Consider the following 56,856-nt stretch of genomic DNA (forward strand, 5'->3'; position numbering starts at 1 on the left):
CGAGGCCCCCGCGACCGAGGACCAGGGGGACGACCTGGTGCTGTGCGTGCACAACTTCTCCCGCTTCGCCCAGCCGACCGAGCTGGACCTGCGGGAATTCAACGGGAGGCACCCGGTCGAACTCTTCGGCGGGGTGCGCTTCCCGGCCATCGGCGAACTGCCCTACCTGCTCACGCTCACAGGGCACGGCTTCTACTGGTTCCGACTCACCCGAGTCGCACCCCACACCGGCCGACGACTGTGAGCCTGCGCCGAGGAAAGGACGCGTCACCATGCCGAAGACCGCATATCTCCACCCGATCAGTGCCGGCGGCACCCAGCCGATGGCATCGCTCGGCGGACTGCTGCGGGAGTGGCTGCCGCGGCAGCGCTGGTTCGCCGGCAAGGACCGGCCCCTGACGGACCTCCGCCTGCTGTCGATGACCGAGCTGTTCCCCGGCTGTCTGCATCTGCTCGTGCACACCGGGCAGAGCGGTGTCCCCTCTCCCGGCGGCACCGCCCCGGCCGGCGACTGCTACCAGTTGATGCTGGGCCTGCAGGAACATCTCTCGCCCCGCCTCGGCCGGGCGCTGATCGGGCGGGCGGACTTCGGTCCGCTGGCCGGTCTGACGGTCTACGACGCCCTCCAGGACCCCCGGTCGACGCACCTGCTGCTGGAGCGGCTGCGGCACCCCGGCACCCTGGGCCCGCTGCGGTTCGAGTCCGACGCGTCCGTGCCGGTGCCCGCCGGCCTGTCGCCGCGGCTGCTGGGCACCGAGCAGTCCAACTCGTCGATCGTGTACGGCGACGCGTTCATCCTGAAGCTGTTCCGGCGCATCCAGCCCGGGATCAATCCCGATCTGGAGGTGCCGGTCGCGCTGGCCGGGCAGGGCTGCGGCCGGGTGCCCGCGCCCGTCGCCTGGTTCACCACGACGGACCCGCAGGAGGCCACGCTCGGCGTGTTGCAGCCGTTCCTGCCCGGAGCGTCGGACGGCTGGGCCCTCGCCCTGCGCGCGCTCGCCGCCGGCGAGGACTTCACGGCGGAGTCGCGCGAGCTGGGGCGGGCCATGGCGGAGGTGCATCTGGCGCTGGCCTCGGCCCTGCCGGTCGACGGGTATGCCGAGAACGGAAGGACGGCGGCCGCGATGACCGAGCGGCTGGAGTCCGCCGCGCATCATGTCCCGTCGCTGCGGCCGTTCGTCACCGGGCTGCGGACCGCGTTCGAGGCGCTCGACACCTGCGATCCCGGCCCGGCCGCCCAACGCATCCACGGGGACCTGCACCTGGGGCAGGTACTGCGCGCCGGGCGCGAGTGGTTCGTCATCGACTTCGAGGGCGAGCCCTCTCGTCCGCTGGCCGAACGCCGCAGCGCGCACTCCCCGGTGCGGGACATCGCGGGCATGCTGCGCTCCTTCGACTACGCCGCCCGGCAGCGCCATCCGTGGCGCCCGGAGTGGGCCCTGCGCTGCCGGGAGGCGTTCTGCGCGGGCTACGCCGACCGGGCGGGCTGGGACCCGCGCAAGAAGCACGCCCTGCTGCGCGCCTACGAGACGGACAGGGCCGTCTACGAAGTCCTGTACGAGGCCCGGCACCGCCCGGACTGGATGCCCGTACCAATGGCGGCGATCGAGCGTCTCGCCGTGAGAGGAGCCTGACACCGTGGCACTGCGAGAGAGCTCACCCCTGGAGTCGGCCGGACCCGTCCCGCCGACGATCGTCGCCCTGGATCCGGACGCGCGCGGGCGCCTGCTGTCGGGCGCCCATCACGACCCGCACGCGCTGCTCGGCGCCCACCCGGTCACGGGCGGTGTCGTCTTTCGGGCGCTGCGTCCGTTCGCCCGCTCGGTCAGCGTCGTGGTCGACGGCACGCCCAGCGCGCTGGCCTCGGACGGCGACGGCCTCTTCTGTGCCGTCCTGCCGTTCGACACGGTCCCGGAGTACACACTGCTGGTGGCGTACGAGGACGCGGAGTACGAGGTCCACGACCCGTACCGTTTCCTGCCGTCCCTGGGCGAGTTCGATCTGCACCTCGTCCGTGAGGGCCGGCACGAGCAGCTGTGGACGGCGCTCGGCGCCGAGCCCATGACCCATCAGGGCGTGACCGGCACCCGCTTCACCGTGTGGGCGCCGAACGCCCAGGGGGTGCGGGTGGCCGGGGACTTCACCTTCTGGGACGGCACCCAGTTCCCGATGCGTTCCCTCGGCGCGTCCGGGGTGTGGGAGCTGTTCCTGCCCGGCATCGGCGAGGGCGCACGGTACAAGTTCGAGATCACGTCCCGGCACGGTGACCGGTTCCTGAAGGCCGACCCGATGGCTCGCCGCACGGAGGTGCCGCCGGACACGGCGTCGATCGTGACGGCCTCGCACCACGAGTGGGACGACGCGCAGTGGCTGGCGCACCGCGCGGACACGCCGGTGCACGAGGCGCCGTTCTCCGTATACGAGGTCCATCTCGCCTCCTGGCGACCCGGGCTGACGTATCGTCAGCTGGCCGACGAGCTGCCCGCGTACGTCAAGGACCTCGGCTTCACCCATGTCGAGCTGATGCCCGTCGCCGAGCACCCCTTCGGCGGCTCCTGGGGCTACCAGGTCACCGGCTTCTACGCGCCCACGGCGCGGCTCGGTTCCCCGGACGACTTCAAGTACCTGATCGACGCCCTGCACCGGGCGGGGATCGGCGTCCTGATGGACTGGGTCCCGGCCCACTTCCCGAAGGACGACTGGGCGCTGGCCCGGTTCGACGGGGAGCCGCTGTACGAACCGGGTGACTGGCGGCGCGCGGAGCATCCGGACTGGGGCACCTACGAGTTCGACTACGCGCGCGTCGAGGTGCGCAACTTCCTGGTCGCCAACGCCGTGTACTGGTGCGAGGAGTTCCACATCGACGGGCTGCGCGTGGACGCCGTCGCCTCGATGCTCTACCTCGACTACTCCCGGGACTCGGGCCAGTGGGAGCCCAACGTCTTCGGCGGCCGAGAGGACCTGGCCGCGAAGGCGTTCCTCCAGGAGATGAACGCCACGGTGTACCGGCGGGTGCCCGGGGTCATCACCATCGCGGAGGAGTCCACCGCCTGGGACGGGGTGACCCGGCCCACCGACGGCGGCGGTCTCGGCTTCGGGCTCAAGTGGAACATGGGCTGGATGCACGACTCGCTGGAGTACGTCAGTCATGAGCCGGTGCACCGCAAGTACCACCACAACGAGATGACCTTCTCGATGATGTACGCCTACAGTGAGAACTACATCCTGCCCATCTCCCACGACGAGGTCGTGCACGGCAAGCAGGCGCTGGTGTCCAAGATGCCGGGCGACTGGTGGCAGCAGCGCGCGAACCACCGCGCCTACCTCGGCTTCATGTGGGCCCATCCCGGCAAGCAACTCCTCTTCATGGGCCAGGAGTTCGCCCAGGGCGGGGAATGGTCGGAGGCACACGGCCCGGACTGGTGGCTGCTCGACCCGGTCTACGCGGCGCAGGCCGACCACCGCGGTGTGCGCGACCTGGTCCGCGACCTCAACACCGTCTACCGCCGCACCCCGGCGCTCTGGCAGCGCGACACCGAACCAGCCGGCTTCCGGTGGGTCGTCGGGGACGCCGCCGACGACAACGTCTTCGCGTTCCTTCGGTTCGCCGCGGACGGCAGCCCGTTGCTGTCGGTGTCCAACTTCTCCCCCGTGGTCCGGCACGACTACGAGCTGTGGGTGCCGGACTCCGTCGACGCCTGGCAGGAGAGTCTCAACACCGACGCGGCACGCTACGGCGGCGGCGACGTCGTCCGGTCCGAACCGGTCAAGCAGTTGGACGGCCGCATCACGCTCACGCTGCCGCCGCTCGCGACGGTCTGGCTGACGCCTCTGGGGTGACAGGCGTCGGGCGATCGGGGCGCGGTGAAGTGCGGGCGGCTCGGGCGGAAATGAGCCGGTTCGGTCACGGCCGGACCGGCGCAGACGATCACGGCTCGATTACTTCTCCGTTCCCGGCACTATTCGGTCTCTCCTGGGCTAGATTCGACCAGCGTCGATAACAGTTCTCTTAGGCGGAGTCACTCCCCGTACACCCCAGGAGCAGCGCATGCGCGACTTCGCCCTCGCTCCCCCGGCCACCCCGCCGCTGACCGGGGGGCTCGCCGACAGCGTCTTCGACGCGGCGGCGCGCAACCCGGCCCTGCCGTTGCTCGCCCGTCGCCGGGACGCCTCGGCGAGCACCGTCTGGGACGAGGTGACCGCGGTCGAGGTGCGGGACGCGGTGGTCGATCTGGCCAAGGGCCTGATCGCGTCCGGGATCTCGCCGGGCGCCCGGGTGGCGATCATGGCGCGGACCCGTTACGAGTGGACGGTCCTCAGCCATGCGCTGTGGACGGTGGGCGCCGAGGTGGTGCCGATCCATCCCACCTCGTCGCGCGACCAGGTCGAGTGGATGCTGCGCGACGCGGGCTGCGTGGGCATCGTCGTGGAGGACGAGCAGAGCGTCATGACGGTGGGCTCGGTGTGCGCGGGACTGCCCAGGCTGCGGCACGTCTGGCAGTTGGACGCCGGAGCGCTGGAACAGCTGGTGGAGCGCGGCGAGTTCATCCCGCTCACCACCGTGGACTCGCTGCGCCGCATCGTCATGCCGGACTCCACGGCGGTCGTCGCCTACACCTCCGGCACGTCGGGGCGCCCGATGGGCTGCGCGCTGAGCCACCGCAGCCTGGCGAGCCCCTGCGACACGCTGCTGGAGGGCTGGGGTCACACGGCGGCACCGCCCGGGGAGCAGCCGGCGATCCTCGCCCTGCTGCCGTTCTCCCACGTGTACGGGCTGATGATCCAGGGCCTGTGCATGCGCGGTGGCCTGCTGATGGGCCATGTACCGGAGCTCAGCGAGGCCGCCCTGTCCTCGGCGCTGCTCTCGTTCCGGCCCACGTACTTCTACGCCGTCCCGTCGGTCTTCGAGAAGCTGTACAAGAATTTCCTGCGCACGGCCCAACAGACGGGCCGTGGGCCGCTGTTCGAGCGGGCCGCCGAGACGGCCCGGGACTTCGCGGCGGCCACCGAGCGGCAGCGGCTGGGCCGGGGATCGGGTCCCGGGCTCGATCTGCGGCTGCAGCACGCCCTGTACGAGCGGACGGTGTACCGCAGGCTGCGCGCCACGCTGGGTGGCCGGGTGACCCGCGCGACCTCGGGCGGGTCCCCGCTCAACCGCGACCTGTCCCTCTTCTACGAGGGCATCGGCATCCTCGTGCACGACGGTTACGGGCTCACCGAGACCGGCGGCGGGGTCACCGTGCAGCCGCTCGGCCGCGAGAAGTCGGGGACCGTCGGGCAGGCGCTGCCCGGCGTCGACATCCGGGTGGCCGAGGACGGGGAGATCCTGGTGCACGGGCCGTCGGTCTTCCAGGGGTACGTGAACGACGAGGGGGCCACACGGCGCGCGCTGCGGGGCGGCTGGCTGGCCACCGGTGACCTCGGGCGGCTGGACTCCGAGGGTTACCTGACGATCACCGGCCGCAAGAAGGACATGATCGTCACCAGCGGCGGCAACAGCGTGGCCCCGGCCCCGCTGGAACAGCGGCTGCGGATGCATCCGCTCATCCATCAGGCCGTGATCGTGGGCGAGAACCGCCCCTGCATGGGCGCGCTGATCACCCTGGATCCGGAGTTCGTGACCCACTGGCGGGCGGCGCTGACGTGGCAGAGCGACGCGCCGAACCGGGAGGCGCGCGAGGAGAACGCGTTGCGGGAGGAGATCGGCCGCGCCGTGGCCGCGGCCAACAGCGCGGTGTCCCGGGCCGAGTCCATTCGGGTGTTCCGGGTGCTCCCGGAGCCGTTCGACCAGTCCAACGGCCTGATGACTCCGTCGATGAAGCTGCGCCGGGACGCGATCGTGCAGCACTACGCCGCCGAGATCAACGCCATGTACCAGGCTCGCTCGCGTCTGCCGCGGCAGAGCGCGCCGGAAGAGGTGCTCGGCTGGGACGACTCGGACAACGTGTTCCGGTAGGGGCCGCGCCCGGGCGGCTCGGACGGCGTGTCCCGGTAGGGGCCCGCGCGGGCCGCGCCCGGTCAGCGCCGGCGGCCGCGGGCCGCCCAGCCTGTGCCCACGCCCGCCAGGTGCAGGGCCAGCACGGTCAGCCCCAGGAGCATGACGTTGGTCGACGTGAACGCGTCGTTGGTGGAGATGTCCGCGGCATTGATCAAAAACGCGATGAACAGCAGGACCGCAGCAACGATGGCCAGCACGGCTTCTCCTCTAGTCGGTGTCTTTACCTGACATCCGGGTGCCCCCGAACCGGCGGGACAGCCCTGCCGATCGCGCTTCCGTGCGAATATCTGGTGTCCCGGTCATGTCACACCAGCCCGGCCGCCCCGACCGCATCCGGCGGATCGGCAAAGCCGCGTACGCTCCGTGACCGGTGGACCGCTCGCCGTGATCCACCGAGGGCTCCGGGAAGGATCACCCGTTCGGCCGCCGCCTCGGACGCGTACGCGGCGCACCCCCGGGAACTCGCAGGGGTGACATAGCGAGAGACGTATGAGAAGGGACGAGAGCCCTGCTGACACCAGGGCTGAGAGAGGCGACATGGCAACCGAGCCGCGCGGGGACGGAACACTGGCTTCCCAGGACATCGCGAGCCGCATCGTCGGCTTCACCGGCATGCCGGCGGACGTGACGAGTGCGCGTCTGGCGGCTGAGGAATTCCTCCGTGAGCTGTCCGGCGTCGCACCACCCGCGGCGGCGGAGTGCTGGCACGACATCGTGCTGATCGTCACGGAACTGGCCGCCAACGCGGTCCAGTACGCACCCGGCCCCTTCGAACTGCGCCTGCGCCGGACGTTCGACGGCGTGCACGTCACGATGCACGACAGCAGCACCACACCGCCCGCACCGCGCCCCTTCCATCCGAGCAGCGGTGGCGGCGGGATCGGCTGGCACCTGGTGCACGCCCTGTGCACCCAGGTCAGCGTGGTGACCACCGACCGGGGCAAGGACGTCCACGTCTTCCTCCCCTGGTGACCGCTGGTGCCCCCTGGTGGCTCGGGCGCCGGTCCCCTCGGACCGGTCAGTCCGTGGGGGTCCTGGGCGCGGCGAGCCGTTCGTAGTGCTCGCCGACGGTCGCCAGGTACCGCGGATCGCGCGTCTCGCTGTCGATCCGGAACCGGGGGGCCGCCTTGACCGCGCCTCCGGTGCAGGCCAGCGAGACCTTGCGGGCCTGCGCGTCGACGGCGGCGATCAGTCCCGCCGGCACGACGGCGCTCCTGCCGAACAGCCACACGCCGGTGTCGACGACCAGGTGCCGCATCCCGTGCGGGTCGGCCTGCCGCTCCACGTGTCCGATCGTGCCGTCGCTCGCGACGACGGCGTACCCCGTCAGGTCCTGCCCCTCGACGTGACCGCTGTCCGCCGCGTACGTCCAGATTCTGCCGGTGACCACACTGCCCCTTCCTCTTCCTCCCGGGCGTCCGGTGCCCGTGCGGGCGGACGGTTCGGTGCCCGCCCCTCCCACAGCACCAAATACCCTTTCCCCGCACGCGCATTCGGGCCCGGGCCATCGCGCGCGGAAACTCGTGGGGTCAGTGCAGGCCGAGGCGGGCGCGTGTGGTGGTGCCGTGCTCGCCGGCGTACGTGCGGACCAGGTCGGACAGCCGGTGCACGAGGAGCAGTCCGCGACCGCCGATCTGCCCGGGGCGGGCCGGACGGCGGCCCGCCAGCGGATCGGTCAGCCGGCCGGAGTCCCGTACCTGGCAGACGAGTTGCCCGTCGTCGACCCAGAGCCCGAGTGTGCCCCCACCGCCGCCGTGCACCACGCTGTTGGTGGTCAACTCCGCCACCACGAGAGCCAGATCCTGCAGCCGGGCGGGGCTCATGCCCCGGCTGCGTGCCTCGTGGAGCGCCGTGTCCCGGGTTCCCGGCAGGGCCGTGGCGTCGAATCGGACCGTGAGCGTGCCCGACGGCGACGGCAGCGGCTCGTTGCAGCGGTCCAGCACCCGCAGGGGGTCGTAGCCGCGACTGACCGTGGTCCGGCCGCCGGCGACGAGGACGGGGTGCGTGGCGCGGGCGTCGGCGAGCGCCACGGCGGGCAGGGCGTGGGCGTCGTAGGGGCACAGGATCGTCGCGGCGCGCCCCTGGAAGGCCTCGTTGATGAGCGCTTCGTGCTGGACGCAGGCCGGATACTCCTCGGCCGTGCGGCCCGGCCAGACCGGCTCCCCCACGATCCGCACCCTGCCGCCCCCGGCGGTGTCGGCGAACTCCCGCAGCACCGCCGGGATGATGCGGCCGGGGTTGCGGCCGGCGTCGGTCATGTCGACGAAGCGCACCTGGACCGCGCGGGTGCCGAGTCCGGCCCTGATCAGTCGGAGCCGTCGTGGGGGTGCGGCCACGGCCACCGACTCCCCCGCCGACAGCCCCTCGCACACGAAGGGCACGATCCCGGCCAGGTACTCCTCGTCGCCACGGTAGAAGAAGGCCGGATGGACGAACGGTTCCTGGTGTCTATGCGCGCGCCCCCTGTTCACCATCCAAGCACCCCCGCCTTCCGCATCCCCTCCCCAGCCTACGTCGTCGCTCTGACGTACTGTCGGGAACCATGTGTCCCGTGAGGCGGTCGGCCGCCCGTGGACGATCCGCCGCCAACAGTGCTTTTCGGTCACATCTTTGAGACGCAGGTCTCTCTTTTCCTCGCGGCGGACATGAGATGCGCAACTCGGGGCAGTCGCATGCCGACAGCAATACGACGACGAACGGAGTGGGCGGCATGGATGCCGTGACGACGGTGGAGCAGACGGTCACGGACGGCCTCCGGGAAGAGCTTCCGCTCATCGAGGCTCCCTCAAAGGTCAGCCCGAAGGACGCCCGCGAGCTCTCGCGGCGGTTCTTCGACCGCCTCGCGGTACTGGAGGAGGGCACGCCCGAGCACCAGTACGTGCGCAACACGCTGATCGAGATGAATCTGTCCCTGGTGCGTTACGCGGCCTCGCGCTTCCGCAGCCGCGGGGACTCGATGGAGGACATCGTCCAGGTCGGCACGATCGGCCTGATCAAGGCCATCGACCGGTTCGAGCTCACCCGCGAGGTCGAGTTCACCTCGTTCGCCGTTCCCTACATCGTCGGCGAGATCAAGCGCTTCTTCCGTGACACGAGCTGGGCCGTGCACGTCCCCCGGCGGTTGCAGGAGGCCCGGGTCGAACTGGCCAAGGCCACCGAGGAGCTCCAGACCCGGCTGGGCCGGATGCCGACCACGCGGGAGCTGTCGCAGCTCATGTCGCTGACCGAGGAGGAGGTCATCGAGGCGCGCAAGGCGTCCAACTGCTACACCTCTTCCTCCCTGGACGCGGCCCTCACCTCCGACGGCGGCGCGGAGGGCGAGTCCGTGCTGGCCGACTTCATCGGCGAGGAGGAGCCGGCGCTCGCCCTGGTGGAGGACTTCCACTCACTGGCGCCGCTCATCGCCGAACTCGACGACCGGGAGCGGCTGATCATCCACATGCGCTTCGTGGAGGAGCGCACGCAGGCCGACATCGGCAAGGAACTCGGCATCTCCCAGATGCACGTGTCCCGTCTGATCACCCGCATGGTCCAGCGGCTGCGCACGGGCCTGCTGGGTCCCGAGATCGCCTGACGCCCCCGTGCCCGGCGTCGCCGCCCGAGGGCGGGGACGCCGGGCACAGTCGTGCGCCGGGTCGTGGAGCCCCGCACGACGGACCGTGCGCAACGGAGAACACCTGTGGAGGAAGCCGTGCCCCTTGCCAAGAACCCGCTGTCCGTCGAGGTCACCGTACTCACGGAGGACGTCGCCCTGGTCGCGGTCGAAGGCCATCTGGACCTCGACACCGCCACCGAGTTCCAGCACCACCTGGCCAACCAGCTCCATCACGGCCGCCGGCACTTCCTGCTCGACCTCGCGGCAGTGCCGTTCATGGACTCGTCCGGCATGAACATCGTCCTGCGGGTGTACCAGGAGGCCCGCGAGGTGTCGGGGAGCGTGCACGTCATCTCGCCCACCCCGGCCGTACGGCGGATTTTGGATCTCACCGGCGTCAGCATCACCGTGCCCGTCTCGGAGAGCGTCGACGACGCCCTCGCCCTCGTCGGCGTACCGCCGGAGGTCATACCGGACCAGGGGGCCTGAGGGGACCGGCGCGTTCGGGCGCGGGGGCCCACGCATGCCCGACAGTTGCCGTTCGACAAGTGTCGTACACGGCGCGCGCACCGGGCGTGTCCCGGGGGCCACCGGGCGGTCGCACCCACCGGTCACCGCGCGAGAGACGAAGAGACCCAGAGCCAAGGAGTGAAACAGGTGCCGGAGCACGAAGCGGTAGGCCAGTACGGGTCGCCGACGCGGGAGGTCGGGGATTTCCTGCGCCGCCGCCGCGAGCAGATCGCGCAACGGTGGGCCGACGAGCCCCTGTTCCGCGCGGTCTTCACCATCTCGCGGGACGAGGCGGTGGAGGCGGGCAGAGTCGTGGTCGACGCGCTCGCCGAAGTGGCGGGAACGGAGCGGGTGGCGGATCCGGACGCCGCCGGATTCACCATGGTGCGGGACCAGTTGGCGCGGATGGGGGCCGCGCGCGCCCGCGCGGGACTGTCCAACGCGCAGGTGTCGAGAGAGGTCGACGGCCTGCGTCAGCCCGCCGTGAACCTCCTGCTCTCCGACCTTCCCGACGCGCCGGCCGAGCATCTGCTCGAGTGCGCGTCCGTCCTGACCGTCCTGCTCGGGACGCTGCGGCTGGTAGTGCTGGAGACGGCGCTCAGCGAGGGCCAGGCGCTCATCGACCGGCAGCGGCTGCAACTGCTGGAGGTGGCCACGCCCGTCATCAAGCTGTGGGACGGCATCGTGGCCGTGCCGCTCATCGGGACGCTCGACAGCGCCCGCAGCCAGGTCGTCATGGAGACGCTCCTGGAGGCTGTCGTCGACCAGCAGGCGCGGTACGCGATCCTGGACATCACCGGCGTGCCCACGGTCGACTCCCTGGTGGCCCAGCACCTGATGAAGACGGTCGCCGCGGCCCGGCTGATGGGCGCGGAGTGCGTCGTCTCCGGCATCCGCCCCGCGATCGCGCAGACCATCGTCCACCTCGGGCTGGACCTGGGCACGGTGGTCACCCGGGCGAGCCTCGCCGACGCCCTGGCGCACGCGCTGCATCAGTTGGGCGCCGACATCGTCAACACGGCGCCGGGCGGTGCGGGGTCGCGGTGATCGACGAGTTCTCCCGCCCGCCGACGGGGCACGTACCGGTGCTCCGGCTCGGCGACGTGCTCCTGGTCACCCTCCAGGGTGACCTGCACGACAGCACGGCGGAACAGCTCCAGCAGGACATCACGGAGAAGATCGGGAGCAGCGGGGTGACCGGTGTCGTCATCGACATCTCCGGTGTCGAGATCGTCGACTCGTTCCTGGGACGGGTGCTGGCCGAGATCGCGGCCAAGGCCCGGCTGCTGGCCGCCCGGACCGTCGTCGCGGGCATGCGGCCCGCGGTCGCGATCACCCTGGTCGAGCTGGGGCTGACGCTGCCGGGGCTGCGCACCGCGCTGAACACCGAGGCGGCCCTGGACCTTCTCGCCGCCCCGGCGCCGGGCACCGCCGGCCCGCGTCCGGGGAGATGGTGATGGACACGGCCGCGGGCGTCGACGCCCGCCTGCCGATCCGCTCGGACCTGGACCTGGTCTGGGTACGCCAGCATGTGCGCCAGTCCGCCGCCACGCTCGGCTTCGGTCTGGTCGAACAGACCAAGCTGGTCACCGCGGCGAGCGAACTGGCCCGCAACACCCTCGTGTACGGCGGGGGCGGGCAGCTGACGGTGCACCGGGTGACCCGCGGGCGGGTGCCGGGACTGCGGCTGTCCTTCGGTGACGAGGGCCCGGGGATCGTGGACGTGGAGCAGGCCCTGCGGGACGGCTACACGTCCGGCGACGGACTGGGGATGGGGCTGGGCGGTGCGCGCCGGCTGGTGCACGAGTTCGCCATCGACAGCACTCCTGGGGCCGGCACCACCGTCACGGTGACGTCCTGGGCGACCCGGCCGCCTTATCCGGCCTACCCGCCTCCTCCGCCCGTGCCACCCGTTCCGCCCGCTGCGCGCGAGGAGTCCTGATGGCCCGACTGTGGGACGTACCGGTGCACGACTCGACGCGGGTGCGTGACGCCAGGGTCGCCGCCGAGGAGGCGGCGGCGCTCGCCGGCCTGGACGAGACGCGTACCGCCGCGGCGGCTCTGGTGGCCACCGAGTTGGCCACCAACCTGCTCAAGCACGCCGGCGGCGGACAGCTCCTGATCGACCTGGTCGCCCCGGCGGCGGCCGGCGAGGGCCGGGACGGTGACGACGTCGTGCAGGTCGCCGCGGTCGACCACGGACCGGGCATGGTTGATGTCCGGGCCGCCCTGCGCGACGGCTATTCGACGGCCGACTCGCTCGGGGCGGGCCTGGGCACGTGCCGGCGCCTCGCCGACGACTTCGACCTGCACAGCACCCCGGGCCGGGGCACGGTCGCGCTGGCCCGGATCGGCGCCACGCCGAGGAAGGCCAGGGGCGCCGCGGCCACCCCGGCCGCACCGCACGCCGGGGTGCGGGCCGGCGGGGTGAACATCCCGTTCGCCGGCGCCGCGTACTCGGGTGACGCGTGGGCGTGGGTCCGGGCCGGCGACCGCCTGACCCTGATGCTGGCCGACGGGCTGGGCCACGGGCCGGAGGCGGCCCGCGCGTCGACGGCGGCGGCACGGGCGCTGAGCCACGCGGCTCACCTGTCCCCCGCCGAACTGCTGGGCCAGCTCGACACCGCGCTGCGCGGCACCCGCGGCGCGGCCGTCGCCCTGGCCCAGCTGGACGCGAAAGCCGGACGGCTGACGTTCGCCGGCATCGGGAACATAGGAGCCCGGCTGCGGGAGGGCGACACCTGGCGTCACCTGCTGTCCCGGCCGGGCATCGTCGGCGTGCACCGTCCCACCACGCTGCCCGAGACCCGGCTGCCGTGGGGCCCGGACCGGCTGCTGGTGCTGCACAGCGACGGGCTGCCCAGCCGGTGGACCCCGCCGTCCGATCCCGGCCTCGTGCTGGCCGACCCGGCCGTCATGGCCGCCGTGACCGTGCGCGACGCCGGCAGCGCCGCCCGCCCGGTCCGGGACGACACCGCCGTCGCCGTACTGGCGCCGAGCCCTCCGGAGCGCCCATGACGCGGGTCTGGCCGATCACCACCGTCACCGACGCGGCGCGGGCCAGGATCGCCACGGCCCGGATCGCCGCCGCGTTCGGCGTGCCCGTCCTGGAGCGCACCCGGCTGGTCGCCGCGCTCAGCGCCCGGCTGCGGCAGTGCCTCACCAAGGGCGGTACCTGGCGGCTCGTGCTGGACACGACCGCGTCGCCGGCCGAGGAGGGGCTGCTGCACGCGGTGGTGCACCCCTCGTGGGACGGGGAGCCGCCGTGGCGGATGACGGTCCACTGCCCGGAGGCGGCCGATCTCTCCGGCCCGGACGCCGTGCCGGAGAACGTAGGCATCCTGGCGGAGGCCCTGCTCGGCGCCGACGAGGACACCGCGCTGGTCCTGGACCAGCTCGCGGACCAGGAGGAGCTGGTCGCCTACCACCGGGAGGAGCTGCACCAGACGAACCAGGGCGTCCTCGCGCTCCACGCCGAACTGGACGCCGCCGGGCGGGCCCAGCGCGAGGCGTTCGCCGCCGAACGCGCGGCGCACCAGGAGGCGGAACGCGCCCGCCGCAGGCTGACGTTCCTGGCGGACGCGAGCGCCGTACTGACGGCCTCCCTCAACCACGACGAGATCGTGCGCCGGCTCCCGGACCTGCTGGTGCCCGAGTACGCGCGCAGCGTCGACGTCTGGCTGTTCGACGCGGAGGACGACAGGCGGCTCCCCGGCGAGCCGCCGCTCGAGGTCGGCACGCAACTGCTCGGGACCGGGCCCGACCGCCCGTCCCCGCATCCGGCCGCCGCCGTGCTCGCGGCCCGCACCGGCCGGCCCCAGTACGCCGCCGACCACCCCGGCGGGCTGCCCGGCGTCGACGACCGGCCGCCCTCGGCCACGGACCCGGCCGGACCCCTGCTGCACGTCCCGCTGCCCACCCGGCACGCGCCCCTGGGCGTGCTGACCCTGTCCCCGCCCGGCGCAAGCTGGGACCCGGACGACGCCGTGATGCTGATCGAACTGACCCGCCGGGCCAGCATCGCCATCGACAACGCCCGGCGTTTCGAGCACAACCGCGACATCGCCGAGACCCTGCAACGCGCCCTGCTCACCGACCTGCCCACCACGCCGGGCCTGGGCCTCGCGGCGCGCTATCTTCCGGCCACCTACGGGCTGAACATCGGCGGGGACTGGTACGACGCCTTCCGCCAGCCCGACGGCAGCCTGATCACCGTGATCGGCGACGTGACCGGGCACGGGCTGCGCGCCGCGGTCATGATGAGCCAGCTGCGCACCGCGCTGCGCGCCTACGCCGTCGACGGCGGCAGCCCCGGCCAGTTGCTGACCCGGCTGCATGTGTTCCTGCACCATCTCCAGCCCGATCTGTACGCCACCGCGGTCATCGCCCGCTTCCACCCCGAGGACCCGACGCTGACCTGGGCCGCCGCCGGCCATCCGCCGCCGGTGCTGCGCACCCCCGACGGGCGGGTGCACGTGCTCGACGCCAGGCCCGGCGCGATGCTGGGCATCCCGCTGAAGCAGGAGATCGCCGACCACACGGTGCGCCTCACGCCGGGCTCCACGCTGGCGTTGTACACGGACGGGCTGGTGGAGCGGCGCGCCCAGGGCATCGACCCGGGCATCGAGCGCCTGGCGGCGGCGCTGGGGGCGTTCCGGTCCGAGGAGCTGGACGCCGACCTGGCCGGGTCGGCGGACCGGATGCTGCACCCGCTGCTGAGCGACTCCGAGCGTGACGACGACGTGTGCCTGCTGCTGTGCCACATCGACAGCCGGACCGGGCGGCCGCGCCCGTCGGCGTCCTGACCGCACGTCAACCGCACGTCAGCCGACGGTGGTGGGGCCTGGGTCCGCGTGCGCGTGAAAGGCGAACAGGCCCTGTTCCAGGGCCGCGCACTGGCCGGGGGTCATCGTCGCGAACACGGCGGCCATCCGGCGGACCCGGTGCTCGGTGACGTCCGCGAGCAGGCGCCTGCCCCGGGCGGTCACCACGAGCCGTATCTCGCGCCGGTTGTGAGGCTGGACGGACCGTTCCAGCAGGCCCGCGGTCTCCAGCCGGTCGCACAGCCGGCTGGCGGTGGGCAGACCGACGTCCAGATCCTCGGCCAGCGCGGTCAGGTTGAGCTCGGGGCGGCGCTGTATGGTGCGCAGCGCCAGCAGCTGACGTACGGGCAGGTGGGGCGTGACGTCCTCGGCCGCGGCGAACCAGCACGACGCGAGGCTCTCCACCGCGTCGGCGACCCGCCGGGCGACCTGGTCCCGCTCGTCGCCGGGGCCCGCCTGTGAGCAGCCCACATCAGTTCCCTCCGGCCACCGCGCTCGTCCTTGAGGTCGGCCTACCCGAACGATCCCGGGGTACACGGCCCGCGGCCGGACCGGAACACACATGGATCGCCCGCACTTCGCCGCTCCCCACGCGCCCCGGCTCTCGAACAGGCAGACTGGTCTTCGTTCATTCGTCTGCATGCCGCACCCGGCTGGCGGGAGGACCCCGGGCGCGGTGGGATCGAGAGGTGCGAAGCAGCGATCGGCGGGCACGCGAATGACGTCGAGGCAGACCGCCTGGAGCCGCAGAAGGGATGAACCAACGTGACACGACCCAGGATCCTGGTGGTGGGGGCGGGCTTCGCGGGGGTGGAGTGCGTGCGACGCCTGGAGCGCAAACTCGCCCCGGGCGAGGCCGACATCACCCTGGTGACACCGTTCGCCTACCAGCTCTACCTGCCCCTGCTGCCCCAGGTCGCCTCCGGGGTGCTGACGCCCCAGTCGATCGCCGTCTCCTTGCGGCGCAGCGAAAAGTACCGCACGCGGATCATTCCGGGCGGGGCCATCGGCGTGGACCTCGAGGCCAAGGTCTGCGTCATCCGCACCATCACCGACAAGATCGTCAACGAGCGGTTCGACTACATCGTGCTCGCCCCGGGCAGCATCACCCGCACCTTCGACATCCCCGGGCTCACCGATCACGCGTTCGGCATGAAGACGCTGGCGGAGGCCGCGTACATCCGCGACCACGTCATCTCCCAGCTGGACCTCGCCGACGCCAGCGACGACCCTGCCGAGCGCGCCTCCCGGTTGCAGTTCGTGGTGGTCGGCGGCGGCTACGCGGGCACCGAGACCGCCGCCTGCCTGCAACGGCTGACGCACAACGCCGTCAAGCGCTATCCCAGGCTGGACCCGTCCCTGATCAAGTGGCATCTGATCGACATCGCCCCGAAGCTGATGCCCGAACTGGGCGACAAGCTCGGCCGCAGCGCCCAGGAGATCCTGACCAAGCGCGGGATCGAGATCTCCTTGGGCGTCTCGATCGAGAAGGCCGGTCCCGAGGAGGTCACCTTCACGGACGGCCGGGTGGTACCCACCCGCACCCTGATCTGGACGGCCGGTGTGGTCGCCAGTCCGCTCATCGGCACGCTCGGCACGGAGACGGTGCGCGGGCGGCTCGCGGTCGGCGCGGACATGAGCCTGCCCGGCCACGACGGGGTGTTCGCCCTCGGTGACGCCGCCGCCGTGCCCGACCTGGCCAAGGGCGTGGAGCACGCGGTCTGCCCGCCGACGGCCCAGCACGCCATGCGGCAGGGCCGGCACGTCGCGGACAACGTCATCGCGACACTGCGCGACCAGCCGATGAGCCCGTACGTGCACAAGGACCTCGGCCTGGTCGTCGACCTCGGTGGCATGGACGCCGTCTCCAAGCCGCTGGGCATCGAGCTGCGCGGTCTGCCGGCCCAGGTGGTGGCGCGCGGCTACCACTGGTCGGCGCTGCGCACCTTCGTCGCCAAGACGCGCGTCCTGACGAACTGGACGCTCAACGCGGTCGCCGGGGACGATTTCGTCCGGACCGGTTTCCAGATCCGCAGGCCGGCGCGGCTGAAGGACTTCGAGTACACCGACAGCTACCTGACGCCGGAACAGCTGCGGGCGCACGTGATCGAGGCGGATGCGGCGCAACAGTGACCTGCCGCGCGGCACGCCCGCGTGCCGCGCGGCGGGAGAGAGTACGGCGGCGTGAGGTCAGGTGAACGATCGGTCCGGGCCCGGCTGCGGGACCACGTGGCGGCGTCCGACCCCGGGCTGCTGCGGCTCTCCGCCGGGCTGCGGACGGTGGGCTCGCTCGCCCTGACCCTCGCCGGGCTCGCCCTGCTGGGGGCCGATGTGTCGCAGCTGGTGGCGGGGGCGGTCGCGGCGATGGTCGCCACGTTCGCCATCCGGGAGAAGCGGCGCGACCGGCAGGCCGTCACCCTGGCGGCGGGCCTGCCGGTGGCCCTGGTCTCGGTGACGCTGGGCGCGCTGCTGAACTCCCGGGTCGTGCTGGGCGACGTCTTCTTCGTCGTGCTCATCTTCGGTGCCGTGTACAGCCGCCGGTTCGGCGAACGCGGCACGGCGCTCGGCCTGATCGGCTTCCAGATCTACTTCCTCTCCCTGTTCGTCAGCGCCACGGTCCCGGCGCTGCCGAAGCTGTACGTCACCATCGCCGTCGCGTTCGTGGCCAGTGCCGTGGTGCGGTTCGTGCTCGTGCCGGAGACCCCGGAGCGCGTGCTCGACCGGTTGCGGCAGGCGTTCCGGGCCCGGTTCGCGCGGTTGGTGTCCGCGCAGCTCGAACTCCTCGACGCCGGTCCCGACGACATCGAGAAGGCTCTGGGGCACCTGCGCGGCGGCACCGCGCGCCTGCACGACACGGCGATGATGATCCAGGGCCAGCTGGAGGACGGCACGTCCGACGAGGCGGTGGCGCGGCAGGTGCAGCGCCGGGTCGCGGACGCCGAGGTCGCCGCCGAGCGGCTGGGGCTCCTGCTGCTGACCGCGCGCAGTACCGAGCGCGCGGACACGCTCACCCTGCACCTGCCCGGTGCGCCCGCCCCCTCGGGCGGCGGCACGCTGGTGCGAGAGGAGGAGACGGACACGCTGCGCCGGGACCTGGCGGCGCTGCGCATGCTGGTGCTGCGCCCGGTCTCGGGAGACCCGGGGACCGCGCCGGCCCATGTGCGCAACCGGCTGCTGGGCTACCGGGACGAGGAGAACCTGCCGTCCGCCTCCCCCGCCGTCCAGGACGTCTTCCGGGGGATCGGCGAGGCCGCTCGGGCGGTGCTCGGATTGCGGACGGCTCTCGACGGGCCGCAGGACGAGTCCGACGACACCCCCTCTACGACCCGCTCCCGCGAGGAACTGGACGCCGAGGACGCGGCCATCGCCGGTGCCGAGAAGAGCGAGGCGGAGCGGGAGGTGTCCACCGGGCTGAACCGGCCCACCACGCGGGCGGCCGTGCAGGTCGCCGTGGGGTCGGCGCTGGCCATCGTCGGCGGGGAGTTCCTCTCCGACCAGCGCTGGTACTGGGCCGTGCTGACCTGCTGGATCGTCTTCCTCAACACGACGTCCACCGGCGAGATCGTGGTCAAGGGCTCCCGCCGGCTGGTGGGCACCGTGCTGGGCGTGGTGGCGGGCATCGGGCTGGCGGCACTGGTCGGGCACCACACCTGGCCGGCTTTCGCGCTGGTGCTGGTGTGCGTCTTCGCGATGTTCTACACGGCTCCCCTGTCGTACACGCTGATGTCGTTCTTCGTGACCGCGGCGCTGGGGGTGCTCTACACGCTGCTGCACACCTACAGCATGTCGGTGCTCGTGCTGCGGGTGGAGGAGACGGCGCTCGGCGCGGCCTGCGGGGTGATCGCGGCGGCGGTGGTGCTGCCGGTGGGCACGGACCGCCGCACCGACGAGCTCCTCGTCACCGTCCTCGACCGGTTGGGCGAGATGACGGACGCGGCGGTCGGGCAGCTCAGCGGCGGGGCCGCGGACGATCTGCTGGACAAGTCGCGCGACCTGGACCAGGCGCTGGCCGATCTGCGAGCCGCCGCCCTGCCGCTGACGCATCCGATCACTCCGCTGCGGACCCGGCGCAACACCGCCCAGTACGTGGTCGCGCTGCTGGAGACGTGCGCGTACCACACCCGGACGCTGGCGGCGGCCGCCGAGCTGCTGCCCACCCACCCGTCGATCGCGGCGGACCCGCGGCTGCGGCGGGCGGGGCGGCGTGTGGTGCACAACATCGCGACGATCGCCGCGCACGTCGCGGACGAGGACGCCACCACCGAGGTGGAGGTGGAGACCGGCCCTTCCATCGCGTCGCTGCTGGGGCCCGACGTCACGCCCCGGTACGGCCGGATCACCGGCCGGGTGCTGCGCCATCTGCAGCGCCTGGACGAGGCGGTGGTCGGTCTGGCCCGGCCGCTGGGCGTTCCGGTGGCGACCCCCGCCACCCCCGCCGGCAAGGGGTGAGGGCGGTCGGACCCGGCGCCACCCCCGCCGACGAGGGGCGAGGACCGTCAGACCCGGCGACACCCCCGCCGGCAAGGGGTGAGGGCGGTCGGACCCGGCGCCACACCCGCCGACGAGGGATGAGGACCGTCAGACCCGGCGACACCCCCGCCGACGAAAGATGAAGACCGTCAGACCCGGCGCCACCCCCGCCGGCAAGAGGTGAGGGCGGTCGGACCCGGCGCCACCCCCGCCGCGAGGGGCGAGGACCGTCAGACCCGGCGACACCCCCGCCGGCAAGGGGTGAGGGCGGTCAGACCCGGCGCCACACCCGCCGACGAGGGATGAGGACCGTCAGACCCGGCGCCAGCGGGCCAGCACGAAGGAGAAGACTCCGAACAGGGCGAGACCGGCCGCGACACACCCCAGCAGCGCCGGGCCCAGCGGGGTGCCGGCGAACGAGCGGAGCGTGTCGTCCAGCCCCTTGGCGCGGTCGGGGTCGTAGTCGATCGCGGCCCGTATGGCGAAGGCTCCGGCCGCGGCGAACACGAGTCCGCGCGCCGCGCCGCCGCCCACGCCCGTCACGTCGACCGTGCGCCGGGCCCAGCGCGGCATCTCGCCCAGGTTCAGCTTGTCGCGGTAGGAGCGCATGACGGCGCGGGCCCCGATCCAGACGCCCGCAACGACGATTCCGGCCCCCGCCACGGCCACGATCCACTGCCCCCCGGGGAGCTCGAGCACCCGGGCGGTGACGTCCTTGGACTGCTTGTCGCTGGATCCGCTTCCGTCGCCGCCCGAGCCCGCCGCGAACGCGATCACCGAGTAGGCGACGGTGGCGTAGAAGACGCATCGCACGACCGCCAGCAGGCGTTTGCGTGCCTTGCGGCCGTCCGGCCCGACCGAGCCGAAGACCGCCTCGGGCAGCCGCCAGAGCGCCATGCCGACCACTCCGATGCCCAGTATCCAGAGCAGTACGGCGCCGAAGGGCTTGTCGGCGAGTTCGGCGAGGGCGCCGCCGCGGTCCGCCTGGCGTTGTCCGTCGCCGAGGGCGATCTGGAGCGCGAGCACACCGACGAGCAGATAGATGACCCCACGTGCGCAGAGCCCCGCCCGTGCGGCACCCTCCGTCGCGGATCCCTTCGCCACGCGCTCGGCCTCGTTGCGGCCGCCTCGTGCACTGACAGTGGTGTCCATTCAGGCCTCCCTGGATCCGGCTTCCCCGGCAGCGACGGGTCACACGCGCGGCGCCGGCCCGCGTGGCGTGGGACAGGGGTCCGGCTCAGCCGGTGGTGTCGCGGCGGCCGGCGCGGGGCCGGCTCCCGCGCTGCTCCAGTGCCTCGTCGCGCACCTTGGCACAGCTGCGGCTGATGAGCCGGGAGACGTGCATCTGGGAAATGCCCAGCTGGTCGGCGATACGGCTCTGCGTCATGTCCTCGAAGAAGCGCATGTAGAGGATCGCGCGGTCGCGTTCGGGCAGCTGGCGCAGGCCTTCCTTGGCGGCCTCGCGGTCGACCACGACGTCGTACGACGTTTCCGAGGTGCCCAGGGTGTCGGCGAGGCTGTAGCCGTCGTCGGCGGAGGACAGCTCGGCGTCCAGCGAGAGGGTGCTGAAGCTCTCCATGGCCTCCATGCCCGCGCCGACCTCGTCCTCCGTCAGCCCGGTGTGGGCGGCGATGTCGGCGGCCGAGGGCTCGGGGGTACCCGGATTCTGGGTGAGTTCGCGGCGGGCGACGCGCACTTTGTTGCGCAGTTCCTGCACCCGGCGGGGCACGCGCAGCGCCCACATGCGGTCGCGGAAGTGCCGCTTGACCTCGCCGGTGATGGTGGGGACGGCGTAGCTCTCGAACGCGCCGCGGGACGGGTCGAACCGGTCGACGGCCTTGACCAGTCCGAGCGCGGCCACCTGCCGCAGGTCCTCCAGGGATTCGCCGCGCTCGCGGAAGCGGCCGGCGATCCGGTGGGCCATGGGCAGCCAGGCCGCGACGAGTTCGTCGCGGACGGCTTCCCGCTCCGGCCCGTGCTCCAGTTCCGTCAGACGGCGGAACCGGGCCTCGGTGGCGGGGCTGTCGTCATGGTGCCGCCCGGCGGGCGGGGTGGGGCGATCGGACGCGTCATGGCTGCTTGTCGATATGTCGATGAGCATTACGGAATCGCTCCTGATCAGATGATTTCAGGGATCTGCCGAGGGCAACGGCCCGCCCCGGCGGCCCTGAGGCGCCGGGGCAGACCACTCCCGTCGGCGCGCCTCCGGTCCGAAGCACGAACCACCGTCTGCCCGACCGGCCAGGGGGCAAACCCGGCGGCGCCCGTCCCGGCTCGGCTTGGCCGGATCCGGTTCGGTCCCGGCTCGGTCCGGCTCGGCTCGGTCCGGCTCGGTCCGGCTCGGTCCGGCTCGGTCCGGCTCGGTCCCCGGTCGGAGTTGGCGCGGCGCGGCGGTCGTGCCTCAGAAGAGGGGCACCACGGCGGTGATCCGTTTGCCGCCGGTGGGCAGGTCCGACACACGCACGTCCCGCGCCAGCCTGCACACGATCGGCCAGCCGTGCCCGCCGGGCAGGAAGCGTCCCCGGGGGCCGGTGGAGGGGGCGAACACCGGCAACCGCTCGCTGCGGTCACAGACCGACACCCGCACACTCCGCCCTTCCACGCCCACGTCGAACCCGGTGACGCCGCCGCCGTGCAGGATGGCGTTGGTCGTCAGTTCCGAGGCGACGAGCAGCGCGTCGGTGAGGGCGTTCTCGTCGTACGTCGACCCCGCCACCCGGCACTGCCGGTCCACCACCCGCCGTACGGCGGTGCGGACGTCGGCCGGGCACCAGGACTGCCGGTCGCCGGACGCGGGCGGGCCGCACGGGGCGTCCGGACCCCGGACGGGATCCGTGAGATGTCCGTTCGACTGCTTGGCATGCATGGTCTCGCTCCCTGAGTGATCGGTGATCTGGCGATCTCGTGATCTGTGATCGGTGACCTCGTGATCGGTGATCGAGGAAGCAACCGGGACCGGACCGCCCCGCCCGGAATCGGCGGATCCTCCTTTGTTCGGCTGACCTGAAGCAGGGCCGTCAAACCTGCGGTTCCCGAGCGAAGACCCCCGTCATCGACGGGCGGAACGGGGGTAGTCGGACGACATGACGGATGTCGTGGACTCGGACGAGCTGGTGCGTCGGATGCAGCGAGCCAGGAACTGTGCCCAGCAGGAGGCGCGGACCTGGCAGGCACGAAGCGGGGACCTGAGGGCGACCGATCCGGACGGGGCGCGCGAGGCGGCCGTACGGACGCTGGCCTTTGAGGCGGTGATCAGGGTGATGGACGAGATCCTCACCCCCGGCAGGCATCGCGAGGGGGTCGGTGAGTGAAACAGGTCACGCAACCCGGTCCTGGTTACGTGGATCCCCATTCGATGGTTTAGCGTTCATCCATACGTGGTGGCGGGGTCGACCGTACCGTCCCCCGCGCACCACCGCGTGACGGCCCTGGCTGGCCTCCCCCGTCCAGCCAGGGCTTTTCCATGTCCCGGACCGGTGAGCGCGGCCTTTCGCCGATTGAACGGCGAGCGACCTGGGTAACTGCTTCTACCACCCCCACCCGCGGGCCGGCCGACGGCCTCCGGCGCTGGTCCGCCGAAGTGCCCGAGACGTCGGCAGCGGCTGAAATGGGGCGTAGGGGAAGTCACCGGGAGCGGTGGCACACCGCCGAGCGGCAGACCTCCCTCCACTTCGCCGGGGAGGAGCCCCGTCCATGACCAGAGCGACAAAACTCCTGACCTCCCTGCCCCAGCCGCAGCGCCGGCGCCTGATGTCGCTCGCGCGGGAGGTCTCCTTCCCCGAGGACACCCGGATCTTCGAGTCGGGCGGCACGGCCGACCGCTTCTGGGTGATCCGCTCGGGCGCCGTCTCCCTCGACCAGCACGTCACCTCCGCGCAACGGGTGACCGTGGCCGGCCTCGGGGCGGGTGACCTGCTCGGCTGGTCCTGGCTGTTCCCGCCGTACGTGTGGGACTTCGGGGCGGAGGCCTTCAGCCCGGTACGCGCCTACGAGTTCGACGCGCAGCCCGTACGGGACCTGTGCGACGAGGACCCGCAGCTCGGACTGGCGCTGATCCGGACCGTCGCCGAGATCCTGGCCCACAGGCTGGAGACCACCCGGGGCAAGCTGATGGAGCAGTACACCGTACGCCGCCGCAGCACCCTGTAGCGGCCGGGGCGGAGTGCCTCAGACGCGGTAGCGGCGCAGGGCGGGCACCGCTGCCGCCAGGCCCAGCATGAGCACCACGACGAGCAGACCACCGCCCGCGACGGCCGTGCCGGGGCCGAAGGCCGAGCCGGCCGTGCCGTGCAGCACGTCGGCGATGCGCGGGCCGCCCGCGACCACGACCGTGAAGACGCCCTGCATCCGGCCGCGCATCTCGTCGGTGGCGGCGGACAGCAGGATCGCGCCGCGGAACACCATGGAGACCATGTCGGCGACCCCCGCGACGGCCAGGAACACCACCGCGAGCCACAGGTTGCGGCTCAGTCCGAAGCCGGTGACGGCGGCACCCCAGGCCACGACCGCGCCGATCACCATCCAGCCGTGCCGACGGGCCCGGGAGAACGTGCCGGAGAACAGGCCGCCCGCCACGGCGCCGATCGGGATCGCCGCGAACAGCAGCCCCAGCGCGAGCCCTTCGCCGTAGGGGGCGTAGGTCTCGGCGGCGAGTTGCGGGAACAGGGCGCGGGGCATGCCGAAGACCATCGCGATGATGTCGGCCAGGAACGACAGCAGCAGCACCTTGTGCGCGGAGAGGTAGCGGAACCCGGCCACGATCTCCCGTACGCCGGCGCGGCGCGCCATGGCCGCGAGCGGCGGCAGCGAGGGCAACTGGTGGACCGCCCACACCGTGACGCACAGCGCGACCGCGTCGATGAGGTACAGCTCGGGCAGGCCGATGACGGGGATGAGGACGCCGGCCAGCAGCGGTCCGACCACCTGTCCGGTCTGCATGACGGTCGAGCCGAGGGCGTTCGCGGCGGCCAGTTCGTCCTCGGGGACCAGTCGGGCGATGGAGGCGTTACGGGCCGGCGCGTTGAGTCCCCAGAACGCCTGCTGTACGGCGAGCAGGACCATCAGCGCCACCACGGACCCGAGCCCGACGACCGCCTGGACCCAGAACAGGAGCGAGGTGACGGCTATCCCGATGTTGGTGATCAGGAGCAGCTTGCGCCGGTCGACGGTGTCGGCGATCGCACCGCCCCACAGGGCGAACACGATCAGGGGCAGCAGTCCGGCGAGGCTCGCGGCGCCGACCCAGGCCGAGGAGCCGGTGATGTCGTAGATCTGCTTGGGCACGGCGACGGCGGTGAGCTGGCTGCCGACGGCCGTGACGATCGTCGACGTCCACAGCCGGCGGTAGGCCGGGCGACGCAGGGGGCGGGTGTCCATGGCCCAGCGGCGCCAGCCGTGCCGGGGCGGCGCCGGATCCGGGGCCGCTGTCGGTGACTCGGTACTGCTCTCGCTGGTGTCCACGGGGTTCCTGGTTGCTCGATACATCTTTCGGGTCCGGGGATCACTATCGCAGCACCGGCCGGGGCTTCGAAGTCCGCGGTCCCGGCCGCCGGAGAGACGCGCGAGTCCCGGCGCCGGCCTCCGGCTATCCCGCTGTGTCCCACCGCCCGGCGAGGGTGGGACTCGGTCTCCGGTGATGCGCCCCGTCGCGGCTCCGGGAATGGACCACGCCGTGGCTCAGGCAGGCGGCCGTTGTCCCGGCACGGTGATCGGCCGCGTCCCAAGCTTCCGGCGATCGGCCGCGTCTCAGCTTCCCGCGATCGGCCACGTCTCAGCTTCCCGCGATGAGCATGACGCCGAGAGTGATCATGGTCGCTGCCACCAGGCCGTCCAGGACGCGCCAGGACGCGGGCCTGGCCAGGAAGCGGGAGAGCAGCCGGGCGCCGAAGCCGAGCGCGGCGAACCAGCACAGGCTGGCGCACGCGGCACCGAGTCCGAAGGTCCAGCGCAGCGGGCCCCGGTCGGCGGCGACGGAACCGAGCAGGAAGACGGTGTCGAGGTAGACGTGCGGGTTGAGCCAGGTCAGCGCCAGACAGGTCAGCACGGCCCGCCTGAGTGATCCCGGTCCCGTGCCGTCCGTACGCAGCGCGTCGCCCGGCCGCAGGACCCGGCGGGCGGCGAGGGCGCCGTAGCAGAGCAGGAACGCGCCGCCGATCCAGCCGACGACGGTGAGCGCCCCCGGCCAGGCCACCACCAGGGCGCCGACGCCACCGACCCCGAGCGCGATGAGAGCGGCGTCGGACAGGGCGCAGATGCCGACGACGGCGAGGACCGCGTCGCGGCGGATCCCCTGGCGCAGGACGAAGGCGTTCTGGGCACCGATGGCGACGATGAGCGAGAGACCGGTGCCGAATCCGGCGGCCGCGGCGGTCAGGGAGCTGTGCATGCCCCCGACGCTAAGGAAGCGATCACTGGACGTACAGCTAAAGATTCTTACGTATCATTAGCGCTCGTGAAGGTTGACGCGGGGCCGGGGATGCCGGAAATTCCCCTCGACCAGGTGCGGACGCTGCTGGCCGTGGTGGACGAGGGTACGTTCGACGCGGCGGCCGCCGCGCTGCATGTGACGCCGTCGGCGGTCAGTCAGCGGGTGAAGGCGCTGGAGCAGCGCACCGGGCGGGTGCTGCTGATGCGGACCAAGCCGGTGCGGCCGACCGGGTCGGGCGAGGTCGTGGTCCGGTTCGCCCGCCAACTCGCCCGGCTGGAGCGGGACGCGCGCGCCGAGCTCGGGATGAGCGGCGCCGGCGAACCGACCCGGGTGACGGTCGCGGTCAACGCCGACTCGCTGGCGACCTGGTTCCTCCCGGCGCTCTCCCGGGTCCCGCGGGAGCCCCTGCTCTGCTTCGAACTGCGCCGCGAGGACGAGACCCGCACGGCGGCGCTGCTGCGCGAGGGGCTGGTGATGGCCGCGGTGACCTCGTCGGCCGAGCCGGTCGCCGGGTGCTCGGTCCGCCCCCTGGGCGCCATGCGCTACCTCGCGGCGGCCTCCCCGGACTTCACGGCACGGTATCTCGGCGGCCCCCTGCACGAAAGGCTCGCGGCCGCGCCGGTCGTGACCTTCGACCGGCGGGACGACCTCCAGGACGCGTTCGTGCGCGGCCTGCGCCGGGGCCACGCCGGCGCGAGCCCCGCGCGGCACTTCGTCCCCACGTCGGAGGGCTTCGTCGCGTCCGTGTGCGCCGGCCTCGGCTGGGGGATGGTGCCCGAGGTCCAGGCCGCGCCGCTGCTGAGCGCCGGCCGCCTCGTGCACCTCGCGCCGGACGGCGTGGTCGACGTGCCGCTCCACTGGCAGCAGTGGAAGCTCGACTCGCCTGCCCTGGCCGCGCTGGCCGAAGCGGTGACGGCCACGGCGGCGGAGGCGTTGGGCAGCTAGTGCCGTGGCAGGCAGCGTTCGCCCGTGAAGGAGCGGCGTCCGGTGCGTGCTCCCGGCGTGCCGGCCGGAACTCCTCGTACTGGTCGTACGTGGGCTTTCGGCCGGTGCGGCCGAGAGGGCGTGCCGGGCGTCGCGACGGGGCGCACGTCGCCTGCTGCGGCACTAGGGCGCCGGGCGCCTGACCCGGCGGCCGAAGCAGCGCAGCGGCCCAAAAGAACCAGCAGGCCCAAGGACCCCTGCGGCCCGAGAGACCCAGCAGGCCCAAGGGACCCCGACCGCCCGAAAGACCGGACCGCCCAAAGGACCCGATTGCCCAAGAGACCCGGCCACCCCAAGGCGCCGGACGCCGGCCTCAGGTCGCCGCCAGCCGACCCGCCGCGCTGTCCAGCAGCATCTCCAGGGCCGTGGGATAGGCGCTGGTGACCATGCGCGTCGCCAGCAGGGGCGCCGCCTCGGCGATGCGCGGGTGGGTGGCGGCCGGCAGGTGGGCGTACGTCGAGCGCCACTTGTCCTCGTCGGCGCGCAGCGCGGCGCGCGGCAGGGCGAGCGAGGCCGCGTCCAGGGCGGCGAAGGCGAGCGTCTGGTCGATGAAGGCGTGGTAGATGCGGACCGTGTCCGGCAGCGGGAAGCCGGCGGTGCGCAGGACGTCCAGGACGGCCTCGTCGGCGGCCAGTTCGTGGGTGCGGCCGGTGACCCGGCTCGCGGTGAGCAGGGCCGCCTGGGGGTGGGCGACGTACGCGGCGTGGATGCGCAGCCCGATGGCGTGCAGGTCGGACCGCCACTCCCCCGTCGGCCGCCAGCCGCACAGGGCCCGTCCGATGAGGGCGTCGCCGATGGCCAGGGTCAGATCGTCCATGCCCCGGAAGTAGCGGTAGAGCGTGCTCGGGTCGCAGTCCAGCGCCAGGCCGAGGCGGCGGGCGGTGAGCCCGGCGCCGCCGTGCTCACCGAGCATCCGCAGAGCTGTGTCGACGATCAGCCGCTCGGACAGCACGGTGCCGCCCCTGGTGGGCCGACGTCGACGCCGCTTGTCCTCGGGTACCACCGGTTTGGGCATAGCCGTCTCCTCCTGAGCGTCCTGGGCCCCGCGTCGCGCGCCCCGCGCCCGAGCGCTGTGCGTCCTGCGCCTCGCGTCCTTATGCCAACGCCATTGACCTTACGACGGCGGGAGGCGTTGTATCTCGGCCTGGGCCCACCTCATTCGTTCACCCGAGAAGGAGATCTCGTCATGCGTGTTCTGCTCGTGGGAGCCGGCGGTGTGGGTACCGCGATCACCCGGATCGCGGCCCGGCGGTCGTTCCTCGACACGATGGTGGTGGCCGACCACGACGCCGCGCGGGCCGAGGCCGCGGTCGCGGCCCTCGGCGACGACGGGGCGCGCTTTCGTGCCGAGCGGATCGACGCCCGCGACGAGGAGGCGGTGGCCGACCTGCTGCGCCGACACGGCTGCGACGTGCTGCTCAACGCCACCGACCCGCGCTTCGTCGAGCCCCTGTTCCGGGCGGCCCGAGGCGCCGGTGCGACCTATGTCGACATGGCGATGTCACTGTCCCGGCCGCACGCCGAGCGGCCGTACGAGGAGTGCGGGGTCAAGCTCGGCGACACGCAGTTCGCGCAGGCGGCCGAGTGGGAGAGGGCGGGCGCCCTGGCGCTCGTCGGCATGGGCGTGGAGCCGGGCCTGTCGGACGTCTTCGCGCGGCACGCCGCCGACGAACTCTTCGACGAGATCGAGGAGATCGGCATCCGCGACGGCGCGAACCTCACCGTCGACGGTCACGACTTCGCGCCGTCGTTCAGCATCTGGACCACCATCGAGGAGTGCCTGAACCCGCCGGTGGTCTACGAGGCCGACCGCGGCTGGTTCACCACCGAGCCCTTCAGCGAGCCCGAGGTGTTCGACTTCCCCGAGGGCATCGGCCCCGTCGAGTGCGTCAACGTGGAGCACGAGGAGGTGCTGCTCGTCCCGCGCTGGGTCGACGCCCGGCGGGTCACCTTCAAGTACGGCCTCGGCGAGGACTTCATCCGCACGCTGAAGACCCTGCACCTGCTGGGACTCGACCGGACCGGACCGGTGACCGTGCCGGGCCCGGACGGGCCGGTCGCCGTCTCACCGCGGGACGTCGTCGCCGCCTGTCTGCCCGACCCGGCGACGCTGGGCGAGCGCATGCACGGCAAGACCTGCGCGGGCACCTGGGTGCGGGGCGTGAAGGACGGCGCGCCGCGCGAGGTGTACCTGTACCACGTGGTCGACAACCAGTGGTCGATGGCGGAGTACGGCTGCCAGGCGGTGGTGTGGCAGACCGCCGTCAACCCCGTCGTGGCCCTCGAACTCCTCGCCACGGGCTCCTGGTCGGGCTCCGGCGTCCTCGGCCCGGAGGCCTTCCCCGCCCGCCCGTTCCTGGACCTGCTGACCGCGTACGGCTCGCCGTGGGGGATGCGGGAACACTGACTCCCGCACCACGGAACACCGTTGTCCTGTTTGGCACCGCGTCGACAGGTGACCCGAAGGCGAGTAATTCATGTCCAAGGGCGCGAACGACCTCGATCGCAGGTGACTTTGATGGACGACTGGCGAGAGCACGCCGAATGCAGCACGGAGGACCCGGATCTCTTCTTCCCGATCGGCACCTCCGGGCCGTCGCTGCTCCAGACGGAACAGGCGAAGGCCGTCTGCCGACGCTGTCCCGTCGAGGAGCGGTGTCTGCGGTTCGCGCTCGACACCGGGCAGGCCCTCGGGGTCTGGGGCGGCACGGACGAGACGGAACGGCGGGCGCTGAAGCGCCGGTCGGACCACCGGCGGCGGCGCTCCGGATAGCCCCTGGCGCCCTCAGCCCTCGTCCGGTGCCGGGCCCGTCGGCATGCGCAGCGTGAAGGTGGCGCCGGCGCCGGGTTCGCTCGCGGCCTCGGCCGTGCCGCCGTGCGCGGCGACCAGGTGCCGGACGATGGCCAGGCCCAGCCCGCTGCCACCGGTGCGGCGGCTGCGGGACTTCTCGGCACGCCAGAAGCGCTCGAAGACGTGCGGCAGGTCCTCGGGGGCGATGCCGCTGCCGGTGTCGCTCACCTGAAGGACGATGTCGTCGCCGTCCCGGCGGGAGGTCAGGGTGACCGTCCCGCCGGCCGGTGTGTGGCGCAGCGCGTTGGAGACCAGGTTGCCGAGGACCTGGCGCATCCGGACCGGGTCGGCGTCCAGCCACGGGCCGCCCTCGGTCGCGGTGCGCAGGCGGACGTCGGCCGCGTCGGCGGCGACGCGGTGGGCGGCGGCGACCTGGTGGAGCAGGTCCGCTGCGCCCAGGGGTTCGCGGTGCAGCCGCAGGGTGCCCGCGTCGGCGGCCGCGAGATCCTGGAGGTCGTCGATGACGCGCTGGAGGACCAGGGCCTCCTCGTGCAGGGAGGCGAGCAGCGCCGGTTCGGGGGCGACGAGGCCGTCCCGGGTGACCTCGAGCCAGCCGCGGATGTTGGTGAGCGGGGTGCGCAGTTCATGGGCGATGTCGCTGACCAGGGCCTTGCGCTGGGCTTCCAGGCGTTCGCGGCGTTCGGCCAGCTCGTTGAAGGCCAGGGCGAGGATGCCGGTCTCGTCCCGGGTGGTGACGGGTACGCGTACGTACCGTTCCGGCGGCTGCTGGGCCGCCGTGGTCAGCGCGCGCAGCGGCCGTACCAGCCGGGTGGCGACCACGGCGGTCACGGCGACGGTGACGGCGAGCACCAGCCCGGCCGCGCCGACGATCTTCGCCTTGTTCGCCGGGGACATGTCGAAGCGGGTGGCGCTGCTGTCGCCGCCGCCGAGGAACAGCTCGGCCGTCGGCGCGACATAGGGGTCGAGCTGGGCATTGCGCGCGGTGTCGAAGCAGGCCTGCGCCTTGCGTGTGACCTCGCCCTGGCCCGGTTTGGCGTACGTCCCGAGGAACGGGCGCGACTCGACGCCGGACTTGCCCGGGGCCGTCATGAGGGTGGGGAACGCCTGCCCCAGACCCTCTCGTCGCAGACAGGGAGCGGCGAGCGCGCTGAGCGCCTCCAGGGCCTTGGTCTCGGTGGGGGTCGAGGTGTTGAGCTTGCCGTCGGCGCAAGCGTCCGGCACATAGCCGGAGTCGGCGGTTCCGTCGGCGTCCGTGAGGACGGGACGGCCGCTGGGCGTCCGCCTGACCGTGGTCGGCAGCCCGGCCCGGGCGAAGCACCTCTGCCGTAGCTCCGCCAGCACGTCCAGCCGCTCCCGCTCCTTCGCGGGCAGCAGGTAGGGGCCCACCACCCGGGGGTCGGTGCCGCTGAGCTGCGCGCCCGGCCGGCTGAAGGTGTCGGTGCGCAGGGGGTCGACGGTGGCGGCGGGGCGCGGCGGCAGGGATGTGCCGCCGGGCGCGGAGTCGGCCAACGGAGCGCGGTCCACGCCGGTCAGGGCGATCCGGCGGCCGGTCCGCGCGGACAGGGTGCGTACGGTTTTCCCGACGCCCTTCCAGTCGGGGTGCGTGGCGGCGTATCCGCTGAGCTCGGCGAGGATGTCCACGTCGGTGGCGAGGTCCTGCCCCTGTTCCTCGCGCAGGGCGCGGGTGGTGGTCTCCGCCGCCAGCCAGGCCGTCGCCGCGACGGAGCACACCGCGATGAGCGCCGAGGCGATCAGCAGCCGGACCAGCAGCCGCTTGCGCAGCGGTATGCCGGTGCGGGTCACGCGCGGCCGCCGCTGAGCTTGTAGCCGACGCCGAAGACGGTCAGCAGCCGGACCGGGCGGCGCGGGTCGGGCTCGATCTTCCGGCGCAGGTTCATGATGTGCACGTCCACGGCCCGTTCGGTGGACGCCCGGTCGGCGCCGCGGGTGTACTCCAGCAGCTGCCGCCGGGAGAAGACCCGTTCCGGTTCGGCGGCCATGGCCAGCAGGATCTCGAACTCCGCGGGGGTGCACTCCACCGGCCGCCCGTCGCACCACACCTCATGCCGCAGCGGATCGACCTCGATACCGGTGACGCGCACCACGGGGTCGTCCGGCCGGCCCTCGCCGGTCCGCCCGCCGCGCCGCAGGACGGTGCGGATGCGGGCCATCAGCTCGCGTGGGCTGTAGGGCTTGGTCATGTAGTCGTCGGCACCGAGTTCGAGGCCGAGCAGGACGTCGTCTTCCTCGGAGCGTGCGGTGAGCATCAGCACGGGGATGTCGTCGTCCCGCCGCAGCGCCCGGCACACCCCGAAGCCGTCGATCACCGGCAGCATCAGGTCGAGCACGACGAGGTCGGGCCGGTCGCGCCGGGCGACGTCGAGCGCGGCCCGCCCGTCGTGGACCACGGTCGCGACGTGCCCCTCCGCCAGCAGCGAGCGGCGGATGAGCTCGGCCTGCATCTCGTCGTCCTCGGCCACCAGTACGAATGCACACACGGAGCGGATCCTAGGTCCTCAGCGGGCGAGGGATTTCGTGTCGCCCATGACGACCACGGGGTGGCGGTCCGGGTCCAGCGCCAGCAGCAGGTCCTTCATGTGGTCCCGGGAGATGCCGACGCAGCCGTGGGTGGGGCCGCCGTGGTCGACGTGCAGCCAGATCCCTCCGCCGCGGCCGGCGCCCAGGGGGCGGGTCCAGTCGAGGGGCGAGGCGCCGGGCTCGCGGTTGTAGTCGATGGCGATCACGTAGTCGAAGGAGCCGGTCAGCGGCTCTCCCTCGAAGCCGGTGCCGGGCGAGGCGAACCCGGCCGAGCGGTCGTAGGACAGCCGGGTGCCGGGGTCGGGCAGCTTCCCGCCGGCGTCGGTGAGGGTGAAGACGCCGATGGGAGAGTGGAGGTCGCCGGCGTGGTGGAGGTCGGTCCAGCCCCTGAGCGCGTTGTGCGCGGGCCAACGCGGTCCGGCGTGCCAGCCCGCGTCGGTGCGCTCGTACACGACGACCGTGGACACCGGGGAGTCGTCGGCGTGGCCGGTCACGACGACGGCCTGCCGGGTGTCGGACGGTATCCGTGCCAGCGTCCTCGGTCCGAGGCCGGGCAGGTGCTGCGCGGCCGCCTCGACCGAGGGCCGCGGCGAGGCGAGGGCGGGGGCGGCCGGGGCGGCGGCGGGCGCCGTGCCCTCGCCGGCCGCGGCGCCACCGCCGCATCCGGTGACCAGCAGGGATGCGGCGGCGAACAGGGCGACGCGGGGGGTGGTGCGAGTGATCATGCGTCGACGATGGCCGACGCGTGTGAGGAACTCGTCAGGTTCTACGGCCTGTTCGGCTTGCCGGTGCTGTAGAGCCAGGTCTTGAACAGTTTGTCCAGGTTCTTTCCGGACTCGCGCTCCGCCAGGCGCTCGAACTGCGCGGTCGTGCCGTGCCCGGCGCGGTGCTCACCTGCCCAGGCGCGCAGGATCCGGTAGAACGTCCGGTCCCCGACGGCGGTGCGCAGTTCGTGCAGGGCCATGGCGCCGCGCGCGTAGACGGGCGTGCCGAAGATGTTCGCGCCGCTGCCGGGGTCGGCGGGCGGGTAGGCCCACAGGTCGTCACCCGCCGGACGGGCGTACAGGCCGTCGAACGTCTTCTGCGCGCTGTCGCCGCCGTGCTGCTCGCTGTAGAGCCACTCGGCGTACGTGGCGAAGCCCTCGTTGAGCCAGATGTCCTTCCAGCTGGTGAGCGAGACGGAGTCGCCGAACCACTGGTGGGCGCTCTCGTGGACGAGGGTGCTCAGGTCGGGCGCGGCGTCGTAGATGGGCCGCGTCTGGGTCTCCAGGGCGTAGCCCACGTTCGGGGCGTGGTCGACGATCGCACCGGCGGCGCGGAACGGGTACGGGCCGAAGACCTTGCTCTCCCACTCCAGGACGGACGGCAGCTTCTTCAGCACGGGGGCGGCGGCGGCCGCCTCGCGCGGGTCGACGGCGTTGTAGACCTTGATGCCGTCGCGGGTGGTGTACTGCTCGACCTTGAACTTGCCCACGGTCGCCGTGGCCAGGTAGGCGGCCATGGGCTCGGACTGGCGCCAGCGGTAGGTCGTCCTGCCATGAGCGGTGCGCCGGCCGAGGTAGACGCCGTTGGCGACCGCGGCCCGTCCCTCGGGGACGGTGATGGTGAAGTCGTAGGAGGACTTGTCCTTGGGGTGGTTGTCGGCCGGGAACCAGGTCATGGCACCCTGCGGCTCACCGGCGACGAACGCTCCGTCGTCGGTGGGGATCCAGCCGTCGAGGGAGCCGTCCGGGTCGGTGACGGGGCCGGGAGTGCCGCTGTAGGTGACGGTGACGCGGAACGCCTGGCCCTCGCGCAGGGCGTGGCGCGGGGTGACGACGAGTTCCTGTCCGCTGCGCCGGAAGGCGGCCTTGTGCCGGTCGACGGTGAGGCCGGTGATCTTCAGGCCCTTGAGGTCGAGGTCGAAACGGGTCAGCCGCGCGGTGGCGCGGGCGGTGAGCACGGCCTTGCCGGTGAGGTGGCGGCTCGCCGGGTCGTAGTCCAGGGTCAGTCCGTAGTGGCTGACGTGGTAGCCGCCGTTTCCGGCGAACGGGAAGTAGGGGTCTCCGGCACCGGACGCGCCCGTGGTGCCCGCGCTCGCGGGCCCGGCGGTCGCGAGCAGGGCCGCGACGGCGACGGGGACGACTCCGACGACGGCCTTGCGGCCGAGGACGGTGACACGTCTGGTGGACTGCTGCCGGATGTGCCTCACATGCGCTCCTTGGGGGGGTGGCGATGATCAAACCCCCTCAGACTAGGGGCCGTCCGCCGGGGAGTCCCCCTCGTTCAGGTCAAGTCACACGGCGTCACCCGGCGTCCCCGCACTACGCTCGGCAGTACCGCCGTCCCCCCGAAGATCCGTGCGACAGCGTGGAAGGGTCCGACCATGAGTGTGCGAGTGCGCCGCGTCTACGAACCACCGGAGCCCGACGACGGGACGCGGGTCCTGGTCGACCGGCTCTGGCCGCGCGGTCTGTCCAAGGACGCGGCGCGGGTGGACGAGTGGCCCAAGGGCCTCACCCCGTCCACCGAGCTGCGCCAGTGGTACCACGGGGGCGAGGGGTCGTACGAGGAGTTCACCCGCCGCTACGAGGCGGAGCTCGCCGCGCCGGAGGCGGCCGAGGTCCTCGACCGGCTGCGCGAGTCGGCCGGTCAGGGGCCCGTCACCCTGGTGACCGCCTCGAAGTCGCTCGGGCAGGGTCACGCGTCCGTCCTGGCCCGTCTACTCGAGGCGTAAAGCCTGCGGAGACGGGCCGTGCGGGCCGCTCAGGCCGTCTGCCGCGCCGCCGCGCGTCCCGCCGCCCGCCCCGAGAAGAGACAGCCGCCGAGGAAGGTGCCCTCCAGGGCGTTGTAGCCGTGGACGCCGCCGCCGCCGAATCCCGCGACCTCGCCGGCCGCGTACAGACCGTCGATCGCGGTGCCGTCGGCGCCCAGCGCGCGGGAGTCGAGGTCGGTCTGGATGCCGCCGAGGGTCTTGCGCGTGAGGATGTGCAGCTTGACGCCGATCAGCGGGCCGGCCGCCGGGTCGAGGATCCGGTGCGGGGTGGCGACGCGGCCGAGCCGGTCGCCGATGTAGCGGCGGGCGTTGCGGATGCCCTGGACCTGGGAGTCCTTGCTGTAGGGGTTGGCGATCTGGAGGTCGCGGGCCTCGATCTGGCGGCGTATCCCGGCCGCGTCGAGCAGCGGCTTGTCGGTCAGCGCGTTCATCTTCTCGACGAGCCGCTCCAGGGTGTCGGCCACCACGAAGTCGGCGCCGTGCCGCACGAAGTCCGTGACGGGACCGGGGGCGCCCTTGCCGAGCACCCGGTCGCGCAGGAACGCCTTGCGGTCCTTGGCGGTGATGTCGGGGTTCTGCTCGGAGCCCGACAGCGCGAACTCCTTCTCGATGATCTTCTGGGTGAGGATGAACCAGGAGTGGTCGTGTCCGGCGATGTCCTCGGTGGTGCGCAGGTGTTCGAGGGTGCCGAGGGTGTCGTAGCCCGGCAGGCACGGGTCGGGCAGCCGGCGGCCGAGGGCGTCGAACCAGAGTGAGGACGGGCCGGGCAGGATGCGGATGCCGTGGCCGGGCCAGATCGGGTTCCAGTTCTGCAGGCCCTCGGTGTAGTGCCACATGCGGTCGCGGTTGACCAGCCGTACGCCCGCATCGGCGCTGATGTCGAGCATGCGTCCGTCGACGTAGGCCGGTACGCCGGTGACCATCTCGGCCGGGGGCGTGCCCAGCCGCTGCGGCCAGTAGCGGCGGACGATGTCGTGATCGGCGCCGATGCCGCCGCTGGTGACGACGACGGCCTGGGCGGTGAGGTGGAAGTCGCCGATCGCGTCCCGGTTGGAGGCCACGCCGCGGGGCGAGTCGTCGTCGGCCAGGACGGTCCCGCGCACCCCGCGCGCGGCGCCGTCCTCGATGACGAGTTCGTCGACCTGGTGGCGGTGGTGGAAGGTGAGCAGTCCCTCGCGCGCGGCCTCTTGGGCGTACCGGGTGAAGGGCTCCACGACACCCGTGCCGGTGCCCCAGGCGATGTGGAAGCGGGGCACGGAGTTGCCGTGCCCGTGGGCGCGCAGGTCGCCGCGCTCCGCCCAGCCGACCGTGGGCAGCAGCTTGATCCCGTGGCCCGCCAGCCAGGAGCGCTTCTCCCCGGCCGCGAACTCGACGTAGGCGCGCGCCCAGCGCACCGCCCAGGAGTCCTCGTCCTCGGTGCGGTCGAACCGCGCGCTGCCCTGCCAGTCGTTCCAGGCCAGGTCGACGGAGTCCTTGATGCCCAGACGGCGCTGCTCCGGGGAGTCGACGAGGAACAGTCCGCCGAACGACCAGAACGCCTGGCCGCCCAGGTTGGCGGCGTTCTCCTGGTCGACCAGGGCGACGCGCCTGCCCCGGCTGGTGAGTTCGTGCGCCGCGACCAGGCCGGCGAGGCCCGCTCCGACGACGATGACGTCCGCGTCCATGGCGACCGTTTCCTTCCTCATCCGCCGCGCTGCGCGGCGGGCTTGTCGCTGCCGTCGGTGAGCAGCGCGGTGAGCAGTTGCTTCAGCCAGGCGCGGGCGCGCTCGACGTCCTTGTCCAGCAGCAGTTGGGTGGTGACTCCGTCGTACGCGGCGACCACCGCGTGGGCGGCCGCGTCGGCGTCGCCGAGCACGGCGGGCAGTTCGGTGTGGCCGCGGGCCCGGGCGAGCCGGTCGGCGACGGCCCGGCGCAGCCTGGCGCGGTGCTCCAGCAGGGTCTGTGCGACGACCGGGTCACGGGCGGCGTGCACCAGGAAGTCGGTCTTCACCAGGAGCCAGTCCAGGTCGAGGAGGAGCACCTCGGTGACGCGGTCCACGGCGGCGGGTACGTCGAGGTCGGGGCCGTCGGCGGCGAGTGCTCCGGCGACCTGGTCGGCGATGAGGTCGGCGCGCTCGCGGTAGAGCGCGAAGAACAGCTCGTCCAGGCTGTCGAAGTTCGAGTAGAAGGCGCCCCTGCTGTAGCCGGCGGCCTCACAGACCTCCTCGATCGAGACCCGCCCGAAGCCCTTGGCGGCGAACACCGAGAAGGCGGCGTCGAGCAGGTTGGCGCGGGTGCGCACCCGGCGCCTGGTGACGCGTCCGGTCGTCTGTGCCGCCGCTGCCATGTCCGGACCTCCGTTCGATACGCGAATGTATCCGATACGTCAGTGCATCGAAAGGGTCGTGCACGGGGCGGGCGAGATCTACCGGGCGGCCCGCCGGGGCGGCGCGGCCATGGGCGTGGGGCGTGACGATGGACACAAGGGAACATATTTTCGATTAAGGCGTACGCTGGACCCATGACCACGCACCTCCAGGGCTCGCTCTTCGACCAGACCGACCGGCTGCGGCTCGGCCGGCTCGACGGGACGCGCCGGACCGAGCTCGGGCACGGCGCCTGGATCGACGTGCTTCCCGGCTGGCTCAGCGGAGCCGACGCCCTGTTCGAACAACTGGCGGCCGAGGTCCCGTGGCGTGCCGAGCGGCGGAAGATGTACGACCAGGTCGTGGACGTACCCCGGCTGCTCGCGTTCTACGGCGCCGACGATCCGCTTCCCCACCCCGTGCTGGCCCAGGCCCGCACCCAGCTGTGCGCGCACTACGCCGACGAGTTGGGTGAGCCGTTCACCACGGCCGGGCTGTGCTACTACCGCGACGGCCGGGACAGCGTCGCCTGGCACGGCGACCGGATCGGCCGGGGCGCGCGCGAGGACACGATGGTGGCGATCCTCTCCGTGGGCGCCCCCCGCGATCTGCTGCTGCGTCCGCTGCACGGAGGCGCCGACACCGTGCGGCGTCCGCTGGGCCACGGCGACCTGATCGTGATGGGCGGCACCTGCCAGCGCACCTGGGAGCACTGCGTACCCAAGACCGCGCGCGCCGCGGGACCGCGGATCAGCGTGCAGTTCCGTCCGCACGGCGTGCAGTGAGGCAGCCGCCCGGCCGCGGCGATCGGCCGGACGGAACCCTGTCCTCCCCCGCACCCCCTCCCCCACACTGGGCCGGACAAGGGGGGAGGACGGGCGATGCCCGAGCGGGAACGGCGCGGCGAACTGGACTCCCTGCGCACCCTCGTCGTGGTGGGCCTGGTCTTCTTCCACACGGCCCTGGTCTTCTCCCCCGACGACGACTACTACGTCAAGAACGCGGACACGACCGACGCCGTCACCGTGCTCGCGGGGTTCGGCGTGGTGTGGGCGATGCCGATGCTGTTCCTGGTCGCCGGGCTCGGTGCCAGCCACTCGATCCGCCGCCGCGGACCGGGCGGATTCGTCCGCGAGCGCCTGCTGCGCCTGGGGGTTCCCCTGGTCTTCGCCACGCTAGCGCTGAACCCGCTCCCCCAGTGGCTGCGGCTGCGGGCCGCCGACCCGGGCTACCACGAGTCGTACTGGCACTTCTGGCCGCGCTTCCTCACCGTGCACCTCGACCTGGGTGACTTCCCCTTCGTCCTCGACGGCCGCTACTTCGAGACCGGGCACCTGTGGTTCGTCGTCCTCCTGCTCGCCTTCTGCCTGCTCCTCGCCCCGGTCGCCGGGCTTCTCGCGGCCGCCGGGCAGCGCGCGGCACCCGTCGTCGCCCGTCGGCCGACCCTGCTCCTGCTGCCCGCCCTGCCGCTCGCGGCGATCGACGCGCTGCTGGGCATGGAGGAGAACTTCGCGGGCTGGAACCGCTGGGCCTACCTGCTGTTCTTCCTCTACGGCCAGGCCGTCGCCGACGACGGACAGATCCGCGCCGCCACCCGCCGCCTCGCCGTGCCGGTCGCCGTGCTGGGGCTGCTGCTGTTCGCGGCCACCGCGCCCGGCTTCGTCACGCAGGACGACCCGTTCACCGCCTCGACCGCGTTCGCCCTGGTCACCCGGGCGCTGTTCGGCGCGGCCGGCTGGTGCTGGGTGGTGGCGCTCCTCGGACTGCTGGACCGGGCCCGGGCGCGCCGCCCGGCCATGCCCCGGGAACCGAAACGGGAACCGATTGTCCGCCGCGGCCGGGCGGCGGCGTACCTCGCCGTCGCCGCGCTCCCGCTGTACGTGCTGCACCAGCCGGTCGTCGTCGCGTTCGCCTACGGCGTGGTCGGCTGGCCCGCGCCGATCGTGGTCAAGTACACGGTGATCGTGACCGCCTCACTGGCGGTGATCCTCGTGCTGTACGAGTTCGGGGTGCGCCGCACACGGCTGACCCGCTCACTGTTCGGGATGCGGACCACCCCACCGGCGGCGGAACCCGTGTGATCTGGTTTGCTGTCCCCGCAAGGCACGGACCTCACCACGCGGGGCGATCATGCGGGCAGAAGTGCAGCACGTGGCGGACGGCACCTACCTGGTGCACGGCAGCAACACCAACTGGGTGATCCTCACCGAGGGGGACGCCGTCACCCTGATCGACACGGGCTATCCCGGCGACCGGCAGCTGCTGCTGGAGTCCCTCGCCGCGGTGGAGAGCTCCCCGGAGGCCGTCGTGGCGGTGCTGATCACCCACGCCCACAACGACCACCTGGGCTCCGCCGAGTACCTGCGGAGCGCCTTCGGCACTCCGGTGTGGCTGCACGAGGCCGAAGTGCCGCACGCGCGCAGAGAGTTCCTCCAGCAGGTGAGCGTGGGCGAGGTGCTGCGCAACGTGTGGCGTCCGGGCGTCCTGCCGTGGATGGTGCACGCGCTGCGCTCCGGCGGCACCGAACAGCACCCCGTGACCGCGCCCGAGCCGTTCCCCGGCACCGGCCCGCTGGACCTGCCCGGCCGGCCCGTGCCCGTGCACACTCCCGGCCACACGGTCGGACACGCCGTCTTCCATCTGCCCGACGCCGGGATCGTCGTCTCCGGCGACGCCCTGGTCAGCGGCCACCCCACCTCGCGGGTGCGGGGGCCCCAGCTGCTGCCCGACATGTTCCACCACGAACGTGCCCGGGCCGTGGCCTCCCTGGACGTGATCGAGACCCTCTCCGCCGACCTGCTGCTGCCCGGACACGGCCCGCTGCACCAGGGGTCGGTGAAGGCGGCCGCACAGCTGGCCCGGGAGCGGGCCGCCTAAGCTCGGGCCATGGCTTTGCAGATCAGCGCCACGAACCCGGAGCACCCCGCGCTCCTTCTCGAACTCCCCTGGGACGTGCCTCTGGAGGAGTGGCCGCAGGAGTACCTGGTGCCGCTGCCGCGGGGCATCTCGCGTCACGTCGTGCGCTACGCCCGGGCCGGTGACGAGGTGATCGCCGTCAAGGAGCTCGCGCGGCGGCCCGCGCTGCGCGAGTACGAACTGCTACGCGACCTCGACCGGCTGGCCATCCCCGCGGTGGACCCGCTGGCCGTGGTCACCGGCCGCGCCGACGCCGAGGGAGCCCCGCTGGAGCCGGTGCTGGTCACCCGGCACCTCGGCGGTTCGATGCCGTACCGCTCGATGTTCGAGACGACCATGCGCCCGGCCACGATGCACCGGCTCATGGACGCCCTCGCGGTCCTGCTGGTCCGCCTGCACCTGGCCGGGTTCGCCTGGGGCGACTGCTCGCTGTCCAACACGCTCTTCCGGCGCGACGCCGGCGCCTACGCCGCGTACCTGGTGGACGCCGAGACCGGCGAACTGCACCCCCGGCTGAGCCCCGGGCAGCGCGACTACGACCTCGACCTCGCCCGGGTCAACATCAGCGGCGAACTGCTCGACCTGGAGGCGTCAGGCGCGCTGCACCCCGCCGTGGACCCGATCACCTTCGGCACCGAGATCTGCGACCGCTACGGGAGCCTGTGGCAGGAGCTGACCCGCACCTCCGTCTACCCGGCGGGCAAGTACCACTACATGGAACGCCGGATACGCCGCCTGAACGACCTCGGTTTCGACGTCGCGGAGATGCAGATCGAGCACTCCTCCAACGGCGACACCGTCACCTTCGTGCCCAAGGTCGTCGACGCGGGCCACCACCAGCGCCAACTGCTGCGTCTGACCGGGCTGGACACCGAGGAGAACCAGGCCCGGCGGCTGCTCAACGACCTGGAGAGCTGGATGGCCACCCAGGACGACCACGCGCCGGACGACCCGCTGGCGACGCGCCCCGAAGTGCTGGCGCACCGCTGGGTGCGGGACGTGTTCCGGCCCACCGTGCGCGCCGTACCGCTCGAATCGCGTGGCTCGATGGACCCGGCGGAGATCTACCACGAACTGCTGGAACACCGCTGGTACCTGGCGGAGCGGGCCCAGCGCGACATCGCGCTGGACACGGTCGTGGCGGACTACATCGAGAACATCCTCCCCAGGGCGCGCGAGACGCTGGAGCCGACGACGCCCGAGTGACTCAGCTGTGCGGGACGACGGCGACCGGGCACTCCGCGTGGTGCAGCACCCCGTGCGCGACGGAGCCGATGCGCGCACCCACGGCCGTACGGCGGCCCCGGCGCCCGACCACCGCCAGCTGGGCCCGCCCGGTCAGCGACAGCAGGACCTGGCCCGCGCTGCCCATCTCGACGTGCTCGACCACCGGCACGTCGGGGAAGCGGGCCCGCCACGGTGCGAGGGCCTCCGCGAGGGCCTTCTTCTCGTACGGCTCCAGGCCCCCGGCTTCGTCGAGGAGCTTGAGCGAGGCCGGGCTGTAGGCGAACACCGGCGGCAGCGTCCAGGCCCGTACGGCGCGCACGGTGGCACCCCGGGCCGCCGCGGTCTCGAAGGCGAACCGCAGGGTGTCGGCGCTGTCGTCCGGACCGCCCTCCTGCCCCACGACGATCTCGCGGCCGCCGGCCTCGGCGGCGGCGTCGTCACCGGCCCGCACCAGGACCACCGGACGGGCGGCCTCGGCGATCACGTGCTGTCCGACCGAGCCCAGCAGGAAGCCCACGACGGCCGCCTGCCCGCGCGAGCCCAACGCCAGCAGCTCTGCGTCCGCCGCGGCGGCGACGAGCGTGTCGGCCGCGGGGCCCTCCGGCACGTCGGTGGTCACCGCCAGGTCCGGGTGCCGCTCGGCCACCGTACGGACCGCGCCGCTCACCGCCTCCCGCACCCACCGCTCCTGGGCGTCCCGCCCGGCCACGTCCGGCGCCGTGTCCGGCTGGAACCGCCAGGCGTGCACCACGCGCAGCGGCAGGTCCCTGCGGACGGCCTCCCGGGCCGCCCAGGCGAGTGCCGCGAGGCTCTCGTCCGTTCCGTCGACGGCTGCCGTGATGGGGTGCGTCATCCGCGTTGCTCCCTGTGTCGTGTGCACGTCCGTGGCCCCCAGTCTCCCCCACGCAGTCCCGTCACCGCCCTGAACCGGGGACCGGCCGGTCCTGACGACATCCGGCCGAGCTGCACCTCTTACCTGGGCGAAGCGGGACGATCGAACATACGATGGCGGAAGTCGGCGCGGCGGCGACGGAGGCGCCGTGCCGCACATCCGACCACTCGGGGTGGGAGACGTATGGCACAGGCCGCCGAAGCAGCGCGGACCGTCATCTTGACCGTGGACGACGACCCGGGGGTCTCCCGTGCGGTCGCCCGGGACCTCAGGCGGCGCTACGGCGAGTCGTACCGGATCGTGCGCGCGGAGTCGGGTGAGTCCGCGCTGGACGCGCTGCGCGAGCTGAAGCTGCGCGGCGACCTCGTGGCCGTGATCCTGGCCGACTACCGGATGCCGCAGATGAACGGCATCGAGTTCCTGGAACAGGCCCTGGACGTCTATCCCGGTGCGCGCCGGGTGCTGTTGACGGCGTACGCGGACACCAGCGCGGCGATCGACGCCATCAACGTCGTCGATCTCGACCACTATCTGCTGAAGCCGTGGGATCCGCCGGAGGAGAAGCTCTACCCGGTCCTGGACGACCTGCTGGAGGCCTGGCGGGCCAGCGACTACCGGTGTGTGGCCACCACGAAGGTCGTCGGGCACCGCTGGTCGGCGCGTTCGTCGGACGTACGGGAGTTCCTGGCCCGCAACCAGGTGCCCTACCGCTGGTACTCCGCCGAGGAGCCCGAGGGGCAACGGCTGCTCAAGGCGGCCGGGCAGGACGGGCAGCGGCTGCCGCTCGTCGTCACCCCGGACGGCACGCCACTGATCGAGCCGGACGCGCCGGAGCTGGCCGCCCGGGTGGGACTGGCCACGACGCCGACCGCGGACTTCTACGACCTGATCGTCATCGGCGGCGGCCCGGCCGGGCTCGGCGCGGCCGTGTACGGAGCCTCCGAGGGACTGCGTACGGTGCTGGTCGAGCGGTCGGCCACCGGCGGCCAGGCCGGACAGAGCTCCCGGATCGAGAACTACCTGGGCTTCCCCGACGGGGTGTCGGGCGCCCAGCTCACCGACCGGGCCCGGCGGCAGGCGGCGAAGTTCGGCGCCGAGATCCTCACCGCGCGCGAGGTGACGGGCCTGGAGGTCAACGGCGCGGCGCGGATCGTACGGTTCTCCGACGGTTCGGCGATCGCCGCGCACAGCGTGATCCTGGCGACGGGCGTGTCCTACCGGCAGCTGACGGCCCCCGGCGCGACGGACCTGACCGGCTGCGGGGTGTTCTACGGGTCGGCGCTCACCGAGGCGGCCTCCTGCCAGGGGCACGACGTGTACATCGTGGGCGGCGCCAACTCCGCCGGGCAGGCCGCGATGTACCTGGCCAGGGGCGCCAAGTCGGTGACGCTGCTGGTGCGCGGTCGGTCGCTGTCGGCGTCCATGTCGTACTACCTCATCCAGCAGATCGACGAGGCGGCCAACATCTCCGTGCGCACCGGCACGGTCGTCGACTCCGCGCACGGCTCCGACCACCTGGAGCAGCTCACCCTGCGCGACGCGGCGAGCGGACAGACCGAACTCGTCGACGCGCAGTGGATGTTCGTTTTCATCGGCGCGGCCCCGCTGACCGACTGGCTGGACGGTACGGTCCTGCGCGACGACCGCGGGTTCATCCTGGCCGGCCCCGACCTGACGCCCGAAGGCACCCCGCCCGCGGGCTGGGAGCTGGACCGGCCGCCGTACCACCTGGAGACCAGTATTCCCGGCGTGTTCGTGGCGGGCGACGCGCGCGCCGAGTCCGCGAAACGCGTCGCTTCCGCCGTCGGAGAGGGAGCCATGGCCGTGATGCTCGTCCACCGGTATCTGGAGCAGTCATGAGCGGGCAGTTGATGCCGTGCAGTCCGCAGGAGATAAGCACGCTGTTCCTGTTCGAGAAGCTCGACCAGGAACAACTCGGCAGGCTGTGCCGCGACGGCCGGGTGGAGAGGTTCGAACCCGGCCCCGTGTACACCGAGGGCGACCCCGCCACCTGCTTCTACGTGATGCTCGAAGGCACGGTCGTGCTGTCGCACCGGGTCGGCGGCGACGACGTGGAGGTCGGCCGGACCTCGCAGCGTGGGGTCTACGCGGGGGCCATGCAGGCCTATCTCGGCGACCGGGTGCGGCAGGCCTACAACCAGTCGTTGCGCGTCACGGAACCGACGCGGTTCTTCGTGCTGTCCGCGGACACGTTCGCGGACATCATGCAGGAGTGGTTCCCCATGGCGACCCATCTGCTGGAGGGGCTCTTCTTCGGGTCGAAGAACATGCAGCGGGCCATCGGACAGCGGGAACGGCTGCTCGCGCTCGGCTCGTTGTCCGCCGGGCTCACCCACGAGCTCAACAACCCCGCCGCGGCGTCCGTACGGGCCACGGCGGCGTTGCGCGAGCGGGTGGCGAAGATGCGGCACAAGCTCAGCGTGATCGCGGCGGGCCCGTATTCACGCGAGGCGCTGGTGGGCCTCATCGAGATCCAGGAGCGCACCGCCGAACTCGTCGCCAAGGCACCCACGTTGAGCCCGCTGGAGGCCGCGGACCGCGAGGACGTCATCTCCGACTGGCTCGACGACCACGGCATCCCGGACGGCTGGCGGCTCGCGCCCACCTTCGTGCAGGCCGGCCTCGACGTCGACTGGCTGGACCAGGTCGCGGCGGCCGTCGACGAGGAGGTGCTGCCGGGCGCGGTGGGGTGGCTCAACTACACGGTCGAGACCGAGCTGTTGATGGACGAGATCGACGACTCCACCACCCGCATCTCGCGTCTGGTCGACGCCGCCAAGCAGTACTCGCAGCTCGACCGCGCGCCCTATCAGGTCGCCGACGTGCACGAACTCCTGGACAGCACCCTGCTGATGCTCTCGGGCAAGTTCGGGGAGCGGATCAGGGTCGTGAAGGAGTACGACCGTACGCTCCCCCGGGTCCCGGCATATCCGGCGGAGCTCAACCAGGTGTGGACCAACCTGATCGACAACGCGGTCTCCGCCATCAACAGCGTCGGCGGCGAGGGGACGTTGACGGTGCGGACCGCGCTGGAGAACGACCAGCTGCTGGTGGAGTTCGGCGACACGGGCGCCGGGGTGCCGCAGGAGATCCGCGGCCGCATCTTCGACCCCTTCTTCACCACCAAGCCGGTGGGCGAGGGCACGGGACTGGGTCTGGACATCTCCTGGCGGATCGTCGTCAACAAGCATCACGGCAGCATCGAGGTCGAGTCCGTGCCGGGCGACACCCGGTTCCGGATCCTGCTTCCGCTCACTGCGGCGGACCCCGACACCACCCCCGAGGAGGCGGTATGAGCAGCGGCGACGGCATCGACCCGAACGTCCCGCCGAGCGGCGCGGGCTGTATCGAGTGCGACGAGATCGGCGGCTGGTGGTTCCATCTGCGGCGCTGCGCGCAGTGTGGCCACGTCGGCTGCTGCGACTCCTCCCCCGCACAGCACGCCACCGCGCACTACAAGGCGACCGGGCATCCCGTGGTGAGCAGTTTCGAGCCCGGCGAGGACTGGTTCTGGAACTTCGCGACCAACGAACTGTACGAGTCCGGTCCCCGGCTCGCTCCACCGGACAGCCATCCCTTGGAGCAGCCGACTCCGGGTCCGCAGGGACGTGTCCCCGCGAACTGGGCGGAGGGTCTCAACTGACCGAAGGGTCTTCGGACCTATCGCGGGCCCTGAACTGCTCGGAGGGTCTTCGAACTGATCGGAAGCCCTGAACTGATCGGAGCGCGCGGACGGTCCCGGCCGCCGCGGGGGCGCTGTCGGTGGCGTTGTCGGTGGCGCGTGCCAGGATGGTGGCGTGCCCGGGATCGTCTTCACCACGCCTCTCGTCGGCCGGGAGGCCGAACTCGCCCGCCTCGCCGGTGTGCTGGAGCGCGCCCGCACCGGCGAGGCCCGGGCCGTGCTGGTCGCCGGGGACGCCGGGGTGGGCAAGACCCGGCTGCTGGACGAGGTCGCCGGGCGCGCGGCCGGAGCCGGGACGACCGTGCTCACCGGTCACTGCGTCGACCTGGGCGACGTGGGTCTGCCCTATCTGCCGTTCACCGAGATCCTGGGAGCGGTCGCCGCCGACGAGCAGTTCGCGGCGGTGCTGGCCGCCCATCCCGCGGTGGACCGACTGCTGGGTGCGGGAGCGGACACCGCGGGGAACGCGGGCGGGCGGCTGCGGCTCTTCGAAGGGGTCGCGGCGCTGCTGGCGGACCTGGCGCGCACCGCGCCCCTGCTGCTCGTCGTGGAGGACCTGCACTGGGCCGACCAGTCCTCCAGGGACCTGCTGCGGTTCCTGCTCAGCCGGGGAATCCTCCAGCGCCCGGCCGGGGGCGCGCCCGCCCATCGCCTCGCGGTGTTGGCGTCGTACCGCGCCGACGACCTGCACCGCCGCCACCCCCTGCGCCCGCTGCTGGCCGAACTGGTCCGGCTGCCCTCCGTGGACCGCCTGGAGCTGCGCCCGCTGACGGACCCGGAGGTCGCCCGGCTGGTCCGCGCCCGACAGGACGGTCCGCTGTCGGACGCCACGGTCAGCGGCATCGTGGAGCGCGCCGAGGGCAACGCCTTCTACGCGGAGGAGCTGCTCGCCGCCACGGACGGGCGGGCCGGCGGGGTGCCGAGCGCTCTGGCCGACGTCCTCCTGATCCGGGTGGAGCGGCTGTCCGAGACCGCCCAACTGGTGCTGCGGACCGCCGCCGTGGCCGGCCGCCCGGTCGAGCACGACCTGCTGAGCGAAGCGGTCGGGCTGCCCGAGGACGAGCTGGAGTCGGCGCTGCGCGAGGCCGCCGGGCACCAGCTGCTCGTCGCCGGGGACAAGGACACGTACGCCTTCCGGCACGCGCTGGCCCGCGAGGCGGTGTACGCGGACCTGCTGCCGGGTGAACGGGCGCGGCTGCACGGGGCGTTCGCCCGGCTGCTGGCCGGGCGCGGCCACCCGGCCGAGAGTGCCGCCGAGCGCGCCCACCACTACCGCGAGAGCCACGATCCGGCGGAGGCGCTCACGGCGTCGCTCGACGCCGCCGGGTACGCGAAGCGGGTCGGGGCGCCCGCGGAGGAGCTGCGGCACCTGGAGACGGCCCTCGACCTGTGGTCGGCGGTGGCCCCGGCCGCGCGGCCCGCGGGCGAGGGGGTCGACCGGATCACCCTCATGCTGCGCGCCTCGGTGGCGGCAGCGCACGCCGGTGACAGTCATCGCGCGGTCTCGCTCACCCGGGCCGCGCTGGCGGGCATCGGGCGCGACGCGGACTCCGAGCTCGCCGCCCGGGTCCGCTACACGCTGGCCGGGAACCTGCTGACCGTCGACAGCCTCACCGCGGCCTTCGCCCACAGCAGCGAGGCGCTCGCGCTGATTCCCGCCGATCCCCCGTCGCCGACCTGGGTGTGGGCGGCGGCGACCCATGTCATGGCGGCGCGTCAGCTCGGCGAGACCGAGACCGCGTTGCGCGTGGCCCACCAGGCGCTGCCCGTCGCGGAGAGGCTGCGGGTGACCGACGCACAGGCCGATCTCCTGATCTCCCTGGCCGGGCTCGAAGGGAGCACACGGCGCACCCCGCAGGGCCGCGAGCGGCTCGTCATGGCACGTGAGCTGGCCCGGCGTTCGGGCAACTTCACGGTGGAGATGCGCGCGCTGTTCCATCTGGCCGTCGGCTGCTTCGAGTCGGGCGAGCTGGAGGAGTGCCTGCCCTGGGTGGCCGACGGTCTCGACCGGGCCCGTCGCGCGGGGCTGCTGTCCGCGCCGTATCCGCTGGAGATGCGCTACCTCCAGCTGCTGGTGATGTACACGCTGGGGCGGTGGGAGGAGTGTCTGCGTGCGGGGGCGGCCGCGGCCGAGGCGCTGCCGCCGTCGGGCGGGTTCGCCCTCGGGCCCGTGTGGTACGTGGGACTCGCGCGCGGTGACCAGGCCGCCGTCGACCGGGCCCTGGCCCTGCTGGAGGGGCCCTTCGACTGGCTGGGGACGCTGGTCGCGGGTCTGGTGCTGACCGACGCGGCCGCGCTGCGCGGGGATCCGGAGGACGCCGTGGAGCGGGCCCGCGCCACGATCACGGCCCTCTCCGACGGGGGCACCCGCCCCGATGTCACGGTGCGGCTGGCCGCGCTCGCGCTGTCCGCGGTCGCCGACCGGACCGCCGTACTGCGCCCGGCTCGCGACGAGCCGGGCCTGCTCCGGTGGACGGACGTCGCGACCGAACTGGTGGAGCTGGCGCGGGAGACGGCCGGGCACGGCGGGACCGGACCGCCGCAGGGCCCGGAGGGGCAGGCGTGGCTGGCCCGGGCGGAGGCGGAGTGGACCCGGGCCGTGTCCGGACCGGATCCCGCGGCCTGGGAGAAGGCAGTGGCCGCGTTCGACTACGGCGACGTGTACGAGCGGGCCCGCTGCCGGCTGCGGTTCGCCGAGGCGCTCCTCGTCGCCGACCGCCGTGACGAGGCGGCCGTCGAGTCACGGATGGTGCGTGAGGCGGCCGACCGGCTCGGCGCCACGCTTCTGCGCGAACAGGTGGACGCCCTGGTCCGGCGCGGCCGGCTCGCGCAGAGCCGTCCGGCGGGTGGCCGCCTGTCGCCCCTGACGGCTCGTGAGCAGGACGTGCTGCGGCTGCTCGCGCTCGGTCGCTCCAACCGGCGGATCGGCGAGGAGCTGTTCATCACCGGCAAGACGGCGAGTGTGCACGTCTCCAACATCCTCGCCAAGCTGGGCGCGGCGAGCCGTACGGAGGCGGTGGCGATCGCCTACCGGGAGGGACTGATCGCGCCGGACCAGGGCGCCGGCGGCTGAACCGCGCGCCGTCCCCCGGCGCACCGCCGGACACGGCGGCCGGGTGCCCCGCCCGATGGCGGGACACCCGGACCGCTCGGATCCGGCGGGTCGCCCGGGTCGGGTGGACCGCCCGGGTCGGCCCGGCGTCAGTGGCGCGGGGCCGGTGTGTTGGCGGTGGTGACGTTGACGGCGGCCCAGGACCGGTCCACCGCCTTGTACTCGGTGCTGTCCACCCCGTAGAGGTCCTTCGCCGCCTTCAGCGTCGCGAGGCGCGCGCCATGGAAGTCGGTCGTGGAGACCATGTAGCGGGTCAGCGCCCGGTAGTAGATCGCCGTGGCCTTGGCGCGGCCGACGCCCGCCGCCGGAAGGCCGTCGTAGGTCGGCGAGTCGTAGGTGAAGCCGCCGACCGTCTTCTTGCCGCTGCCCTCGGCGAGGAGGTAGTACGCGTGCGAGGAGACGCCGGAGCCGGCGTGGACCTCGGTGTCGTACGTCGCCGGGGACCAGTAGTCGATCGTGCCCTCCAGCTTGTCGAGGGAGGGCTTGTCGAGCCGGCGCAGGAACTTCTGGGCGAGGCCCAGCTTCTCGCCCACCAGGTAGTTCGGCGGGTTCTTCGGGTTGTTCGCGCTGAACTCGACGTTGGAGCCGAAGATGTCGGCGAGCGACTCGTTCAGGGAGCCGGGCTCGCCGTACTGGTTGCCCTGCGCGTCCACCCGGGTGGGCTCCAGGCGGGCGGTCGCGTCGACGACGCCGTGGCTGAGCTCGTGGCCGGTGACGTCGAGGACGACGAGCGGCTTCCTGAACAGGTCCCCGTCGCCGTCGCCGTACAGCATGCAATCGCAGTACGGGTCCCAGAACGCGTTGCCCACCCCGTTGCCGAAGTGGACCATGGCGCGGGCGCCCTTGCTGTTGTTCTCGATGCCCTTGCGGCCGAAGGTCTTCTTGTAGAAGTCCAGAGTCTTGGCTATGCCGTACTGGGCGTCGACGGCGGCGGTGGCGCGGCTGGAGACGGCGCCGTTGCCCCACTTGTCGTTCGTGGTGGTGAACTGCTTGCCCTGGGCGAAGTTCTCCAGCTCCTGGCCCTTGGCGTCACGCGTCTCGGTGCCCCAGCGGGACGGGTCCTTCAGCACGTAGGTGCGGCTCGCCGTCCGGGTGGTGACCAACGGGACGGTGCCCACGAAGAGGGAGGCGCCGGTGCCGAAGGCGGTGGCCGGGTAGCGGGCGGCGGCTCCGGTCGCGGAGGCCGCCGAAGCCTTCGCGCCCGCGGAACTCACCGAACTCGCGGCGAGGGAGGTGGCCTGCGGGGCGGTGCCGACGGCCGGGTCGAGCCGCTCGCCGCGCTCGCTCAGGGTGTCCAGCAGCCGGGGCGAGAGGAACTCGTCGCTGTCGGGCGTGTTGCTGCGCACCTTGCCGGTGAGGGCGTCGATGACCACCGTGCGCGACCCACCGCCCTCGGTGGTGTCGCTGTCGCTCACGCGCACCTGGTACGCGAGGGCCGAGGAGCCGTCCCGCGCGTCGACCACGAGGGCGGCGCTGCCCGCGTCGCCCTTGGCGACGGCGGCGGCCTTCGCCTCGGCCTGTCGCGCCGTCAGCGTGGCTCTGGCGGCCGCCGGCTTGACCGTGTGGTCGGCGGCACGGGTGACACCCGCGTAGGTCAGCCGCCGGGTGAGGTGGACGACCAGGTCGCCGCCGAGGACCGGCATGCCCCGGTGGGTGCGGACGAACCGGACGTGGCGCGCGCCTTCCGGGTCGATCAGCACGTCCTGCGCGTGCAGTGCGTCGCCCGGGGTGACGCCGGTCGCCGAGGCATGCGCGAAGGCGGCGGCGGTGGCCGCCCCCACCACGGAGGCGGCCGAGGTCGAGGAAGCACCCGCGGCGGCCGCCGTGACCGGGTCCGCGAAGGCCGTGCCCGCCAGCCCCGTGGCCGCGGTCGTCACCGCGACGGCCACCGCCAGGCTGCGTATATGGGGTCTGCGCACTAGTGGGGGTTCCTTCGTTCACAGACGGCCGGTGGACCGACCGCTCTGACGCATGGCGCCGTTGGGCGCCATGGGGGCCGGTAGGGGCCCCGAGTGAACTCTTATGGATCAGTCATGTCCATGTAAAGCCCGAATGTATTCTTACGCGCTTTTCATGGCATTACTTTGCATATCCATCCCGCTCAGTGATCGGCGAATGACCAACTGTGCGTCGACTGGGGAGATATGACAGGACGCGAGATGGTTGCCCCGACACGGGTGTGACACATGTCGCATTGACGTGGGCCCGCCCGGCCGCCCGACGATCAGACAAGGAACCGCATGCTCACAGCTACGGTCCGCAGGGGCACGGCGCTGGGGACGGCCGCCCTGCTGTCCCTTCTCGTGACCCCGGCACACGCCGCACCCCGGGCCTCCGACCCCACCGCGGCCTCGGCCGCGGCGCTGCCGCAGCCCGACCTCGCCGGGCTGCGCGAGGTTCTGCGCACGGCACAGCGACAGGGCGCGCCCGGCGCGATGGCCCGGATCGACGACGCCGGCACGGCCCGCTGGGCGACCGTGGGCGTGGCCGACCGCGCCACCGGGCGGCCCCTGGCCGACACCGACCGCTTCCGCGTCGGCAGCATCACCAAGACCTTCTCCGCCGTCGTCCTGCTGCAACTGGCCGACGAGGGCAGGCTGAGACTGGACACTCCGGTCAACAGCTATCTGCCGCACCTGCTGCCCGACGACCGGATCACCGTGCGGCACGTGCTCAGCCACCGCAGCGGCCTGTACGACTACACGAACGACATGTTCGCGGCGTCGGTCGCCGGCTTCGAGGCGGTCCGCACCAAGGTCTTCACCTACCGCCAACTCGTGGCCCTCTCGCTGCGGCACCCGCGCACCGGCGGCCCGGGCGCCGCGTACTCCTACTCCAACACCAACTTCGTCGTCGCCGGCCTGCTCATCGAGAAACTGACCGGCCACAGCGTGGGGACCGAGTACCAGAACCGGATCATCAAGCCGCTGAAACTCGACGACACCTTCTACGTCCACCCCGGCACCCGGATCCCCGGCCGCTACACCCACGGCTACCTGACCCCCGACCGCGACGGCGACCCGCTCGTCGACTCCACCGAGCAGACCGTGTCCTGGGCACAGAGCGCGGGCGCCGTCATCTCCGGCACCCGGGACCTCAACACCTTCTACTCGGCCCTGCTGCGCGGCCGGCTGACCTCGGCCGCACGGCTGACGGAGATGAAGCGCTGGGTCCGGGTCAACAGCACGCAGGGCTACGGGCTCGGGCTGCGACGGCGCGACCTGTCCTGCGGGGTGTCCGTGTACGGGCACACGGGCACCGTGCAGGGCTACTACAGCTACGCCTTCACGTCCAAGGACGGCCGGCGCACCCTCACCGCGCTCGCCACCACCTCCAACAACGGCACGGTGCTCAACACGATGCTGGGCACGCTGGAGTCCGCGTTCTGCGGTGTCCGCGAGCGGACCGGGCCGACGGGTGTGCGCGGCGCGTCCGTCGAACGCCATGAGGACGTCGCTCCGGGGATCGCCCTGTACTGAGGCGCGCCGCCGGGCGCGGAACACTCCCGCCCGGATGCGCGTTGCTCGGGCACGGCCCCCCCACCCGGATGCGCGTTGCTCGGGCACGGAACCCTCCCGCCCCGGTGCGCGTCATCCGGACGCGGAACCCTCCCGCCCCGGTGCGCGTTGTCCGGACGAGGCCCCGACCGGTCCGGTACCACGACACCAGGGCGGCAGGATGAGCGAGTTGGTCCCCGGGGGCAACGTGCCCCTCCCGGACGGCGCCCTGACCGTCCGGGTGCCCGGCCCGTTCGACGTGTCCGCGCTCATCACCGACGACGGCGGCCGGGTGCGGGGCGACGGCGACTTCGTCTTCTACAACCAGCCGGCCGCCCCCGGCGCCCGCCTCAGCGGCGGCACACTGACCGTCGACCCGTCCGCGCTGCGCGCCGGAGCCACCCGGGTCACGGTCGTCGTCAGCCCCGCCGACCCCGGCGTCCCGCTGGGCCGGCTGCCCGCGCCCACACTCCTGGTGAGCGACCCGCACGGCGGTCCGCTCGCCCGGTTCGCCCCGCCGCGGCCACGGCAGGAGACGGTCCTGCTGCTCGCGGCGATCTACCGGCGCGGCACCGGCTGGAAGCTGCGGGCCGTCGGACAGGGCTACGCCGACGGACTGGCGGGCCTCGCCCGGGACTTCGGCGTGGACGTCGCCGAGGAGACGGGAGGCGGGTCCGCCGCCGGCCCCACAGCGGGCGCGTCCGCCGTCGCGCCCATGCCACCCGCCTCCGTACCGTCGCCGGGACCCGCCCCGGGACGCGGGCGGGCCAACGGGCCCGCTTCCGACCTCGACGGCCTCCTCGGCCCGGTCAACTCCGCCCGCGACGCCGCCGGTTCCCCGCCCGTGACGCTGGACGCCCGGCTGGTCTCCGCGGCCCGCGCGCACGCGGCCGCCATGGCCGCGGCCGGCCGCCTCGGCACCGAGGGCCCGGACGGCGTCAGTCTGCACCAGCGCGTGACCGCCGCCGGGTACCCGTATCTCACCGTCGGCGAGCACCTGGTCTCCGGCCCGCGCACCCCCGCCGAGTTCGTCGCGTACTGCCTGCGCACCGACCGGCCCCGGCGCACCCTCCAGGACCCGGCGTTCACACACGCCGGGCCGGCGTACGTCACGGGCGGCGGCGACACCTACTGGACCGTACTGTGGGCCAGCCCGCTCACGGCCGTCGGACTCGCCCGCACGGAGGCCGAGGTCATCACCCTCACCAACGCCGAACGCGCCCGGGCCGGACTGCGCCCCCTGTCCGCCGACCCGCACCTCCACTCCGCAGCCAGAGCCCACTGCGCGGACATGGTGGCGCGGGCGTTCTACTCCCACACCTCGCCCGAGGGCGGCCAACCCTGGGACCGTGCCGCCGCGGCGGGCTCCACCCGGCGCTCGATCGGCGAGAACATCGCCTGCGGGCAGCGCTCCCCCGCCGAGGTGGTGGACGGCTGGATGAACAGCCCGGGCCATCGCGCCAACATCCTCAAGCCCCGATTCACCCATATCGGCGTGGGTTTCGCGGGCGGCGGACCGGCCGGCACGTACTGGACCCAGCTCTTCGGCGCCTGAGAGGCAACCTCCACGCCGGATCCGACGTCTTGATCCACAGCAGCTGACGCCCCGGCCTCCTGGACCGGGGCTGTTTTCCGACGCACTATACACGCCATGTATACACATCGCGTATACACGTTGCGTATACAGGAAAGGCACCGATGTACGGCAAAGCAAGCGCCCCCGAGTACCAGGGCGCCCTCACCACCCTCTCCGTGAACTCCTCTCTGGTCGACGTCCTGGCCGCGGGCACCGAACGGCTGCGCGCGGCCGAGCGGTCCGGACAGCGCGGTGAGGCCGCCCGGTCGGGGCTCGCGGTGGCCGAGGCCCACCGGCGGCTGGGTCAGGTGGGGGACGCGGACCGGGCCTGGAAGGCGAGTTACCGCGCCGCCCGGGACGCCGGCGACACCGCCGCGATGGCCTGGGCGCTGTGGAGCGGCGGCACCCTGGCCCGGCAGCGCGGTGCGTTCGCCCTGGCCCGGCGGCTGCTGGGGCTCGCCGCCGAACTCGGCGAGCACGGCGGCGACATCGTGGTCCGCGGCTACTCACTCGCGGGCCTGGCCGAGACCGGCCGCATCCAGGGCGACTACGAGGCCGTCGGCAGACTGCACGAACAGCTCCTCGCCGAGGCCCGCCGGCGCGGTGAGGCGCGGCACACGGTGTGGGCCCTGGAGGGCATCGCGCAGATGCACCGCAACTCCGGTGCGTTCGACACCGCGTACGACCTGTTCGAGGAGGCGGCCGGGATAGCGGAGCGCGCCGAGGACCGGCGTGGGCATGCCTGGGCGCTGCGCGGACTCGCCGACGTCGTCTCGGTCCGCGACGGCGACACCGAGCTGGCGCTGGCCCTGCTGTCCGAGGCGGAGACGACGTGCCGGGCCATGAACCTGTCGAGCGCGCTCGCCTACAACCACAAGATGCGGGGCAACGTCCTCTACCGGGCGGGGCGTTGCGCCCAGGCCCGCGACCTCTACGAACTGGCGCTCGACGAGTTCCGCGCCATGGGCGAACCGCGCGGCGAGGCCCTCGCCCGGCTCGGCCTCGCCAAGTCCCTGGCCCGGCTGGGCCGCGACCGCGCCGAGACCGCGACCGAACTGGCCGATCTGGCACGGACGCTGGACCGGATCGGGCTGCGGCACGCCCGGGAGATGGTGACCCGGGCCCAGGAGGAGTTCTGCGCCGGGGTGTCCGACGCGGACGAGGGCGAGGGGACCGCACGATGACGACTCTTCCCGCGGCCCTCCCCACGACTCTTCCCACGGCTCTTCCCACGGCCCCTCCCGCACCCCTCCACGTGACCACTCCCGCACTCCCCCGGTCCGCCGCCCACGCGTCCCATGTCCTGGACCGATGCCGGGCGTTGGTGCGTCCGGCGCTGCGGGAGGCCGTGGGACGGCTGCACCCGTGGGTCGGGGAGATGGCCGGGTACTCCTTCGGCTGGTGCGAGGTCGGCGGCGCGCCGGTCGCGGGTTCCGGTGGCAAGGGGGTGCGACAGGCACTGGCCGTGCTGGGCGCGGAGGCGGCCGGCGCGCCGGGGCGGGCCGGGGTCCCGGCGGCGGTCGCCGTGGAACTCGTGCACGCCTTCTCGCTGTTGCACGACGACATCATGGACGGCGACCCGGTCCGGCGCAGCCGCCCCGCCGTGTGGAAGGCGTACGGCACCGGCCCGGCGGTCCTCGCGGGGGACGCCCTGTTCGCGCTGGCCGTGCAGACGCTCGCCGCGGCACCGGGCGGGCCGGGTGCCGTGGGCCTGCTCTCCGCCGCGCTGGGCGACCTGGTGCGCGGGCAGGCGGACGACCTGCTGTTCGCCGAGCGCCCCTGGACGGGGCCCCGCCGGGTGCGGCCGGACGAGTACCGGGCGATGGCGGAGGGAAAGACGGGCGCCCTGCTGGGCTGTGCGGCCGCCCTGGGCGCCGAACTCGGCGGCGCGCCCTCGGCGACGGTGACGGCCCTGGACCGTATGGGCCGGCGACTGGGCACCGCCTTCCAGATCGTCGACGACGTGCTGGGGCTCTGGGGCGATCCGACCGTCACCGGCAAGCCCGTGCACGGCGACCTGCGCGCACGCAAGAAGACGCTGCCGGTGCTGCTCGCCCTCGACTCACCGTCCCCGCCGGCCCGTCACCTCGCGGCGTTGCTGGAGGCCGACGGGGACGCGGCCGAGGTGGCGGAGCTGGTCGACGCGGCGGGCGGGCGCACGGCGGCGCTGGGCGAGGCACGCCGCAACGTCGACGCGGTGGAGGCGGCGTTGGCTTCGGCGGCGCTGGAGGAGAGCGACGCCGCCGGGCTGCGTTCCCTGCTGCACTTCCTGGTGGACCGCGACCTCTGACGCCGTGCCGACCCGCCGCGGGCGGCGGGCGAGGGGATTGCGCCGATTGCGACGCACCGGATTGGCGGACGCGACGCTGTTCGTATTCACGTTCGTTTACCGCTGGTTACCACCAGGTCGGCGCAACGGCATTCACGCCACTGATTACTGGCGGATGAATTCCGGCGCGCCGCACGGGTGCCGCCCGAGGTCGGAGTGGCACTCCATGGCACACGCCACGGGTGCCGCCCGAGGTCGGAGCGGCACTCCATGGCACACGCCGCCGTTCTGACGCTTTTTCATCGCGCAGACCCGCGCCGCCCTTTGAATGGAAGACAGAAATCTCACCGAACTCGCAGCGGATTGAACGCACCCCGTCACGAGCGCCGTACCCATGGGAGAGATGA

General features: G+C 72.8%; 50 protein-coding genes. 32 read left to right on the top strand and 18 right to left on the bottom strand.

Translation table 11 applies throughout. The features are described 5' to 3' along the window. The 4 genes from ACFV0T_RS16055 to ACFV0T_RS16070 form a co-directional block, all read left to right on the top strand. Window positions 1–244: alpha-glucosidase C-terminal domain-containing protein (locus ACFV0T_RS16055; protein WP_385778859.1), on the top strand; the 244-nt coding region annotated here is incomplete at its 5' end. Between the two features lie 28 nt (window positions 245–272). Then, a complete protein-coding gene (locus ACFV0T_RS16060; protein WP_385778861.1) occupies window positions 273–1,634 on the top strand; it encodes a maltokinase in 1,362 nt (453 codons plus the stop codon). 4 nt (window positions 1,635–1,638) lie between these two features. Further along, the gene (gene glgB / locus ACFV0T_RS16065; RefSeq protein WP_385778863.1) at window positions 1,639–3,840 is read left to right on the top strand and encodes a 1,4-alpha-glucan branching enzyme; all 2,202 of its coding nucleotides are present in this window, start codon (window positions 1,639–1,641) and stop codon (window positions 3,838–3,840) included. A 208-nt stretch (window positions 3,841–4,048) separates the two neighbouring features. Then, on the top strand, window positions 4,049–5,956 hold the full coding sequence (locus ACFV0T_RS16070; protein WP_385778865.1) for an AMP-dependent synthetase/ligase: 1,908 nt from the start codon (window positions 4,049–4,051) through the stop codon (window positions 5,954–5,956). A 62-nt stretch (window positions 5,957–6,018) separates the two neighbouring features. Here the strand turns inward: ACFV0T_RS16070 and ACFV0T_RS16075 are convergent, their stop codons facing one another. After that, on the bottom strand, window positions 6,019–6,195 hold the full coding sequence (locus tag ACFV0T_RS16075) for a hypothetical protein (RefSeq protein WP_385778867.1): 177 nt from the start codon (window positions 6,193–6,195) through the stop codon (window positions 6,019–6,021). A 340-nt stretch (window positions 6,196–6,535) separates the two neighbouring features. Between ACFV0T_RS16075 and ACFV0T_RS16080 the strand changes: the two genes are divergently transcribed. Continuing rightward, the gene (locus ACFV0T_RS16080) at window positions 6,536–6,970 is read left to right on the top strand and encodes an ATP-binding protein (RefSeq protein ID WP_385778869.1); all 435 of its coding nucleotides are present in this window, start codon (window positions 6,536–6,538) and stop codon (window positions 6,968–6,970) included. Between the two features lie 46 nt (window positions 6,971–7,016). On the opposite strand, the gene ACFV0T_RS16085 is transcribed toward ACFV0T_RS16080, so the two are convergent. Both ACFV0T_RS16085 and ACFV0T_RS16090 read right to left on the bottom strand, forming a co-directional pair. Continuing rightward, complete coding sequence (locus ACFV0T_RS16085) at window positions 7,017–7,388, bottom strand: PRC-barrel domain containing protein (RefSeq protein ID WP_385778871.1); 372 nt, start codon at window positions 7,386–7,388, stop codon at window positions 7,017–7,019. A 139-nt stretch (window positions 7,389–7,527) separates the two neighbouring features. Then, complete coding sequence (locus tag ACFV0T_RS16090) at window positions 7,528–8,472, bottom strand: anti-sigma factor RsbA family regulatory protein (protein WP_385778873.1); 945 nt, start codon at window positions 8,470–8,472, stop codon at window positions 7,528–7,530. Window positions 8,473–8,708: 236 nt separating this feature from the next. On the opposite strand from ACFV0T_RS16090, the gene ACFV0T_RS16095 reads away from it, so the two are divergent. The 7 genes from ACFV0T_RS16095 to ACFV0T_RS16125 all read left to right on the top strand — a co-directional run bounded on the left by ACFV0T_RS16095 (window position 8,709) and on the right by ACFV0T_RS16125 (window position 14,908). Beyond that, window positions 8,709–9,572 carry an RNA polymerase sigma factor SigF gene (locus tag ACFV0T_RS16095; RefSeq protein ID WP_385778875.1) on the top strand — a complete coding sequence of 288 codons (864 nt, stop codon included), beginning with the start codon at window positions 8,709–8,711 and terminating at the stop codon, window positions 9,570–9,572. 117 nt (window positions 9,573–9,689) lie between these two features. After that, the gene (locus ACFV0T_RS16100; RefSeq protein WP_385778877.1) at window positions 9,690–10,082 is read left to right on the top strand and encodes an STAS domain-containing protein; all 393 of its coding nucleotides are present in this window, start codon (window positions 9,690–9,692) and stop codon (window positions 10,080–10,082) included. Between the two features lie 168 nt (window positions 10,083–10,250). Then, entirely contained in the window at window positions 10,251–11,150 is a 900-nt protein-coding gene (locus tag ACFV0T_RS16105; RefSeq protein WP_385778879.1) for an STAS domain-containing protein, read from the top strand. Continuing rightward, window positions 11,147–11,560, top strand: coding sequence for an STAS domain-containing protein (locus ACFV0T_RS16110; RefSeq protein WP_385778881.1), 414 nt, complete (start codon window positions 11,147–11,149; stop codon window positions 11,558–11,560). Before ACFV0T_RS16105 ends, ACFV0T_RS16110 begins: the two co-directional genes overlap by 4 nt. Then, window positions 11,560–12,045: an anti-sigma regulatory factor gene (locus tag ACFV0T_RS16115; protein ID WP_385778883.1), complete on the top strand. Its 486-nt coding sequence runs from the start codon at window positions 11,560–11,562 to the stop codon at window positions 12,043–12,045. Before ACFV0T_RS16110 ends, ACFV0T_RS16115 begins: the two co-directional genes overlap by 1 nt. After that, window positions 12,045–13,121, top strand: coding sequence for a SpoIIE family protein phosphatase (locus ACFV0T_RS16120; RefSeq protein WP_385778885.1), 1,077 nt, complete (start codon window positions 12,045–12,047; stop codon window positions 13,119–13,121). Before ACFV0T_RS16115 ends, ACFV0T_RS16120 begins: the two co-directional genes overlap by 1 nt. Then, a complete protein-coding gene (locus ACFV0T_RS16125) occupies window positions 13,118–14,908 on the top strand; it encodes a PP2C family protein-serine/threonine phosphatase (RefSeq protein ID WP_385778887.1) in 1,791 nt (596 codons plus the stop codon). The genes ACFV0T_RS16120 and ACFV0T_RS16125 overlap by 4 nt, the downstream gene beginning before the upstream one ends. Window positions 14,909–14,926: 18 nt before the next feature. Here the strand turns inward: ACFV0T_RS16125 and ACFV0T_RS16130 are convergent, their stop codons facing one another. After that, entirely contained in the window at window positions 14,927–15,397 is a 471-nt protein-coding gene (locus tag ACFV0T_RS16130) for a MarR family winged helix-turn-helix transcriptional regulator (RefSeq protein ID WP_385778889.1), read from the bottom strand. Window positions 15,398–15,691: 294 nt separating this feature from the next. Here ACFV0T_RS16130 and ACFV0T_RS16135 point away from each other — a divergent pair, with 294 nt between their 5' ends. Then, entirely contained in the window at window positions 15,692–17,059 is a 1,368-nt protein-coding gene (locus ACFV0T_RS16135; RefSeq protein ID WP_385778891.1) for an NAD(P)/FAD-dependent oxidoreductase, read from the top strand. Between the two features lie 51 nt (window positions 17,060–17,110). Continuing rightward, the gene (locus ACFV0T_RS16140; RefSeq protein WP_385778893.1) at window positions 17,111–19,375 is read left to right on the top strand and encodes an FUSC family protein; all 2,265 of its coding nucleotides are present in this window, start codon (window positions 17,111–17,113) and stop codon (window positions 19,373–19,375) included. 333 nt (window positions 19,376–19,708) lie between these two features. Here ACFV0T_RS16140 and ACFV0T_RS16145 read toward each other — a convergent pair whose 3' ends face one another. From ACFV0T_RS16145 to ACFV0T_RS16155, 3 genes are all read right to left on the bottom strand, one after another. Then, window positions 19,709–20,548, bottom strand: a complete 840-nt coding sequence (locus ACFV0T_RS16145; RefSeq protein ID WP_385778895.1) for a DUF1206 domain-containing protein — start codon at window positions 20,546–20,548, stop codon at window positions 19,709–19,711. An 85-nt stretch (window positions 20,549–20,633) separates the two neighbouring features. Continuing rightward, entirely contained in the window at window positions 20,634–21,497 is an 864-nt protein-coding gene (locus tag ACFV0T_RS16150; protein ID WP_385778897.1) for a SigB/SigF/SigG family RNA polymerase sigma factor, read from the bottom strand. A 300-nt stretch (window positions 21,498–21,797) separates the two neighbouring features. After that, window positions 21,798–22,262 carry an ATP-binding protein gene (locus ACFV0T_RS16155; protein WP_385778899.1) on the bottom strand — a complete coding sequence of 155 codons (465 nt, stop codon included), beginning with the start codon at window positions 22,260–22,262 and terminating at the stop codon, window positions 21,798–21,800. A gap of 217 nt (window positions 22,263–22,479) precedes the next feature. Between ACFV0T_RS16155 and ACFV0T_RS16160 the strand changes: the two genes are divergently transcribed. Continuing rightward, the gene (locus tag ACFV0T_RS16160) at window positions 22,480–22,707 is read left to right on the top strand and encodes a hypothetical protein (RefSeq protein ID WP_385778901.1); all 228 of its coding nucleotides are present in this window, start codon (window positions 22,480–22,482) and stop codon (window positions 22,705–22,707) included. A 382-nt stretch (window positions 22,708–23,089) separates the two neighbouring features. Next, entirely contained in the window at window positions 23,090–23,545 is a 456-nt protein-coding gene (locus tag ACFV0T_RS16165) for a cyclic nucleotide-binding domain-containing protein (RefSeq protein WP_385778903.1), read from the top strand. A gap of 18 nt (window positions 23,546–23,563) precedes the next feature. Here the strand turns inward: ACFV0T_RS16165 and ACFV0T_RS16170 are convergent, their stop codons facing one another. Together ACFV0T_RS16170 and ACFV0T_RS16175 are read right to left on the bottom strand one after the other, a co-directional pair. Next, complete coding sequence (locus ACFV0T_RS16170) at window positions 23,564–24,880, bottom strand: MFS transporter (protein ID WP_385778905.1); 1,317 nt, start codon at window positions 24,878–24,880, stop codon at window positions 23,564–23,566. 286 nt (window positions 24,881–25,166) lie between these two features. Then, on the bottom strand, window positions 25,167–25,781 hold the full coding sequence (locus ACFV0T_RS16175) for a LysE/ArgO family amino acid transporter (protein WP_385778907.1): 615 nt from the start codon (window positions 25,779–25,781) through the stop codon (window positions 25,167–25,169). Between the two features lie 90 nt (window positions 25,782–25,871). Between ACFV0T_RS16175 and ACFV0T_RS16180 the strand changes: the two genes are divergently transcribed. Further along, a complete protein-coding gene (locus tag ACFV0T_RS16180; protein ID WP_385778909.1) occupies window positions 25,872–26,768 on the top strand; it encodes a LysR family transcriptional regulator ArgP in 897 nt (298 codons plus the stop codon). A 352-nt stretch (window positions 26,769–27,120) separates the two neighbouring features. Here the strand turns inward: ACFV0T_RS16180 and ACFV0T_RS16185 are convergent, their stop codons facing one another. Further along, window positions 27,121–27,822 (bottom strand): TetR/AcrR family transcriptional regulator, encoded by a 702-nt coding sequence (locus tag ACFV0T_RS16185; RefSeq protein WP_385778911.1) that lies wholly within the window; start codon window positions 27,820–27,822, stop codon window positions 27,121–27,123. Window positions 27,823–27,993: 171 nt separating this feature from the next. On the opposite strand from ACFV0T_RS16185, the gene ACFV0T_RS16190 reads away from it, so the two are divergent. Both ACFV0T_RS16190 and ACFV0T_RS16195 read left to right on the top strand, forming a co-directional pair. After that, window positions 27,994–29,214, top strand: a complete 1,221-nt coding sequence (locus tag ACFV0T_RS16190; RefSeq protein ID WP_385778913.1) for a saccharopine dehydrogenase C-terminal domain-containing protein — start codon at window positions 27,994–27,996, stop codon at window positions 29,212–29,214. Between the two features lie 111 nt (window positions 29,215–29,325). After that, the gene (locus ACFV0T_RS16195; RefSeq protein WP_385778915.1) at window positions 29,326–29,580 is read left to right on the top strand and encodes a WhiB family transcriptional regulator; all 255 of its coding nucleotides are present in this window, start codon (window positions 29,326–29,328) and stop codon (window positions 29,578–29,580) included. A 12-nt stretch (window positions 29,581–29,592) separates the two neighbouring features. Here ACFV0T_RS16195 and ACFV0T_RS16200 read toward each other — a convergent pair whose 3' ends face one another. The 4 genes from ACFV0T_RS16200 to ACFV0T_RS16215 are packed head-to-tail and all read right to left on the bottom strand — an operon-like array spanning window position 29,593 to window position 34,339. Beyond that, window positions 29,593–31,422 carry a sensor histidine kinase gene (locus tag ACFV0T_RS16200; protein WP_385778917.1) on the bottom strand — a complete coding sequence of 610 codons (1,830 nt, stop codon included), beginning with the start codon at window positions 31,420–31,422 and terminating at the stop codon, window positions 29,593–29,595. Beyond that, on the bottom strand, window positions 31,419–32,117 hold the full coding sequence (locus tag ACFV0T_RS16205; protein WP_385778919.1) for a response regulator: 699 nt from the start codon (window positions 32,115–32,117) through the stop codon (window positions 31,419–31,421). Before ACFV0T_RS16205 ends, ACFV0T_RS16200 begins: the two co-directional genes overlap by 4 nt. 18 nt (window positions 32,118–32,135) lie before the next feature. Continuing rightward, window positions 32,136–32,882 (bottom strand): L,D-transpeptidase family protein, encoded by a 747-nt coding sequence (locus ACFV0T_RS16210; RefSeq protein WP_385778921.1) that lies wholly within the window; start codon window positions 32,880–32,882, stop codon window positions 32,136–32,138. Window positions 32,883–32,923: 41 nt separating this feature from the next. Beyond that, entirely contained in the window at window positions 32,924–34,339 is a 1,416-nt protein-coding gene (locus ACFV0T_RS16215; RefSeq protein WP_385779091.1) for a M1 family metallopeptidase, read from the bottom strand. 183 nt (window positions 34,340–34,522) lie between these two features. Between ACFV0T_RS16215 and ACFV0T_RS16220 the strand changes: the two genes are divergently transcribed. Continuing rightward, window positions 34,523–34,873: a DUF488 domain-containing protein gene (locus ACFV0T_RS16220; protein ID WP_385778923.1), complete on the top strand. Its 351-nt coding sequence runs from the start codon at window positions 34,523–34,525 to the stop codon at window positions 34,871–34,873. Window positions 34,874–34,902: 29 nt separating this feature from the next. Here the strand turns inward: ACFV0T_RS16220 and ACFV0T_RS16225 are convergent, their stop codons facing one another. Beyond that, the gene (locus ACFV0T_RS16225) at window positions 34,903–36,576 is read right to left on the bottom strand and encodes an FAD-binding dehydrogenase (protein WP_385778925.1); all 1,674 of its coding nucleotides are present in this window, start codon (window positions 36,574–36,576) and stop codon (window positions 34,903–34,905) included. Between the two features lie 17 nt (window positions 36,577–36,593). Further along, a complete protein-coding gene (locus tag ACFV0T_RS16230) occupies window positions 36,594–37,238 on the bottom strand; it encodes a TetR/AcrR family transcriptional regulator (protein ID WP_385778927.1) in 645 nt (214 codons plus the stop codon). A 174-nt stretch (window positions 37,239–37,412) separates the two neighbouring features. On the opposite strand from ACFV0T_RS16230, the gene ACFV0T_RS16235 reads away from it, so the two are divergent. The 4 genes from ACFV0T_RS16235 (at window position 37,413) to ACFV0T_RS16250 (ending at window position 41,379) form a co-directional block, all read left to right on the top strand. Further along, window positions 37,413–38,042, top strand: a complete 630-nt coding sequence (locus ACFV0T_RS16235; RefSeq protein WP_385778929.1) for an alpha-ketoglutarate-dependent dioxygenase AlkB family protein — start codon at window positions 37,413–37,415, stop codon at window positions 38,040–38,042. A 96-nt stretch (window positions 38,043–38,138) separates the two neighbouring features. Next, window positions 38,139–39,338: an acyltransferase family protein gene (locus tag ACFV0T_RS16240; protein ID WP_385778931.1), complete on the top strand. Its 1,200-nt coding sequence runs from the start codon at window positions 38,139–38,141 to the stop codon at window positions 39,336–39,338. A gap of 49 nt (window positions 39,339–39,387) precedes the next feature. Then, a complete protein-coding gene (locus ACFV0T_RS16245) occupies window positions 39,388–40,134 on the top strand; it encodes an MBL fold metallo-hydrolase (RefSeq protein ID WP_385778933.1) in 747 nt (248 codons plus the stop codon). A 9-nt stretch (window positions 40,135–40,143) separates the two neighbouring features. Continuing rightward, on the top strand, window positions 40,144–41,379 hold the full coding sequence (locus ACFV0T_RS16250) for a DUF4032 domain-containing protein (RefSeq protein ID WP_385778935.1): 1,236 nt from the start codon (window positions 40,144–40,146) through the stop codon (window positions 41,377–41,379). 1 nt (window position 41,380) lies between these two features. Here ACFV0T_RS16250 and ACFV0T_RS16255 read toward each other — a convergent pair whose 3' ends face one another. Then, complete coding sequence (locus tag ACFV0T_RS16255) at window positions 41,381–42,253, bottom strand: universal stress protein (RefSeq protein ID WP_385778937.1); 873 nt, start codon at window positions 42,251–42,253, stop codon at window positions 41,381–41,383. A 222-nt stretch (window positions 42,254–42,475) separates the two neighbouring features. Between ACFV0T_RS16255 and ACFV0T_RS16260 the strand changes: the two genes are divergently transcribed. From ACFV0T_RS16260 to ACFV0T_RS16275, 4 genes are all read left to right on the top strand, one after another. Continuing rightward, window positions 42,476–44,152: an FAD-dependent oxidoreductase gene (locus ACFV0T_RS16260; RefSeq protein WP_385778939.1), complete on the top strand. Its 1,677-nt coding sequence runs from the start codon at window positions 42,476–42,478 to the stop codon at window positions 44,150–44,152. Then, entirely contained in the window at window positions 44,149–45,609 is a 1,461-nt protein-coding gene (locus tag ACFV0T_RS16265) for an ATP-binding protein (RefSeq protein ID WP_385778941.1), read from the top strand. The genes ACFV0T_RS16260 and ACFV0T_RS16265 overlap by 4 nt, the downstream gene beginning before the upstream one ends. Next, window positions 45,606–45,956, top strand: coding sequence for a UBP-type zinc finger domain-containing protein (locus tag ACFV0T_RS16270; RefSeq protein WP_385778943.1), 351 nt, complete (start codon window positions 45,606–45,608; stop codon window positions 45,954–45,956). Before ACFV0T_RS16265 ends, ACFV0T_RS16270 begins: the two co-directional genes overlap by 4 nt. Before the next feature lie 154 nt (window positions 45,957–46,110). Next, complete coding sequence (locus ACFV0T_RS16275; protein WP_385778945.1) at window positions 46,111–49,068, top strand: AAA family ATPase; 2,958 nt, start codon at window positions 46,111–46,113, stop codon at window positions 49,066–49,068. A gap of 128 nt (window positions 49,069–49,196) precedes the next feature. On the opposite strand, the gene ACFV0T_RS16280 is transcribed toward ACFV0T_RS16275, so the two are convergent. After that, entirely contained in the window at window positions 49,197–51,026 is a 1,830-nt protein-coding gene (locus ACFV0T_RS16280; protein WP_385778947.1) for a M4 family metallopeptidase, read from the bottom strand. A gap of 321 nt (window positions 51,027–51,347) precedes the next feature. On the opposite strand from ACFV0T_RS16280, the gene ACFV0T_RS16285 reads away from it, so the two are divergent. From ACFV0T_RS16285 to ACFV0T_RS16300, 4 genes are all read left to right on the top strand, one after another. Beyond that, complete coding sequence (locus ACFV0T_RS16285) at window positions 51,348–52,586, top strand: serine hydrolase domain-containing protein (protein ID WP_385778949.1); 1,239 nt, start codon at window positions 51,348–51,350, stop codon at window positions 52,584–52,586. A 199-nt stretch (window positions 52,587–52,785) separates the two neighbouring features. Continuing rightward, entirely contained in the window at window positions 52,786–54,159 is a 1,374-nt protein-coding gene (locus ACFV0T_RS16290; RefSeq protein ID WP_385778951.1) for a CAP domain-containing protein, read from the top strand. A gap of 143 nt (window positions 54,160–54,302) precedes the next feature. Then, window positions 54,303–55,364, top strand: coding sequence for a tetratricopeptide repeat protein (locus ACFV0T_RS16295; protein ID WP_385778953.1), 1,062 nt, complete (start codon window positions 54,303–54,305; stop codon window positions 55,362–55,364). A gap of 71 nt (window positions 55,365–55,435) precedes the next feature. Then, complete coding sequence (locus ACFV0T_RS16300; protein WP_385778955.1) at window positions 55,436–56,470, top strand: polyprenyl synthetase family protein; 1,035 nt, start codon at window positions 55,436–55,438, stop codon at window positions 56,468–56,470. Window positions 56,471–56,856: the final 386 nt, after the last annotated feature.

It is taken from the genome of Streptomyces sp. NPDC059582 (assembly GCF_042735715.1).
Lineage (GTDB): Bacteria > Actinomycetota > Actinomycetes > Streptomycetales > Streptomycetaceae > Streptomyces.

Coding starts and splice junctions, on each gene's coding strand:
- ACFV0T_RS16060 (WP_385778861.1), top strand. CDS start 273: ATGCCGAAGACCGCATATCTCCACCCGATCAGTGCCGGCGGCACCCAG.
- ACFV0T_RS16070 (WP_385778865.1), top strand. CDS start 4,049: ATGCGCGACTTCGCCCTCGCTCCCCCGGCCACCCCGCCGCTGACCGGG.
- ACFV0T_RS16080 (WP_385778869.1), top strand. CDS start 6,536: ATGGCAACCGAGCCGCGCGGGGACGGAACACTGGCTTCCCAGGACATC.
- ACFV0T_RS16090 (WP_385778873.1), bottom strand. CDS start 8,472: ATGGTGAACAGGGGGCGCGCGCATAGACACCAGGAACCGTTCGTCCAT.
- ACFV0T_RS16095 (WP_385778875.1), top strand. CDS start 8,709: ATGGATGCCGTGACGACGGTGGAGCAGACGGTCACGGACGGCCTCCGG.
- ACFV0T_RS16115 (WP_385778883.1), top strand. CDS start 11,560: ATGGACACGGCCGCGGGCGTCGACGCCCGCCTGCCGATCCGCTCGGAC.
- ACFV0T_RS16120 (WP_385778885.1), top strand. CDS start 12,045: ATGGCCCGACTGTGGGACGTACCGGTGCACGACTCGACGCGGGTGCGT.
- ACFV0T_RS16125 (WP_385778887.1), top strand. CDS start 13,118: ATGACGCGGGTCTGGCCGATCACCACCGTCACCGACGCGGCGCGGGCC.
- ACFV0T_RS16145 (WP_385778895.1), bottom strand. CDS start 20,548: ATGGACACCACTGTCAGTGCACGAGGCGGCCGCAACGAGGCCGAGCGC.
- ACFV0T_RS16150 (WP_385778897.1), bottom strand. CDS start 21,497: ATGCTCATCGACATATCGACAAGCAGCCATGACGCGTCCGATCGCCCC.
- ACFV0T_RS16155 (WP_385778899.1), bottom strand. CDS start 22,262: ATGCATGCCAAGCAGTCGAACGGACATCTCACGGATCCCGTCCGGGGT.
- ACFV0T_RS16160 (WP_385778901.1), top strand. CDS start 22,480: ATGACGGATGTCGTGGACTCGGACGAGCTGGTGCGTCGGATGCAGCGA.
- ACFV0T_RS16165 (WP_385778903.1), top strand. CDS start 23,090: ATGACCAGAGCGACAAAACTCCTGACCTCCCTGCCCCAGCCGCAGCGC.
- ACFV0T_RS16170 (WP_385778905.1), bottom strand. CDS start 24,880: ATGTATCGAGCAACCAGGAACCCCGTGGACACCAGCGAGAGCAGTACC.
- ACFV0T_RS16175 (WP_385778907.1), bottom strand. CDS start 25,781: ATGCACAGCTCCCTGACCGCCGCGGCCGCCGGATTCGGCACCGGTCTC.
- ACFV0T_RS16180 (WP_385778909.1), top strand. CDS start 25,872: ATGCCGGAAATTCCCCTCGACCAGGTGCGGACGCTGCTGGCCGTGGTG.
- ACFV0T_RS16185 (WP_385778911.1), bottom strand. CDS start 27,822: ATGCCCAAACCGGTGGTACCCGAGGACAAGCGGCGTCGACGTCGGCCC.
- ACFV0T_RS16190 (WP_385778913.1), top strand. CDS start 27,994: ATGCGTGTTCTGCTCGTGGGAGCCGGCGGTGTGGGTACCGCGATCACC.
- ACFV0T_RS16195 (WP_385778915.1), top strand. CDS start 29,326: ATGGACGACTGGCGAGAGCACGCCGAATGCAGCACGGAGGACCCGGAT.
- ACFV0T_RS16210 (WP_385778921.1), bottom strand. CDS start 32,882: ATGATCACTCGCACCACCCCCCGCGTCGCCCTGTTCGCCGCCGCATCC.
- ACFV0T_RS16220 (WP_385778923.1), top strand. CDS start 34,523: ATGAGTGTGCGAGTGCGCCGCGTCTACGAACCACCGGAGCCCGACGAC.
- ACFV0T_RS16225 (WP_385778925.1), bottom strand. CDS start 36,576: ATGGACGCGGACGTCATCGTCGTCGGAGCGGGCCTCGCCGGCCTGGTC.
- ACFV0T_RS16230 (WP_385778927.1), bottom strand. CDS start 37,238: ATGGCAGCGGCGGCACAGACGACCGGACGCGTCACCAGGCGCCGGGTG.
- ACFV0T_RS16235 (WP_385778929.1), top strand. CDS start 37,413: ATGACCACGCACCTCCAGGGCTCGCTCTTCGACCAGACCGACCGGCTG.
- ACFV0T_RS16240 (WP_385778931.1), top strand. CDS start 38,139: ATGCCCGAGCGGGAACGGCGCGGCGAACTGGACTCCCTGCGCACCCTC.
- ACFV0T_RS16245 (WP_385778933.1), top strand. CDS start 39,388: ATGCGGGCAGAAGTGCAGCACGTGGCGGACGGCACCTACCTGGTGCAC.
- ACFV0T_RS16250 (WP_385778935.1), top strand. CDS start 40,144: ATGGCTTTGCAGATCAGCGCCACGAACCCGGAGCACCCCGCGCTCCTT.
- ACFV0T_RS16255 (WP_385778937.1), bottom strand. CDS start 42,253: ATGACGCACCCCATCACGGCAGCCGTCGACGGAACGGACGAGAGCCTC.
- ACFV0T_RS16260 (WP_385778939.1), top strand. CDS start 42,476: ATGGCACAGGCCGCCGAAGCAGCGCGGACCGTCATCTTGACCGTGGAC.
- ACFV0T_RS16265 (WP_385778941.1), top strand. CDS start 44,149: ATGAGCGGGCAGTTGATGCCGTGCAGTCCGCAGGAGATAAGCACGCTG.
- ACFV0T_RS16270 (WP_385778943.1), top strand. CDS start 45,606: ATGAGCAGCGGCGACGGCATCGACCCGAACGTCCCGCCGAGCGGCGCG.
- ACFV0T_RS16285 (WP_385778949.1), top strand. CDS start 51,348: ATGCTCACAGCTACGGTCCGCAGGGGCACGGCGCTGGGGACGGCCGCC.
- ACFV0T_RS16290 (WP_385778951.1), top strand. CDS start 52,786: ATGAGCGAGTTGGTCCCCGGGGGCAACGTGCCCCTCCCGGACGGCGCC.
- ACFV0T_RS16295 (WP_385778953.1), top strand. CDS start 54,303: ATGTACGGCAAAGCAAGCGCCCCCGAGTACCAGGGCGCCCTCACCACC.